Origin of the sequence: Gracilibacillus boraciitolerans JCM 21714 (assembly GCF_000521485.1) — a bacterium.
Lineage (GTDB): Bacteria > Bacillota > Bacilli > Bacillales > Amphibacillaceae > Gracilibacillus > Gracilibacillus boraciitolerans.
The window spans coordinates 115343-160039 of sequence record NZ_BAVS01000003.1 but is presented as its reverse complement, the minus strand read 5'-3'; the positions used below and the strand labels follow the sequence as shown (position 1 = coordinate 160039).

The window sequence follows — 44697 nt, the reverse complement described above, 5'->3', positions numbered from 1 at the left end:
TTAAATTAAAAGGAGGACATAAAAAATGCGTATTTTAGTATTAGGAGGAGCGGGATATATTGGCTCCCATGCTGTATATCAGTTAATTGATCAGGGAAATGAAGCAGTAGTCATTGATAATTTATTAACAGGACATGAGGAATCCGTACATCCTGATGCCACATTTTATAAGGGAGATGTAAGAGATATCGAATTCCTCCGTGAAGTATTCTCCCACGAGAAGATTGATGGTGTTATCCATTTTTCGGCTCATTCATTAGTAGGAGAATCGATGGAAGATCCGCTTAAGTATTTTGATAATAATGTATATGGTACTCAGGTATTACTGCAGGCAATGAAAGAATTTGATATTAAACATATCATTTTTTCTTCTTCTGCTGCAACGTATGGTGAACCAGAACAGGTACCAATTACAGAAACCATGCCAACACGGCCAACAAGCACGTATGGAGAAACGAAATTAACAATGGAAAAAATGATGAAATGGACGGAAGTGGCACATGGTATCCGATTTGTTTCGCTTCGTTATTTCAATGTCGCCGGTGCCCGCAGCACAGGAGAAATCGGAGAGGATCATCGTCCGGAAACACACTTAATTCCGATTGTTTTACAAGTTGCGCTTAATCAAAGAGAACACATCGCTATTTTCGGTGATGACTATGACACTCCTGACGGTACATGTATTCGTGACTATATTCATGTAGAAGACTTAATTGATGCGCATATATTAGCGCTTAAGTATTTACAAGAAGGCGGAGAAAGCAATATCTTTAATCTTGGAAGCAGTCAAGGTTTTTCTGTGAAAGAGATCATTGATGCCGCTCGTGAGGTTACCAAGCACGAAATCCCTGCAGAGGTTGCCCCCAAGAAGAGCAGGTGATCCAAGTACATTAATTGCATCTTCTGATAAAGCCAAACAAATTCTTGGCTGGAATCCGACACGTACAGACATTCACCGCATTATTACCGATGCGTGGAATTGGCACCAGGCACATCCAAACGGCTATGGCGAGGAGGAATAAAGATGACTAGCCTTTCCTCTTTAGTAGAAACACTTGTAGTTAAAGCAACCGAAAAGAACCTGATTCAGTCGAGTGATAAAATCTATGCCCGAAACCAAATTTTAGGTTTGTTAGAGGCTAATTATGAAGAAAAAGTATCTCTAATAGATCAGGATATACCTGACCTGTTAGAAGATCTGGCCGATGAAGCCGTGAAAAAAGGACTAATCGAAGGACTATTAGATGAAAGAGAGCAATTAACTGCAAAAATAATGGATGTATTTATGTCAAAACCATCTGAAGTAAATGAAACCTTTTATCAGAAATATCAGGAATCACCGGAAACAGCAACGAATTATTTCTATCAATTAAGTGAAGACAGCAACTATATTCAAACGAAACGGATCGCCAATAATATTCAGTTTAAAACGAATTCTAACTACGGGGATTTAGACATTACCATCAATTTGTCTAAACCGGAAAAAGATCCTGAACAAATAAAACGCGAAAAAGAAATGAAACAGGATGCAGCCTATCCGAAGTGTTTATTATGTGCGGAAAATGAAGGATATGTCGGTCGAATTGGTCATCCGGCCCGTTCCAATCACCGAATTATTGAGGTGCCTTTAGAAGGTGAAGAATGGTTTCTACAATACTCTCCCTATGTTTATTATCATGAGCACTGTATTGTATTTGCGAAGGAACATCGACCAATGCAAATCACTCGTGATTCTTTTGCACGTTTGACAGCATTCGTCGAAAAGTTCCCACATTATTTTGTCGGTTCCAATGCCGACTTACCTATTGTAGGTGGCAGCATTTTGTCTCACGACCATTTTCAAGGTGGACGCTATACATTTGCCATGACCAATGCAGAGGAAGAGTTCACTTTTAATCTGGATCGTTTCTCTGAAGTGGAAGCAACTGTTGTAAAATGGCCATTATCTGTCATTCGCTTACGTCATCGAAATCGTGAAACGCTTATCGATGCCGCTGATTACATTTTGCAAAGATGGCGTGAATATAGTGATCCCGGGGCAGATGTTCTCGCATATTCCAATGATACACCACACAATACGATCACACCGATTGCTCGTAAACGTGGAGAACAATTTGAACTGGATCTCGTATTGCGCAATAACCGTACAACAGCAGAACATCCGATGGGATTATTCCATCCCCCCCACGAAGATGTCCATCATATCAAGAAGGAAAACATTGGATTAATTGAAGTAATGGGTTTGGCCGTCCTCCCTCCTCGTTTAAAAGATGAGCTTGCCGATATTAAAAAATACCTTCTCGGTGAACCTGTATCAGTTGCAGATTATCATGATGATTGGGTAAAATTAATAAAGGATAAACACACTACCATTACCGAAAAAAATGCAGATAAAATCATCGAGGATGAATTAGGACAAAAATTTGCCCGCGTTCTGGAAGATGCAGGTGTTTATAAAACAGACGCAGATGGACGCAATGCATTTAAGCGATTTTTGTCACATCTAAATGAATGATAAGTAGAGGAGATAACGAGATGGACATAAAAACAGACGTTATAGAAGTACAAGATCAGCACTGGAAGGAATTCACCCTGGTGAATAACAATGGTATGGCAATCTCTATACTTGATTTCGGTGGCATTATTACAAAGATTTTAGCTCCAGACCGTGATGGAAAGCTCGAAAACGTTGTAGTTGGTTTTGAAAATTATCAGGACTACCTTGAAAACCCGGGCTACTTTGGGGGGGCATTGATCGGGCGCGTTGCCGGCCGCATTGAAAAATCACAATTTGAAATCGACGGGAAGACCTATACCCTACCTCAAAATGATGGTGAAAATCATTTACACGGGGGGGCGAACCCGGTTTTCATAAATCTTTTTGGACAGTTGTTCCTTTTGAAAATAATGACGAAGTCGGCTTAACCCTTACCCTTCTAAGTGAGGATGGAGAAAATGGTTATCCTGGCAACCTGCGCATGACGGTTACGTATACACTGAATAATGACAATGCGTTTACGATTACCTATGATGGTGTAGCAGATCAAAAGACCGTTTTAACCAGCACTAATCATTCCTACTTTAACTTAAGCGGAAATTTAAAATCTGATATCCAGGAGCATGACATTACATTAGATAGTAGTAAATTTGTAGAATTAGATGAACAGTTAATTCCAACCGGAAAAATCCTGGATGTTGATGATACGGTCTACGATTTTCGAAAAGGCCGCCCAATGAAAGATGGAGTTACATCAGACTTCAAACAAAATCTAATCGCTAATCATGGCTATGATCATTACTTTATTTTTGACCACAGTAAAAAAGAAAGTGTGATTGTTCAGGATCAGACAAGTGGAAGACGACTTACCGTAATGACCGATCAACCAGGTGTCGTCATGTATACATCCAATAATCTACCAGAAGGATTACATCTTCGCGAGCGGGAATCAGCAAGATATTTGGGCCTCTGCTTAGAAACACAAGGCTCCCCCCCTGCTTCGATTCACCATGATGGTTTTCCATCCGTCTGGTTAGATAAAGACGAAACTTATTTTACTAAAACGACATTTACTTTTGATACCATTAAATAGTTTTCTTGGTTTATGATGGAATAATATTTATAATAGAAAAGCACTCTTCTTCTAACGGAGAGTGCTTTTCTGCGCTTTATACAATATATAGTATGGAAACTTTTTTTACATCACAATATATTGAATAAAGATGCCGTTTCTGATAAGCTAAAAAGGATTAACTATTAGGATAATTTACTGTTCATATTGATAAAAGGAGGCTACTAGATGCAATCAACCAAAGAGCGGTCATTGGCGATTAATGTGGAACAATTGAATAAAGATATTAACGTATTTCCACAAGTCTATCCGATAACACCCGATATGAAAACCACTCATAAAGGGGTATCGAGACTCGTCATGCTCGACCGCTATGCATTTAAAGACACAGAGAAAAAGACATTAAAAGCAGGAGACTTTGTCGTACTGACGATCAAGGAAGATCCGAAGTTCCCTGCAAGAGGGACAGGCTTCATTATTGATATTGATGAAGAACGACGGAAAGCCCACATTCAAGTGGAAGAAAGCTTTGTTCATGTATTAGAAAAAGAAGAAGAGCGTGAAACCGGGATAATTGAACGTCCTTTAAGCATTATCGATAAGCCTTTGGAAGTGTATTATGAACAAATTGCAAAACGTAACGCAACAGGACTTGCTGAAGTGGAGTCAACAGAAGAAAAACAAAAGCAATGGTATCAAAACTTTTATCAGGAATTATCCAGTTTGAATTTCATTCCAGCTGGCCGGGGTATTATATGGTGCTGGTTCTAATACGGATGTCACCTATTTTAATTGTTATGTGATGCCTTTTGTCCGTGATTCACGTGAGGGTATTAGTGACCATCGTAAGCAGGTAATGGAAATCATGTCCCGCGGTGGTGGTGTTGGTACAAACGGTTCTACATTGCGCCCTCGTAATGCATTAGCAAGAGGAGTAAACGGTAAATCTTCCGGTTCCGTTTCCTGGTTAGATGACATTGCCAAATTAACGCATTTAGTGGAACAGGGTGGATCAAGACGTGGTAAACAGGTTGGAGTGCCTCGTCTATAAATAAACCTCGTGAATTGCTGGGAACTCTTTAAAAGCTAAGTGAAGTTACCTCGACCCAAATTGTTAATGGAGGGGATAAACATGAGGCTTTATGATGCAAAATATAATCAAACATGTAAAATTTGTAACTTTACAATATCTCATAACAAACAAGGACGCTTCACATTACATTTAAAAATTCAACATCATATTTCCTTAAATGAATATTTAATTAGTTATTACTATAGTTCTGATGAATTAAATTGCTCTTATGAACTTTGTGAAAATAAAGTGAAATTATACAGAGGTAAACCAAAAAAATTCTGTTCTAATGCTTGCGCAAGCCGAAATAAGGCTAAACCTAATATATGCCATGTTTGTGGAAAAAAATTTGACACAACGGTTAGACCACATAGAGCAACAAAAACTTGTAGTAAATATTGTGAAAATCAACTTCGATCTAATAGTACTTACAACTGGCATAAATCTATGAGCAAGCAACAAAAAGATGAACATTTCACAAAAATTATTTCAAAAACCGCAATGACTCGAAAGAAAAACCATACTCCTTCATGGAATAGTGGAAAAACTGGGATATATAGCCAAGAGGTTATTAAAAAAATTAGAAAATCAACTTTAAAACAGATGGAAAACAAAGTGTTTCGTAAAACTAAAATAGAAATACTTATGGAAGTATTTCTTAAAGAATTTAAAATAGCTTATACTTATTCATTTATTCTTGAAAATAGGCAATTTGATTTCTATTTAAAGGACTATAATATATTAATTGAATGTGATGGGGGATTATTGGCATGCACCCAAAATTTTATCCAAATCCAGCAGACTGGCAGCTTGAAAGAATAATAATTGATAAAGAAAAAGATGAGCTAGCTAATAATAATGGATATAAAATTATAAGATTTTGGGAAGATGATATTATTAATAATTTTGATTATGTTAAAAGCATCATATTGGACTTGTTGGCTACAACGCAACTGGAAACAGTAAACGTGAATGCTCAAAAACAACAAGTCAAAAAAGACAATCAGCAGCCAAGCTCTTTTAAAATGGAGAAGGTTCAACGACCATCGAAACCACACGTTATTCGTGGAAGGAAGTAGAGTAGAAAGCAAGTGCTTTCGAAGCGCGAGGGTATCTAATTAAATAGATACAAGATATGGTCTGATCTCCAGGGCGACCTAGAGAGTTGAGCTAACGACTCAACGCAACATTTTTAGGCTCAAATGATAATGTTAAACGATTGGCATCCCGATATCATTGAATTTATTATCTCTAAAATGCAAAATCCTAGAATATTACGATATTTAATGGAAAATACCGAAGATGAAACCATCAGACAATTAGCTAGTGATAAATTAAAGTTCACCCCCCCTCTCTCCAACGATGAGTTACAACTTTATCAAGGAGTCGTTAATTTTAAACAGATGCCTGGCCAAGGTGGATTTACCGATGCTAACATTGAAAAAGCGGAAGCAGAACTGAGAGATGGTGGTACTTATTCCGTTCACAATTCTGATTTTTTAACAGGGGGGGCAAACATTTCAGTCTGTATCACAGATGAATTTATGGAAGCCGTTGAGAAGGACCTTGAATATGATCTTCGTTTCCCAGATGTTGAAAACTACACGGACGAAGAAATGGAATACTACAACAACCACTGGCATGAATTCGGTGATGTACGGGAATGGGAAAAGCTCGGATTTGGTGTGAAAGTGTACAAGCGTATTAAAGCAAAGGAACTGTGGGATTTAATTAACGTTTGTGCAACATATTCTGCTGAACCTGGTATCTTTTTTATTGATAACGCCAATAAGAAGACCAATGCAACAGCATACGGACAAAAAGTAGTAGCAACAAATCCATGTGGTGAACAAGTGCGAAAGGCAGCATAATAATCATTACCATGAGTGGTGAGGGATTAGGATAATATCCCTCTAGACAGCCGACTTACTCAGATGGAGAGATGCCACTGGGGACAATAGCATGTCGGAAAAGCGGAAGAAGGCTGTAATCTGTGAGAAGCCTGGCTTCTGCAAGTCTAAGTTCTATATGGCTAAAGCTATACTGCCTGAACCCTAGATCTTTTACCCGAACCGCAGGGGGGGATCTCATACCTCACAGATAAAATGAGATCGTGTTTGAGTTGTTTCGATTGGTTGTTCGCCGAAACAATATCCTCCTAAGCACTGAAGCACAATAAGTGTGATAAGGATCGAACGGGGAGCCTACGTAGAACCAGTGATTATTATAGTGAACCTTTGATTTTCCGCTAGGAATGTCGAAAGACTATGGGATACATGATTCGCCCTAAAAGTGAGTCCTCTGTGATTTCTGAATATCTATTAGCGGAAAACGGAGCTGTCATAGTAGTCCGAGGAGCCTAAAACAACAGGCATTGCCGTAAATCGGAAGCGGGAAAGCCGCCCACACACGTATGGAGGCATACGTGACACCCGACCTAATAAGTCATCATGGGTGCTGGCGAAGGACAGCAGGTTAAAGTAGATACCGAAAAATGAGGAGGTATGCGAAATGCAAAATGCTGAAACAATTTTGGGTATCATCGAGAAGAAATCAGATTCTGACAAACATTACAAATTCGATAGACTGTATCGAAATCTTTTCAACCCAGACTTTTACTTCGGAGCATATGGCAAAATGTATGCTAAAGAGGGAAACATGACTAAAGGGACTGACGAAAAAACAATTGACGGCTTCGGACTTAAAAGAGTCAACGAAGTAATTGAACTGATAAAAGAAGAGAAGTATCACTTCCAGCCAGTGAGACGAGTGAACATTCCCAAAAAGGATGGTTCCAAACGTCCTCTAGGAATCCCAAGCTTTTACGATAAGGTTGTCCAAGAAATTAGCCGAAGTATTATTGAAGCCATTTATGAACCTAGATTCAGTAAAAATTCACATGGATTCAGACCAAAAAGAAGTTGCCACACAGCTCTCAAGCAAATTAAGAGAGAATGGACTGGCGTAAAATGGGTAATAGAGGGAGATATTAAAGGATTTTTCGATAATATCGATCATGAAATATTACTCGAAATTCTTAACGAACAGATACATGACGGCAGATTTTTGGAACTCATCAAACGCATGTTAAAGGCGGGATACGTTGAAAATTGGGTTTACCATAAAACGTATACTGGAACGCCACAGGGAGGCATTATAAGCCCTATTTTGGCGAACATATACCTTAACAAGTTAGATGAATTCGTGGAGCAAGTGCTTATTCCGAAGTATGAAACGAATAAGAAAAAACGCCAGATGAATCCAAGTTACAACAGAATAAATGGAAAAATGGTAAGGCTCTCGAAGAAAATCGAAGTACTACCGAGCGATTCCCCCCCACAAAGGAAAGAGCTTATTGAGGAATATAAAGCTCTGGAAATCGAGAGAAGAAACCATAAAGTCGTAAATGAAATGGATTCGGAGTTCATCAGAGTAAAATATGTACGTTATGCGGACGACTTCGTTATTGGAGTTATTGGAAGCAAGGAACTAACGGAGCAGATTAAACAAGAAGTTGCCGAGTTTTTAACGAACAAATTGAAACTCACGTTGAGCGAGGAAAAGACACTTATAACGAATTTCAAGAAACCTGTGAAATTCCTTGGATATGAAACGTACATCCAAGATAGCAACACGTTTTTAGTTAAAAAATCAAATGGACGCATCTCGAGAGCGGTCAATGGTATTCCACGGCTAATGGTACCAAATGGGGCAATCTCGGAAAAACTGGATAAATACACTCGTCTAGGCAAGGCGGTACATCGCAAAGAGCTAGTAAATCTAGACCTTGCGGAAATCATAAGCATTTACGCAGCTGAAGTAAGAGGTTTATATAACTTTTACAGAATGGCAGATAACGTGGGTGTGGAAATGAACCGCTTCAAACATTATCAACGAACAAGCTAGCTAAAACGCTAGCTGTCAAAATGCGAATGTCAGTCGCAAAAGTCAGACAAAAATATCAGGTTGATGGAACCATTGGGATTGTCATAAAGCGTGAGCCACCGAAAAGGGACTTAACTTATAAGTACTATAATGATGGGTTCGTAAAAAATGACTATGTCGAAAACGCTAATCAAGAAGATGACTTACTTCCAAACACGAACAAGTACAGCGGAAGAAATGGAATCGTAAAAAGACTCTTAGCTGAAAAATGTGAAGTGTGCAGAACAAGCGAAAAAAGACAAAAACTATGAAGTACATCACGTAAGAAAACTAAAAGACCTGAAAAAGAAATATATAAACAAGAAAGCTCCATTCTGGGTGGAGATGATGGTATCAAGAAATCGAAAAACACTCGTCCTTTGTGAGGAGTGTCACGAAAAATTGCACAAAAACAAGCTATAAGAGTTTTGTCAGAACTCGATGAAATTTAACTGAGAGAGCCGTATGCAGGGAAACTTGCACGTACGGTTCGTAGGGGGGGGAGGTCGGAAAAAGTGGTAGTAATACCAACTCGTCCGTCTTCTACCCGACCCCCTCGCTCCGTTTTCTGTCTGTAACTTAGCAGCAGTGAACTTAGCGAATGTAGCTGACAAAGAAAATAAAAAACCTGATTTCAAACAATTAAAACAAACCGTTGAAATTGGTGTTCGAATGCAAGATAACGTGATTGACTCCACGCCATACTTCTTAGAAGAAAATCGTGTGCAAGCTCTAGGGGGGGAACGTCGTATCGGCTTAGGTGTGATGGGACTACACGATTTATTAATTTATTGTGAAACAGAATATGGTTCCAAAGAAGGAAACGAATTAGTGGATCAAATATTTGAAGTGATGGCGACCACCGCTTATCGCACATCGATTGAATTAGCAAAAGAAAAAGGCAGCTTTCCATTTCTAGTCGGCGAAACAGAAGAAGAAACGCAAAGCTTACGCCAAAACTTCATTTCTACCGGCTATATGAAAGAAATGCCAAATGATATCCGTGAAGATGTGCTAAAATACGGCATTCGCAACTCGCACCTGTTAACGGTTGCCCCCCCAACAGGATCAACTGGTACGATGGTAGGTGTGTCAACAGGCCTTGAACCATACTTCTCCTTCACCTATTACAGAAGTGGTCGTTTAGGTAAATTTATTGAAGTAAAAGCGGATATTGTGCAGGAGTATTTAGATCGTAATCCCGATCAAGCCCCCAGACAATTTGCCAAAATGGTTTGTTACGGCAATGACCTTATCACCTGAAGCGCATGCAGATACCAATGCGTAATTCAACGCTGGGTGGATAGCTCGATTTCAAAAACGGTTAATGCTCCAAAAGGCTATAAAGTAGAACAAGTTGAGCAAGTGTATCTTCGTCTCTATCACGGCGGTGCCAAGGTGGTACGGTTTATGTAGATGGAAGTCGGGACTCACAAGTCTTAACTCTTAAAGCAGAGGAAAATAATCGCTCGGAACAAACCGAACTATTTGAAGAGGAAGAAAAGAAAGTTGTTTTGCTTGATACGGTTAATGAACTCCATAAGACAGATATGTCCGTTGGTTCTGAAGTCGGCGATACATGCCCTGTATGTAGAAAAGGTAATGTGGAAGACATCGGCGGATGCAACACCTGTACCAACTGTGGTGCCCAATTAAAATGTGGATTATAAAGAAGAATGAATATCTGATATATACAAGAAATCCCCCCCGCTAATCAAAGCGGGATTTTTTAAAAGTGGCCATAAAACTCTGAAAAGTGACCATAAAACTCTAAAAAGTGACCATAAAGATATGAAAAGTGGCCATAAAGTTGCCAATAGTGGCCATAAAATTATAAAATAGTTTTTGCGATATGCGTTGGATCCTGATTGCTGCTATAAGGAACAAACCGAACTGAAAATGAAAAGTCATCAGCTTTTAATTTATATTTTTCTAATACATCTGGTCCACAGCTTGCAGATCCTAATCCATGATGTTTATAATCTAGATTCCATTCAATCTCATCCATTTTATTCAATTCGTGCGTGTGTCTTGCTTGATCGATATTCTCCATATTATATCGATGGGCACTAAAATCAAACTGTGGATTTCCTACTGCTATTAGACCAACTTCATTACCATGAATCGACATCCAGTTTACTTCATGTCGATTTCCGTTTTCCTGGGGAACTGCATAGTTCGTGAAAAGTTGATCGACTGTAGTTTGCCACATTCCAATTCTATTTGCTTCTCTACTATCAATATATGCTTCTCCGGGACCTCTGCCATACCACGTAACATCATTAAAATGACCTGGCACTTTCATCTGTAACCCGATACGCGGCAGTGTTTCTGGCACATCGCCAACCAGCTCGCCATTAACTGTTACAACAATATCTCCGCTGGCAAAAATATCATAGGTATACACCGTTTTAATTGCCCAAGCTAATTTAGGTGGTGCCACTCTGACTTGTGCTTTCACTTGTACCTTTTTATTATTGGAGTCGAAGTTATATTGCCAATCATCTAATCGATGCTGTAACCAGTGCAAGCCGTATTGCTGCCAATACGCTTTATTACTGACTGGTTTCCATTGCTTTGTTTGATAGATATCATTGTCGATTAAGGCTCGCCAAACATTTAATTTAGGTGCTGTTTCCAAGACCTTTTGGCCATTAAAATGCCAGCTATCAATCAAACCAGTTACTTTATTAAAGGAAACGTCAAATTGGTTTCCTTTCACTTGTATTCTTGTTGGTTGTTCTTGGACGGTCAAGGAACCATGCTGTGCACGCTTCACGGGTTCTTGTGTACTAGCTACTGGTACTTTAAACTGCGACCATGCTATTTCATAACCTGGACTAGCCCAATTCGCAGCTGATGCTAATACTACTTTTGTATTCAAATAATAAATCGTGTTCGCAGCTACGTTATCAGGTAAGGCAAAATCAATACTTATTTTCTTTGAATCGCCAGGGGGGGTATTTCTGATAAGGAAATCATACCCGTATCGATGATCTTCCCGTCTGCTTCAAGAGACCATGCCAGTTGAAGATGATCTAAGGAAATAAAATCATACCGATTAGTAACCTCTACCGTTTTATTATGCCAATCAATTTTGACAGGCTCCAGTACTTTTTTGTATTCGAGTAGTGCTGGTGACGGGTTGTGATCCGACATTACGAGCCCATCCATCACGAAGTTCGAGTCATTTGGCTGGTCACCAAAGTCACCACCATAAGCAAAATATTCTTCTCCGTCTGCTGTACTTTTTCTAATGCCATGATCCATCCATTCCCAAACAAATCCACCTTGAAGTCTTGGATACTTATAAAAAGTTTCCCAATATTCCTTCAATGCTCCGGGACTATTCCCCCCCATCGCATGAGCATATTCGCAGACAATATGTGGTTTTTTCAGGAAAGTCTTTTCCCCCCTAATCGTTCCAAAATATCAATATCGGTGTACATTGTCGTAAATACATCTGAAGCTATCGGATCAATCGATGGATCTTTATCACTTGTATTCATGATCACTCGACATTCGCCTTCATAATGAACAAGACGGGATGGATCACGATCCTTCGTCCATTGGTACATGGCATCATGATTTTTACCATAACCAGATTCATTCCCCCCCAATGACCACATGATAATAGCTGGATTATTTTTATCTCGTTCTACCATTCGAATCATACGATCAAGATATGCTTTCTGCCATGTTTCATCATCACTTATTAGATGGGGCTGGCCAATATATTCAAAGCCGTGGCATTCTAAATCTGCTTCATCAATCACATAGAGCCCATATTCATTACAAAGTGGATAAAACTGTGGATCATTCGGATAATGCGATGTTCGTACAGCATTAATATTATGGCGTTTCATCATCTTTATATCCTCAATCATCCAGTCCATTGGTACTACCTTCCCATAATCAGGGTGATGATCGTGGCGATTAACGCCCTTTAATTTAATCGGTTTGCCATTGAATAAAAATAGACCGTTTTTTAATTCGATCGATCGAAAGCCGACCTTAACAGGGATGACTTCCATGATTTCTTCCTCTTTCATCAAAGAAATGAGCAGTTGATAGAGATAAGGATCTTCTGCACTCCACTTCCTGGGATTCTGCAAATCGATTTGTGCCATACGCTGTTGTGCATTGCTTACATGCTCTTTAACCAAACATCCATTGGCATCAAATAAATGATAATGAAGGTGATAATCCGCTGATGGCATTTCGTTAAGTGTTGTTTCTATTTTTAATGAAGCGTCCAGATACTGATCATCCAGCTCCGGTTTCACAAAAAAATCCTGCACGTGATAGCTGGATCGTGCCAGAAGATAGACATCCCGAAAAATACCACTTAACCACCACATATCCTGATCCTCAATATAACTAGCATCTGACCATTGATAAACTTTGACTGTGATTGAATTTTCCCCCTACTTTAATAAAGTTGGTAATATCAAATTCTGCCGGAATACGACTTCCCTGACTATAACCCACTTCTTGTCCATTTATCCAAAGATGAAAGGCGCTGTCCACTCCTTCAAATCGCAGGAAAATTTGCTCCTGCTCCCAGGTGGTGTCGATATCAAATGTGCGGCGATAAACACCTGTAGGATTTTCTGTTGGCACGTGTGGTGGATCGATCGGAAATGGATATTGTTTGTTGGTATAATGCGGGATACCATATCCATGCATTTGCCAATTTGATGGAACGATTAAATCATCCCATTCCTCTGTATTGTACTCGGAATCATGAATTTGCTCCGGAACCTCCTCAGGTGTCTGATAATAGGCGAATTTCCATGTGCCGTTTAATAATTGAAAACGGTCTGAATTAGATCTTTGTCCTGTCCATGCAGCTTCTTTCGTTGTAAAAGGGATATAATATGCTCTTGCAGCTTCCCGATTACGATGTAATACAGACAATGTCTCCCAATCTTTTGTCACATCATACACTCCCATACTAAATTTTATTCACAAATTGCTTAGCTCTTTCGGTTAACGCCGATAAATCTTCTTCAGAATAAAAGACTTGTTTTTTTACTAATGCACTTCCCAGTCCGGCTGCAACTGCTCCAGCATGGAAATAATCAGAAATATTATCAAGGTTCACTCCACCAGTAGGCATAAGCGGAATATGCGATAGTGGTCCTTTCACATCTTTTAGATAGGATGGACCTAGAACAGTCGCAGGGAATACTTTGATGATATCTCCACCATTCTCATAGGCTGTTAATATTTCAGTTGGTGTCATGGCACCAGGAATGCTGACAACACCATATCGTTTCGTCATTTTAATGGTAGCTACATCTACCGTGGGAGAAAAAACAAACTGGGATCCGCCATAATTGCTGATCGTGCTGTCTCCGCATCAAGTACAGTGCCAGCTCCAACGATCATCTCATCGGCAAATTTATCCCTGACCAGTTCAATTGCTTGCAGTACATTAGGCGAATCGACAGTAATTTCTAAGGTTCTGATTCCACCTTCATACAAAGCCTGAGCTACATCCAGCACATGATCTTTTGGCACACCGCGCATAATAGCAACTAATTTATTTTTATACATTTTTTGTAATGTTTCCATTTATAATCCCTCCACCTTTTTATCGACTTACGTCCTCTTTCTCTTCCTGTATGAATCGATCGATCTCCTCCTGATCTGGAAGACCTTCGACATCTCCATTAATCATTGTCACCATTGCTCCGATCGCATTTGCTCGTGCGATCGCTTTCTCTAAAGAGAGTTCCTCCAATAAGCCAGCAATGACACCTGCTGCAAATCCATCACCCGCTCCAATCGGATCAACGACATGTTCTACCTTAAAGCTGGGAACAAACCCGTTTTCCGTTTCCGTATAAAAGTGAGACCCTTTACTACCTTCTTTTATGATGACAACAGATGACCCATTTTCTAAAAAAAGATTAGCATATTCGTCCAACGGTTTTTCACCAAAGAAAAATTTTGCCTCACTAATTCCTGGAAGGACAATATCTGCTCTTGAGGCAATTTCCAATAGAACATCGCGTGCTTTTTGTTTCGAAGTCCACAATTTCTCGCGAATATTCGGATCAAAAACCACCTTTACACCATGTTTTTTAGCGATTTTGATGGCATGAAGGACTGTTTCATAACATGTTTGACTTAAGGCAGGGGGGGTGATACCTGTGATGTGAAGATACTTTGCCTGAGCAATATAACTTTCATCGATATCCTCAGGTGTCAAACGACTAGCGGCTGAACCGGATCGATAATAATAGACCCTCACATCCTGATCACTTCGCAGTTCTTTTAAATAGAGACCAGTGGATGCCTTGCTATCCCATTTTACCTGGGAAACATCCACCCCCCCTTCTCCACGAATAAAGTTAACTAACGCTTCGCCTAATTCGTCTTTCCCCACTTTGCTAATCCAGCCTGTTTGAAAACCTAAGCGATGTAATCCAATCGCCACATTTGTTTCAGCTCCACCGAATTTCCGTGAAAAAGTCGAAGCATATCTCATTTTTCCTGATGTGCTTGGCGTAAACAATGCCATGCTTTCTCCAATTGTTACTACATCCATTAATATCCCTCCTACCATTCTGCAACCGTACCATCCTTATGTCGCCATACCGGATTGCGCCAGCGATGACCTTCTGCTGCCATTTCTTTTACTTTCTCTTCATTGATTTCGATACCCAATCCAGGCCCTTGAGGTATTTTGACATGACCATCATGATAATCAAAAACCGATTTATCTGTAATATAATCTAACAAATCACTGCCTTTGTTATAATGAATCCCAAGACTTTGCTCTTGAATAAAGGCATTATGTGTTGTCGCATCAACCTGAAGACAAGCAGCTAACGCGATTGGACCTAATGGGCAGTGAGGCGCAATGGCTATATCATACGCTTCTGCCATCGAGGCAATTTTTTTCACTTCCGTAATCCCTCCAGCATGCGATAGATCTGGTTGAATGATATCGACATAGCCTGACTCAAACAATGGTTTGAAATCCCAACGTGAATACATCCGCTCTCCGGTCGCAATCGGAATACTGGTATGTTTCGTAATTTCTGCTAATGCCTCATTATTTTCTGGCAACACAGGTTCTTCAATAAACATGGGACGGTATGGCTCTAGCTCTTTTGCCAAAATTTTAGCCATTGGTTTATGAACTCTTCCGTGAAAGTCAATCCCTATACCGATATAATTTCCTACCGCTTCTCGAACAGAAGCAATTCGTTCGACAACTCTATCAATTTTTTCATAGGAATCAACATATTGCAGTTCCTCTGTTCCATTCATTTTCACTGCTGTAAATCCTGCATCAACTACCTGCTTCGCTGCACTTCCAACATCACTGGGACGATCTCCGCCAATCCATGAATAAACCCGGATCGAATCACGACAAGCACCACCTAACAATTGATAGACTGGTGCGTTAAAGTATTTCCCTTTAATATCCCACAACGCTTGATCCAAACCTGCAATCGCGCTCATTAAAATGGGACCACCACGGTAAAAGCCTGCACGATACATCACATTCCAGTGATCTTCAATTCTTAGTGGGTCCTGATCGATTAAATAATCGGTTAATTCAAGCACCGCTGCTTCCACTGTTGCTGCACGACCTTCAATTACAGCCTCTCCCCCCATCCCGTGATACCTTCATCTGTCTCTACCTTTAAAAAACACCATCTCGGCGGCACTATAAACGTTTCAATATTTGTAATTTTCATTTTTCTCATCCTTTCACTTATTTTTGAATATATCCTAATTTGTTAGATATATTACAGCTCTGCTTTATGATTTCCTTTGCTAGAGCACCCTTCACTCTTGCTCTGGTTACTCGTTCGATCGGACCCGCAATGCTGATAGCAGCAATTATGCTTCCTTCATAATCCCTGATGGGTGCAGCAATGCAGCGAATCCCTTTTTCATGCTCTTCTTCATCGATGGCATAACCTCTTTCTTTAATTAACGCTAGCTCATCCAGTAGTCGTTTCCGGTCGGTAATTGTATTCTCAGTAAAAATCGGTAATCCTTTTTCTTTAATCAACTGATCTAATTGATCTACATTAAAATCAGATAATAATACCTTGCCAACACCCGTACAATGCATGTATGCTCTTCTGCCAATTTGTGAATACATTCTTAATGTCTGATTGCTTTCGACTTTATCGATGTAAACGACTTCATTTTTATCTTCAATGCATAAATGGACAACTTCTTCGGTACTTGAGCTTAAGCTATGTAACGCATCCTTAGCTACCGATCGTATATCTAGATTGTTTAGTAAATTACTCGCTAACACCAAACATTGAGTACCTAAACAATAATAACCACTGTGGCTATCCTGCTGCACATATCCTCTAGCCATTAAGGTACTTAAAAGCCGATGTGCCGTGCTTTTTGCGAGGTTCAGTTCTTTTGCTACTGCTGTAATACTTAGTCCATTAGGATAGTGACCTAGTAATTCTAATATCGATAAAGTGCGCTCAACAGATTGTACCATCCCATCATAACCCCTCTTTCTAGTTCCGTATAATGGAATTACTATTTGTAATATGGAACAATTATAGTTTACTGATTTTTTTCTGTTTCGTCAACTACTTCCATGAAGCTTTGCATTTTAGCAGAAAGTATGAATGATTGCCAATCAGAATGGTCATTTTGAAAGAAATCCTCTGCGTAACAACCGCTTCGGCTTGCCAAAGTTAGCTGAGAGAAAAAACCTGCGGAAAGGGAAGCGGACAAGCCGGAGCGGTGGTTACTCCTACTTTCCATTTCAAAATGGCCATAGGAATTATGTCGCATCATCTTCTTATTATACAATTTAAAAAATCCGAACGATTCGCATGACCGTTCGGATTTTACTTTTATCGCAGTCTTTCTATTTTATAGCCACATTTATTTTCGTAAGACTTTCACACTAAAGCCATCTAAGGAAATTGATGTATTCACTTCATCACCATTTAATATATCCTGATATAACTGATTATGGAGATTTATTTTTTTCGTTTCATTAGAAAAGTTCATTAGGAATAAAAATTCATTTTCACCATCTGTACGAATCTGGGCACTCATATCTTTTGGCAGTGGGCTGCAATCGCACGTTTCAACTCTAATTTATCAGCTAACTGTTGGTAAAAAGCCTGTTGAAAAGCATGATCATTTCTGGATGCGATATAATAAGCTTTACCTTCCCCAAAGTTATTAACGGTTAAAGCAGGTCGACCAGCATAGAAATCTGCCCCCATAATTTGCTAATGCTTCCGCTCCTTCCAAATGGATAAGATCACATAATTCTCTTGCTTCATATTCACCCTGAATTCCCAATTTATTATTACCTATCGTCTTAATTGGATTGACTTCTCCATCATATAAACCATCGATTTCTTCTGACCATATACCTAAAGTTTTACGCAATGGTCCAGGAAATCCATCTAAGAAACATAAATCATTTTCATTGACGATTCCAGACCAGTAGGTTGTAACAAACGTGCCACCGTTTTGGACAAATTTTTCAATAGCTTCACCCACACCAGGTCGGATCATGTATAACATTGGTGCCACTACCAGTTTATATTTGGAAAGGTCTTTCTCAGAATCAATAACATCTACCGCAATGCCTTGCTCCCAGAACGCCTGATAATGCTCAACAACCGTACGTTCATAGTGAACACCATTGTTACGCGGCCCTTGAGCATCTTTGACAGCCCAGCGATTTTCTGTATCAAAAACAATTGCCACTTCTGCTGCAACTGTTGTGCCAACTACCTCATCTAATTTCGATAAATCTTCACCTAAATTTTTTACCTCCTGAAATACACGGGTATGTTCATGGCCCACATGATCGACTACTGCGCCATGGAATTTTTCACTCGATCCACGACTTTTACGCCATTGGAAGTACTGTACAGAGTCAGAACCATGTGCAACTGCTTGCAAAGATGATAGAGCATGCATGCCAGGCTTTTTTAACTTACTGATCGGTTGCCAGTTTGTTAAGCTCGGTGTGCTTTCCATTAGTAAAAATGGCTTTCCATCTTTAAGGGAACGGAACCAATCATGATTCATTGCTGTGTATGCTGCAAGAAATGATGCATCTTGTTGATCATGCCATGTTGGATAGGAATCCCACGAAATCACATCGATATCATCTGCCATTTTTGCGTAATCCAATGCTTCAAAGAGTTCCATGAAATTAGCTGTTGCGGGCATTTCTGGTTTGGCCGCTTTTAAAGGTTTTATTTCATGACGATAAAAATCTAACGTTTGTGCCGTAACAAATCGCTTCCAATCCAAATTAAGTCCATGGACCATTGTCTCTCCGTGTGGCGCTGGTGATTCTACTTGTGACCAGTTAGAATAAGTATGGCTCCAAAACGTTGTCCACCACGCATCATTTAATGCGTCTAATGTCTTATATTTTTCTTTTAGCCAATCACGAAACGCATCCTGACAATAATCACAGTGACAATCACCACCATATTCATTCGATACATGCCAGCCTATTACAGCCGGATGCTCTGCATAGCGATCAGCCAATTTCGTATTCATAATGTTTGTTTTCTCGCGATAGACTGGCGAAGTATAACAATGATTATGTCTCATGCCGTGAAGATTACGCACGCGATTTTTACCTACGCGTAATACCTCGGGATATTTTTCAGACATCCATGCCGGTCTAGCACCAGTTGGGGGGGTTGCTAAAAAGGCATAGATTCCATTTCATGAAAAGTATCTAGCAATTTATCCATCCATTCAAACGTAAATGTTCCTTCTTCAGGCTCTAGCTTTGCCCATGAGAAAATCCCAACAGACATTACATTACAATTTGCTAGTTTCATTAATCGAATATCTTCTTTTAATACTTCGGGATACTTCGCCCATTGTTCTGGGTTATAGTCTGCACCGTGTAACATTTTTGGAATTTTATTGCTTACTGGATTGAATTTCATTTTATCACCTGACTTCTTCCTGTTGTTTTTGTTTGGAGAATGCATCAAGTCCGATTAACTTGTTCCCTTTATAATCGAATAAGGTTAAATGGGCCCAATTATTTTCGTGACCAACTGACCATTCCTGTTTTGAGGGAATCCAACATGGTTCCCAGTAGTAAATACCTTTGCCTAACTGATTTGGAACTTGCTTCACTGTGTCCATTAATTTTTCTAAATATGCCTTTTGACCTTCCGCACTGGCTGATAACCCGGCACGAGATGTTCACGAAAGTCTGGCGCATCGTCAACGACTGGAATGTCATCTGGTACGATCCATGGGTATGCAACTTCAACGACAATAATTTCTTTCTGATATCGAGCTGCAGTATCCACAAGATTTGCTTCAAATACTTCATATGGGCCATGCCACCATGGATAATAAGACAAACCAATCACATCATATTCAAGTTTGTATTTTTCCATTTGATCAAAGAACTTACGTGTGCCTGGATTATCGCCACCACGATCTATATGAATCATTGTTTTAACTGAATCCTCGTTAGTCGTAGCAGCTTTCACTCCATCAAGCCCTGCTTTAATTAGCGGAATAATGCCATCCCAGCTTTCCACTTTTTTATCATCTGTTTCTTGATAGATCTTTCCGTCTTCCCAAAGCATACCATTGGTTATTTCATTACCGATCTGGACCATATCTGGCATTATATTTTCCTTCTTAAAGGCTTCGATAACATCTTTTGTATAATGATATACCGCCTCAATTAGCTCGACAAAATTTAAGGTTTGCCATGCCTTTGGTTTTGTTTGTTTGCCCGGATCTGCCCAGTAGTCTGAATAATGAAAATCCAAAAGAAAATCCATATCATATTCTTTAACTCGTTTAACCATTTGTATCGTTCTTTCCAGATTACAATATCCCCCAGTGGGTGTATGCCACAAACGAAGTCTTACCGCATTGACGCCTGAACGATGCAGGATATCAATAACATCAGCAGGTTGACCATGTTCATAATATGTACCACCTTCTGTTTCGACTTCATCCACAAATGACAAATCGACACCCTTGATAAATTCTTTCTGTGTCATATTTATGTTCCTCCAAGCAAAATATTATCCTTTTGTACCACCTGCTGTTAATCCTGATATTAAGAAGCGTTGTAAAAATAAATAGATGACAGCAACTGGTATGGCAATTAAAATGGCGCCAGCAGCAAATCTTGTGAAATTATTAGAGAATTGATCATTTATAAAATTAAATAAACCGAGTGCAATTGTGAAATTCTCCGGACTTCTTAAAACAATCGAAGGCAGGATAAAATCAAATAACGGCGTCATAAAATTAAATAAAGCGACCACCGCCAAGATCGGTTTTGCTAATGGCATAATAATTTTGATAAATACGGTGAAATGCCCTGCTCCATCAATTCTGGCAGCCTCATCCAGCCCTCTAGGAATCGTATCTAAGTACCCTTTTACTAACCATGCATTAAAAGGAATTTGACTTCCAATATAAATAAGAATCAAACCTGTTAATGAATCCAATAGACCGATTAAATGTAAAAAGATATACAATGCTACCATCGCCATCATAACAGGAAACATTTGTAGAATTAAAAACGTGTATAAGCCTGACTTTCTTCCAACAAAATTATATCTGGAAAAGGAATACGCTACAAATGACGTCATAATTACAGAGAACAATGCCGTTGTTACGGAAACAATCATGCTATTTTTGTACCACAGTAAATAGTTACTGTTAGGATCCGTAAATAACCATTTATAATGCTCAAACGACCAATTCTTTGGAATAATAGATGAAGAATATAAACTGTTTCCTGGATTCAACGACATACCCAAGGCCCATATAATTGGATATATAATAATAACTGCCATAAACGCAAAAATAACATAAATACCCAATAACTCTAAATTAGATTTCAATTTTGGATGCATTACATATTGCCCTCCTCTTTAAATGAGCTGGTACGTCTAAATTGAAAAATGGCAAATATAGATACCATCAGACCAATAATTAGAGAAATAGCTGCAGCCATACTATAATTATTTGTTTCAAACGTTAGTTTATAAACCCAGGAAATTAAGATATCTGTTCCACCTGCATTTTGACCTTGAACGGCAGGTCCACCTTCATTAAACAGATATATAATATTAAAATTATTAAAGTTAGTTGTGTATTGAATGATTAATAATGGAGCAGTTGCAAACAACACGTGTGGTAACGTAATATTTCTAAATTTTTGCCACCTTGTTGCACCGTCTACCTCTGCTGCCTCATACCATTCAGACGAGATACTTTGTAATACCCCCTGAAAACAGAGCAAATACAAACGGATAACCTAACCATGTTTGAATCATAATTAATACTATTTTTGTATAAAATGGATCTGTCAGCCATGGTAGTCCTTCTCCACCAATTAGTGGGATAATAATGTCTCGATTAATAGCTCCAAATTGATCATTAAACATCGCTGCAAATATGAGAATCGAAACGAAACCAGGTACAGCCCAAGGCAAAATTAAAATCGTTCTGATTGTTTTTTTGAATTTCACGCGTTTATCATTTACTAAAACAGCAAGTAACAAACCAACCACAATTTGAAACGAAGTGGCTACAAGTGTCCATATAATTGTCCAGGTAAATACACTTGCAAATGTATTTTGCCAAATAGGTACTGTGGCTAAGTCCAGGAAGTTACCAAAGCCGATCCATTCCACTAGATTACGTGGCGGTGAATTATATAAGTCATAATTAGTAAATGCTAACGCAATAGCAAATAACAACGGAAAAACAACTGTAAAAATTAATAACACAAAGCCTGGTGCTGTCATAATATATGGAAATGCTTTATCATATAAATGTTGCAGAGACTGTTTAAAGCTAGGTACAATCCAACCATTATTAATCTTTATTGCCTGGTTCTTTGCATCCATCACATTAAATACGTAGAACACCCCCCCCGCTACCGCTATTAATAGCAAAGCAACAATACCATATACAAGTAAATAAATAGAGTGATCGACACCAGGTATTGTACCTAACGTAACAATTCCCCCCATAAACCTAACCAAAGAAATTCAAAAGTCGCTAAAATAAAGGCAATTTCCAGTAAGATGAAAGAGATTCCCTTCATATAGCGCTTATTATATATTTGACCTAAACCTGCAACAAGAATGGAAAGTACCATTGCAATAGTCGGGTTTAATTTTTTTGATTTCCTGGCAGATGTTCAATTGACTTTCCCTTTTGAACCATCTATTCCACCTCATTTAAAAGAATTCTTTATTAAACTAAAAAAATGGAGAGTGGAAAAGATTGATCTTTCCCACTCCTTGTTTATTTATTCTGACGTTCCCATTGTCGCAATATTATCTTTGATAGATTGTACAGTATCTTTTACTGCGCTTTCTACATCTGAACCATTATTAATTAGTTCGATCGCAACATCCATATCCCAAACTGGAGACATTTCAGGAATATTTGGCATTAAAGTACCATTTGGCACTTGTTCCGTATATCCAGCATAAATTGAGTCTTCTACTGCATCTAAAATTTCCGGTCTTGGCGGTAATTCACCAGTAACATCAAAGTATAGCTGAGAATTTTCATTATTTGTCATAAACTTCGCAAGATCTGCAGCCCACTCTTGATTTTCGCTATAATAAGAAACTAACCATGATTTTACTCCTACAAAGGATGGGGGGGCAACCTCACCGTTCATCATCGGTAATGGTGCTGTAGCCAAATCATCACCAAGAGCTTCTTTGTAAATTGGCATATTCCACGGACCACTTATGACCATACCAACTTTTCCTTCTTTAAATAATCCATCTAACACATCGACTGTTAGTGTTTTTGGCAGTAGTCCTGCATCAATAAACTCTTTATATTTCTTTAACCCTTCGATAGAACCTTCATTATCTAAACCAATATCTGTTGGATCATAGACACCATCTGTTTCTCCAAATACATAACCCCCCCCGTATGCATTCATAAAGGAATATAAGTAATAGAATTCAGGTGAAACCAGGAATCCATATTGATCTTGACTAGCATCTGTTAATTCCTGTGACATTGTAAATACATCATCAATTGTTTCAGGAGCACTGTCCATTAGGCTTTTATTATAATAAGCAAAATAGGTTTCAATCGCTACTGGAGCCCCCATAGATCTCACCATCGTAGGTAAATGCATCCATAGCTACGTCTGTAAAAGCAGCTTTTTCCTCATCAGTATACTCGATCGGCATTGCTAATCCTTGTGCAACAATATTACCTAAACTATCTTGTGGCTGGAAAAATAAATCAGGACCATCGCCCGTTGGTCCGGCTAATGATAATTCTTGAACTTGGTCTGGAAGTGCAACCCGTTCAAATTTCACTTCAATACCTGTTTCCTCTGTATATTTATCAAACATTTGAGCGGATACATCTTGTGCAATATCCTCATCATTTATCCATACAACTAGTTCTTCAGGCTTATCTGTTTGGCCCGATTCTTCATTACCTTGACTTTCGTCGCTACCATTATCATCATTTGCAGCTTCTTCTGCTCCTTCACGTTCTGGTGCACAAGCGGCTAATAAAAGAACAAATGATATCATTAATACTAAACCCCATAAAGTTTTGTTTTTATTCAACTTCATGACCTCCTTAATAAATTAAATTAATTATCTTAACACTTTTTATTATAAAGCGATTTCAAATTGATTAATATATCAAATTATTCTAAGTTACTTTCAAAAAACGAAACAAAGTCTGCATCATATTATTGATGCAGACTTCGATATGTACTTGGTGTAACACCTTCCCGCTTTTTAAAAGTGGTAACAAAGTGACTAACCCCCATTAAAACCAACTTGATGTGCGATTTCTTTTAAAGACAATTCTCGTGTCGTAATTAAAATACGCTTTGCTTCGCGTATTCGTAACTGAACAAGAAAGGAATATGGACTTATGCCAAATGTATCATGGAACATCGTATTTAGATGTTGTGAGCTTACTTGAGCCTTTTCCGACATTTCTAATAATCCGATATCCTGTGAATACACTTGTTCTAACCATTCTACGATCCCTCTTATTTTTTCAAACGATTGAAGGATAGATAATCGATTATTCATTTGACCGTATTTTTTTAAATACATTAAAAACTGATAGAGATCTGCTGAAATTTCATGTGATAAATGATGCGGATCCTGTTTATTTTCAAGTTTTCCAATCATTTTTTCCATATGATGCTTAAAAGAAATATTTTCCGTTTCTTCATAGAATGCAGAAAAATTCATATCCAATGCATTTAAAATTGGATCGATTGCTGCTCCCGTAAAGGTAATATAGTAGGTTTCCCAATGTACGGCCGCTTCATGATCAGAATAATACTTATGAGGAGTATAAGGAGTTAATAAAATCCCTTTACCTTGTGGTAACGCAAAGGTTTGATTAGCTAGTTCGATAATCCCTTCTCCTTTTGCCGTTTGTAGCCAATGATAATATGGATATCCTTCTGGGCGATTAAAATCTAATTCATACGGATTGTACCCAATACTTTCAATATATAACGGTAGCGGATTTTCAGACACAGAAAAAGTAAATCGCTTTTTCTCTACCACTTTAGCACAACTCCTTTCTTCGCTAGTTAAATGGGACAGTCCCTGTCCCCCATCGGTTCAAATATGTCGCTTAATATGAGTGCTACTGCTCCTAGTGCGGATCCATAATCTCCTAGGCTTGACACGTATACTGGTGTGGCCTGGGCTTTTTCTGAAATGGCTCTTTTTCTTATTGTGTTAACAATTGGTTTCAAAATAAAGTCTCCTGCCTTTGAGACACCACCACCAATAATAATCGTGCTTGGGTTACAGACATGTATAAGGTTGGTTAAAGCTATTCCTAAGTAAGTTCCAGCCTCTTCTAACAAATCTTTTGCCAATCGATCTCCTTCGACAGCCGCTAGATAAATCATTTCTGCTGTTAATTCACCATTATAATTGGTTAATTGAGTTTGATACCCTTTATCGATCATTTCCATTGCCTTTTCCGCGATAGCTGGACCTGAGGCCACTGTTTGAAGACATCCATCATTTCCACACGTGCATGTTTTGCCATGAATATCAATTGTCATATGACCAACTTCACCGGCAATACCATGTTCACCACTGTATAATTTTCCATTTATAACAAGGCCCGCACCAATCCCTCTTCCTACATTAACTGCTATCATACTGGTATTTGCGGTTTGATTTTGAAACCATGCCTCTCCAAGCGCTAAGGCTTTTGCGTCGTTTTCCACCTTCACAACCATTTCAAAGGAAGTTTCCAGAACTGATTTAATATTCATATTGCGCAAATTAAGATTGGGCGCAAACACAGATATACCTTGCTCTGAATCAACTACACCGTGCATCGCGACGCCTATCCCGATAAATTTTAATGATGTGTTACGATGTATTAAGTTTTCAACTCCTGACACAAGCATTTGGAGAAAGTTTTCTTCATCGATACCGAACTCTACAGGTTTTTCAAGCTCATCCACAATTTTCCCCCCCGACAAATCAGAAATAACAAATTGAACATCACTTGGACCTGCATCTATACCAATTATGTGAAATCCGCTTGTATTTAATACCAACAATGTTGGTTTTCTGCCACCTTGTGAAATTCCTAACTGGCTTTCTTTAATAAGACCTTGTTCTAACAATTCTTTCACTATCGTCCCAACGGTCGGTGGTGTAAGCTGTGTTTCCTTTGCGATTTGCGCTCGGGAAATCGATCCTTCTGAACGGATTTTATTTAAAATAATTGATTTATTTAATGATTTCATCCATTGAAAACTTCCACGTTGCATCTTTTTCCCAACTTTCTTAATATACTTTACTAAGTATACCATATTCTTTACTGGTCATTAAGTAGTTGCCATGATCAACATCATTTTCCTCCAATTGATGATCTAATTTTCATTCGTTCATAGTATATTGAAACTGCGAAGTAACTGATTTGACAACAGTATTTAGATAACTGTAAATCCAACGCTGCGGAAAAACACTCCCTTTCCTAGGGGGGGTGCGGCATCAGCTAACTTTGAAAAGAAGGGCACTTTTCAAAGTGGATTTTCTGCTCGCACTGATCCCTCAGGAGTCTCGCATTTTTCCTCCGCTTTGGGTAGAGTTCTGTTCGAATAAGATGAAATAAGTAGTGATATCAATAAGTTAACTGTCACTAAAGTTGTAGAACACAATTGAAGCGTAATCCATTTACGCAGACTCCTGCGGGAACAGCGCGAGCTGAAAATCCCGCAGGAAAGCGATCTTTGCTTTCCGAGGAAGTTGAAGCCGTGCCCGCGGAAAGCGAAGTAAATGGACGGAGCTTTTGCGTTACACTTATCACATTTTCAAAATTGTCTCTAGTTCACAGTTTGTGTCTTCTTTTCTAAAGATTTCTCTTTTGTATAAAAACGAGGGATGGAAAAAATCCATCCCTCGTTTTTTAATACGGTCCGCGAATATGATCGTGAACTTCATTTTTATAAAAAGACGCTAATTTTGTTAATTCTGGTTCTGAGAATTCGGGCACATTCACAGCTGCTAGATTATCCTCAATCTGTTTCACGTTTTTGAATCCTGGAATCACAGATGAAATAGCATCATGGCTTAATATCCACTTTAACGCAGCACGTGTCATATTACCACGCCCTTCTGCAATCCATTCTAATTGTCTGCTTAACTCTACCCCCCTTTTTCAAAAGGCAGACCGGCAAAAGTTTCACCCACATTAAAGGCTTCACCATTTCGGTTGAATTGACGATGATCATCTTCTTCAAACTTATGATCTGTTGAAAATTTACCAGTTAACAAACCACTTGCCAATGGAACTCTTGCCAGAATTCCAACATTCTTTTCTTTTGCGACTGGAAATAATTCGGTCACAGGTTTCTGCCGGAAAATATTAAAGATAACCTGTAATGCTGCAACATTTTGGTTTTCCATTGATACTAAACCTTCTTCTACTGTCTCCACACTTACCCCCCCATAGTGGCGAATTTTCCCTTGTTGTTGTAATTTATCTAACACTTCAAACACTGCTCCATCACGCAATATTTCAATTGGTGGACAGTGAATTTGTATCAAATCAAGTTGGTCACGTTGCAACCGTCGCAAGCTATTTTCTACATATTCAGTGACAGATGCTTCCGAATAGGTTTTTGGATCATTAATATCACCAGCACGACAAAATTTAGTTGCAATATGAATTTTATCTTCTTTACCCTTCGTTGCCTTTGCCAATAATTCTTCACTGCGTCCATCACCATAGACATCTGCTGTATCAAAAAAGTTCACACCAGCATCCATGGCACGTGCAAGTCCATTTAAGGCATCTTCATCATTCGTTTTTCCCCCCCATGAACCACCTATTGCCCATGTTCCAAAACTTAATTCACTAATTTTCATATCCGTTTTTCCAAATTGACGGTATTGCATAAAATCTCTCCTTCTCTATTCTTCCTCATTAATATTGACATAATCACGCCAGTTGTGAACAGGCTGCCAACCTAATACCTCTTTCGCCTTTTTGTTACTTAATAAGGTTTCATAACCTTGTATTGGTTCACGAAAATCGACTACGTTTGGAAAACAGGTTTCCATTAATTCCATACTGGTAATATCCATACTAGAGTTGTCAGCAGCGATATTTACCGCTGCGATTCCTATTTCACCCTTTTCTACCGCTAAGCGATAAGCTGTCGCGGCATCACGTGCATCAATATAGCTCCATAGAATTGGTTTTCGCAACTCAGGCTTATGAATAAAATCAAGAAAATTCGCATACATATGCGGCGCAATAATATTACCAAGTCGTAATGACACTATTTGCATGCCTGTCCGTTGATGAATCGCTTCTGCTGTTTGTTCATTTATTATTTTAGATAATCCATAGGAATCCTCTGGAAATCTTGGGTGCTCCTCATCAATTGGCACGTATAATGGTTCTAGGTTATGTTTGGTAAAGACAAAACCATAGGAGGCTTCACTGGAGGAAATCACTGCTTTTTTAATTCCTAACGCTCCCGCAGCTTCTAAAATATTATAAGTGGACATGACATTATTTCTAAACGTTACTTCGTTCGGATGAGAATATGCTACTGGAATCGCTGCTAAATGCACTACTGCATCTGCTCCTTCTAACACCCCCCCATACACTTCTCCCAAATCTGTTAAATCCATAATAATTGTTTTACATAAAGGGTTTGCTGGATGCTTTTGATCAACGTTTAACACTTCATAACCATGGTCAAGAAATTCCTGAACCACAGAAGGACCCAAAAGACCACTTCCACCTGTAATTACTACTTTTGTCATACTGATGTCCCACTCCTCATATGTTGATTACGCTTTCAAACTACATTATACGCTCCTTTTATGAAGATGAAAAAGAATTTGCTTAACCTATACGAACAAGTATCATGGAACGATGTATTCCATTACTATTTTTAATATTCTATCGCTCTAAATAAAATGGTTTGATATGATAGAAAATACAAAAGGTAATGAATGCAGTCAAATCTTATTTGAATGTTACAGCAAATAGAGGGAGGTCTACCTTATCTATGCAAGAATTTTATAAGGTATTAATAGTAGACGATGAAATGTTAATCCGTCAGGGTATCATAAATTATATTGAATGGGAAAATGAAGGATATAAAATTATTGGAGAAGCCTCGAACGGAGAAGAGGCAATGCAATTGATGGCTAGTGATCATCCACATATACTCATTACAGATATTGTTATGCCGGGGATGGATGGAATCGAACTCGTCAAAAACGTAAAGGAATTCTATCCGGAAACCGAAATAATTGTGTTAAGCAGTTTTGAGAATTTTGATTATGTCAAACAAACTTTTCAAAACGGCGTTGCTGATTATATCTTAAAACCTAAGCTAAATACTGAAGAACTTTTGCAGACCTTAAACAGAGTGACACAGTCTCAAAAAAATCACTGCCAATCAATGAAGCACACCCTTCAATAGAGAATATTCTGTTAAAAATTATTGAAGGATATCAATCGAACAGAGAAATGGATTATGTCCAAGAACAATTTGAGAAATGCAACTATGTGCTTGTGGAGGCTTTTTGGAATCAAAGGACGGATAACCAATTATCACAAAAAATCATAGAACAACAATTAAAATACTACTTAAACATCGACAATCTATATCATATCCCTATAAAAAAAGATAGTGCTTTATACATTGTTAATTTCAGTGAAGAGTCGATTGAACCGATAAAAGAAGCAATTAATCATAGTGATAAGAGAATTGCCGCTAAACAATTAAAGTGGATTATCAGTGCTCCATTTCGCTCATTACGAGAGTTGCAGGAGGTTTATCAAAATAATCATAAGAAAATACAGCAATATCATTTTTATTTGCCTGATCGTCGTATTCTTTCTTATGATGAATTACCTGATCCAATTGACGAACGGGTAAGCTTTGACTTAAATCATCTGATTTATTTATTCAAACGTAAGCAGTTTCAGGAAGCCTTCATCTACTTAAATGAACATATAGGAATATTATCAAATCGCTATGATACAGATGTATTTGAGTTTCAATCCTGGTTAGAGAACATTACGTTCAATATTATTGTATTACTCGGTAACATGAACTATAACATTAAGGAGCTTGAAAAAGAAAAGTATGCGTACTTTACGGAAATTAATGATGCTTTTCATGTACGGGATGCGATCTCTATCTTTGATTCATTTCTATCTAAAGTTGAGAAACAAGTTGCACCTGAAACGGGTGAAACAATGTCAAATATTCAATTACTGTTAGATTACATTGAAGAACATTATGACAATCACCTGACATTAAGTACATTAGCTAAACATTTTCATTTCAATCCATCTTATTTATCCAGTTACTTTAGTAAACACCATAAAGAGGGTTTTAGTGAGTATTTAAATAACGTTCGGATAAAAAACGCGATAAACATGTTGGCATCCACGGATATGTCTATTTCTGCTATCAGTGAAGCAGTTGGATATTCTGATCCAAGTTATTTCACAAAGGTTTTTAAAAAAATCACCAACACATCACCTAGCACCTTTCGCAAAGTAAATCAACAACAGAATTGAGGCTGTTTCTAATATGAAGAAACTCATTCGCATTATTCAGGCAAATAACTTATTCATAAAAATCTTTCTGGTCATGGTAATCAGTGTTATCGCTGTATCCATCATGATCACCTATAACAGTATTCGAATGTCGACTAATCTCTTTCTTGATACATTTAGTATTACCAATTCAAAAATTATGGACCAGATTACAGAAAGGTTCAACTCGTTCACCAATTCTATTGTTTCAGCATCAATAGAAGTGGATACAAATGGAACCATTAAGCAGCTATTACTAGCAGATCATGATACTGCCGTTGAAAAATCCACTTATTATTATCATATGACATATGAAATGAACCGGATCTTTGCCGAAGTTGATCCTAATGATGCAAATATGGTAATTTTAAGCAATAAGCAAGACCTTTTTAATATGAATTATGTTAAATGGCCAGTAAACAGTGAACTGCTGGCAAATCATGAAATTATAGACCGTGTTGAAGCGAGTAACAATGATATTGTCTATCAATTTGAAGATTCAAAAGTGACCAATGGAGTTCCGATGATCATTGCATCAAAAGCCTTGAAACTGCAATCTGATTACATATATGGCTATTTGTTTTTCTCTTTAACAGAATCTGATTTAAGAGAATTCTATGAAAGCTATACGAGTGCTGGAAATAATGTCTTATTAGTAACACCAAAAGGGAAAATTGTCTCTAGCAATCAGAGAGAACTTATTGGTAACTCCTCTATAGAACTTTTAAGTTATGCAGAAGGTTTCGATGGCAAGGGATTAGAATATCGTCGAGTTAATGTTTTTGGACAGGACTATGTATTTCTGTCTCAGTACATCCCAAGCATGGATGTTTATCTTGTCAATTTAATTGATCAGGAAGTTGTTGCAGATAATGTCATTAACTCAAAAGAAATTGTCATGATTGCCATCGCCATTGTGGGCCTCTCTGTCTTAGTTGCTTTCCTTATTTTACGTAAAATGACGGTTTCAATCAGTAAACTTGTGCGGCAGATATCAGATATGGCAAGATACCAGTTTAATAAACCGTTAAAAGAAACAGGCGGCTATGAAACAAGAAAAATCGCCAAAGCCTTTAACTATATGCTGAATGAATTACAAGATTATGTAAAAATTTTGATGACTACCCAGGAAAAACAACGCAAGGCCGAATTAGAAGCATTACAGCATCAGATTAATCCTCACTTCATTTATAATACGTTGGCTTCGATCAAATTTATGATACGGCAGGAGAAAAAAGAAACAGCTTCGAATACGATTGATTCCTTTATATCATTGCTCCAAAATTCTTTAAGTAATGTAGATGAAAGGATTACTGTAAAGCAAGAATTAGAAAATTTAAAGAGCTATGTACAGATAAACCAAGCGCGTTACGGAGACCGTATTAAAGTTAATTACTTAATTTCACCAGACTGTTTAGAACTGTATTTGCCAAAATTAGTGATCCAGCCATTTATAGAAAATGCCTTTTTTCATGCTTTCACAAAGAAAAAATCAGGTTTTATTCAAGTATTGATTGCAAATAGGGAAAATCATTTGATATGTGAGGTAATCGATAATGGCGATGGCATGGTATCTGATCAACTTGATAACAAGACCATTAAAACAAAAGAGAAACGGCAATTATTTAGTGGTATTGGAGTAAAAAATGTGCATGAACGCATTCAATTATTATACGGAAAGGATTATGGTGTAGAAATAGAGAGTGAGGAAACACAAGGAACAAAAGTAGTAATTACACTTCCAATAAATAACTGATAATATTCACTATCTAAAAAAAGTACCAAACATAAAAATAATACTTATATTTTCATGAAGCTTTGTGCATTCTAAAAATAGTCTTAGTTTTTACTAAAGATCGTGCAAGAGCTTCTTTGTTTTATTTGTTACAATTACGTTACAGTGTTGAAAACGATTTCAATGCTGAATATAAATCTATAGGGGGGGTTTTTATAGTGCAAGAAACATTATCAAAGAAATTTTGGCTTCTGATGATAGCGCTGTTTACAGCTATGGTATTAGCAGCATGTGCTGGTGGAGAGGATAACGATTCAGATTCAACAGACAGTGCAAATAGTGGTAACGATGAAGATGAAGAAGTTTCAGGTGATGAAGGTGCTGAAATCACAGCATGGGCGTGGGATCCTAATTTCAACATCGCAGCCTTAAACTTAGCATTAGAACATTATGAAAATGAAGATTTTCAGATGGAAATTATTGAAAATGCTCAAGACGATATCGTACAAAAACTAAACACTGGTTTAAGCTCAGGTACGATGCAAGGTATGCCTAACATTGTATTAATTGAGGACCAACGTGCACAAAGTTTCTTGCAATCTTATCCAGATGCTTTCTATGCAATTGGTGATTATTTCGAAACAGGTGATTTTGCAGAATATAAAATTCCACCAACAAGCTTTGATGGAAAACAGTATGGTCTTCCATTTGATAATGGTGCAACTGGTTTCTTCTATCGTACGGATTATTTGGAAGAAGCAGGATATTCAAAAGAAGATTTAGTTGATATTACATGGGAAAAATTTGTTGAAATTGCTAAGGATGTAAAAGAAAAAACAGGTCATCCGATGCTTGCACTTGATCCAAACGATTTAGGTATTTTGCGTGTGATGATGCAAACAACTGGTACATGGTATACGACAGAAGATGGCACCATTAACCTTGTAGATAATGAACCTTTAAAAGTAGCATTACAACATTATAAAGAATTAATGAATAATGATTTAGTTAAATTAGTTTCTGACTGGAGTCAATATTTAGCAGCATTTAACAGTGGCGACGTTGCATCCGTTCCTGCCGGTAACTGGATTGCGGCAAGTATAGAAGCGGAAGAATCTCAAAAAGGTCTATGGGCAGCAGCACCAACGCCTCGTTTAGATATGGATGGAGCTAAAAACGCTTCAAACCAAGGTGGTAGCTCATGGTATGTGTTAAACATTGATGGTAAAGAAGCTGCAGCAGAATTCCTTGGAAGTACGTTTGGTTCTAACGCAGATTTTTACCAGGAATTATTAACAGAAGTAGGCGCAATTGGTACCTATAAACCAGCTTCTGAAGGAGATGCCTACCAATATGAGAATGAATTCTTCGGTGGCCAACAAGTTATCCAAGATATTTCTCAATGGATGGAAGAAATTCCACAGGTTGATTATGGTATGAATACCTATGGAATTGAAGATATTCTTTCAGCAGAATTACAACAATATTTAAATGGCAAGAGCTTAGAAGATGTTTTAGCAGATGCTCAGGCACAAGCTGAAAATCAATTTAAATAAGTAATAAAGAGCCCTTAGGGAGATACTCTCTATCTTTATGAGAAGAGTTAACCCTCCCTTGGGCTTTCTCTTCTATATGAAGATGATTGAGAGTGAATCTAGTGAATGATGAGGGGGATCGTCATGAGTCAAGTTACAAGTACAATTAAACCTACACTTACACAACGTTTTAAAAAGAACTACATTGGTTGGATATTCATTTTATTATCTGTATTTGGCATCAGTCTTTTTTACTTCTATCCTATGGTACAGGCTTTTATTCTTTCCTTACAATCAGGAATGGGAGCTAATTTAGACTTTATAGGATTAAATAATTATGTGAGATTATTTAATGATCCGACATTTATTACTGCTTTAACCAATACCATCCTGTACTTATTAATCCAAGTACCTATTATGATTGTGTTAGCATTAGTATTTTCCGTGTTATTAAATGACCCTACATTAAAATTTAGAGGCTTTTTTAGGACAGCAATATTCTTACCTGCAGTTACTTCACTTGTAGCATATGCAGTAATTTTTAAATATCTATTTGGAAACGATGGATTAGTAAACGATTTTCTTATAAGTTTAAATCTTCTTTCTGATCCAATTGCATGGCTGTCTGATCCTTTTTGGGCAAAAATAACCATTATTATTGCGATTACATGGAGATGGACTGGTTATAATATGATTTTCTATTTATCCGCTTTACAAAACGTAGATAAGTCGATGTATGAAGCAGCTAAAATTGATGGTGCTTCTGCACTTCAACAGTTTTTCTTTATTACCATTCCATTATTAAAGCCAATCATTCTTTTTACTTCAATTGTCTCAACGATTGGCACACTGCAATTATTTGACGAGGTAATGAACATCACAAGTGGTGGTCCTGGTAACGCAACAATGACAATATCGATGTATATTTATAATTTATCATTTGAATATACACCAGACTTTGGTTATGCATCTACTGTTTCTTACGTGATTCTTATTATAGTTATCGTCCTATCCTTCATTCAATTTAAAGTGGCAGGTGATCGAGATTGAAAAAATTAAAGCGAGTTTTTATCTACCTATTTTTGAGTATGGCAGCAATTGTTTCTATCTTTCCATTCTTATGGATGCTAGTTAGTATGACAAATAAATCAGTGGACGTAACAAAAGGCCGTCTGATTCCTGGCACACATTTTATAGAAAACTTCCAAAAGTTATTGGAGCAAACACAAATTGGTACAGCCATAGGGAACTCACTAATCATTGCTGTGATCACAACCTTCTTAACCTTACTAATCGGATCTTTAGCAGGGTATGGCTTTGAAATCTATCGTTCAAAAAGGAAGGATATGGTATTCAACATTTTGATTTTATCGATGATGATTCCATTTGCAGCGATCATGATTCCTTTGTATCGTCTTTTTGGTCAAATATCTGATAATGCTCCATTAATTGGTTTGGACACATTAGCTGCTGCTTTCTTACCGACTGTAATTACTGCATTTTTCATTTTCTTCTTCAGACAGAATACAAAGATGTTTGCTAAAGAATTAGTGGAAGCGGGTCGAATTGATGGGTTAAGTGAACTCGGTATCTTTTTCCGAATTTATTTACCTACAATGAAAACAACCTATGCGGCGGCAGCATTATTGCGTTCATGAATAGCTGGAATAATTATTTATGGCCGTTAGTTGTTTTACAGTCACCAAGCAAACAGACAATACCGCTATTGATTTCTAATTTAGGTGCAGGTTATACACCTGATTATGGCGTTATCATGACAGCTATCGTAATTGCAACATTACCAACGGCCCTCGTCTTCTTCTTGATGCAAAGACATTTCGTTGCTGGTATGATGGGCTCAGTAAAAGGATAAATGTAAAGAGAAGCCGTAGAAATTTTCTATTGCTTCTCTTTTTTAGTTATTGCAAATTATTAATAACTGTTACAGGGAAATCCGTTTTGTTTTAGGCTATTTATTTTAGAGTAACTATCAACAAACATACTATCTGGAGGTTCTCACACATAGTTTAACGTCAATGTTTTTATGTTGCCTCAGTTATGATAAAATAGATATATCACTATGTTAGGAGAGAAAACATGCGAAACTCATTATTTGCAGCAACCGAGTGGATTACTCGTTTTGCTTATGTCAATATTTTATGGATAGCATTTACCATTGTTGGTCTGGGTATATTTGGTTTTTTTCCAGCAACTGTGGCTATGTTCACTTTAATTAGACAATGGATTATTGGTAACATAGACGAACCAGTATTTTCTTTATTTTGGAAAACGTATAAAAAGGAATTTATTAAAAGTAATTTATTTGGTTTAGTAATCTTAGTTATTATTTTCCTGTTTTATACTAATTTTCAGTTCATTGAGTTAAACCAAGGTGGTTTTTATGATGTTATTAAGATACCATTATATATTCTCATGGTGGCAATATCCTTAACATTGTTATATATCATCCCAACCTTTGTACATTATGATTTACGTTTTATCGATGTTTGGAAAAATTCATTTCTTGTCATGTTAATTCATCCTTTACATAACTTCTCAATGGTAATTGGTGCAGCTGCTACCATATATGTCATGTCATTATTTCCTGGAACGCTTTTCTTTTTTGGTGGAAGTTTAGTGGCTTATATTATTATGGGGGGGACAAGTTATCATGCTTTTAAAAAAATTGAGGCAAAAAGAGAAGCTATACAAGAAAACACTTGACCACATGAAAAGGTCAAGTGTTTTTTAATAAATTAGTTGAAGAGCACGCCTCCCCGGAAAGCGAAGTGGGCAAGCCGAAGCGGTTGTTACTCCTAATATAAATTTCAAAATGACTACTCAGTAAATCGAAGTTATGCCGCAACTTATTTTAGCCTTTCACCGATCCTGCGGCAATACCTTCAACTATGCGATCACTTAAGACCAGGAATGCGATCAATACTGGAATGATACTGATCATTAATGTAGCACCAATTGCACCCCCCCAGTCAGTTGAATATTGACCAATAAAGTTCTGAATACCTACTGTTAGCGTTTTCCACTTATCCGAGCTAATAAACGTATTAACAAAAACAAACTCATTCCAATTGTAAATCATGTTAATAATAGCTGTTGTTGCTATTACTGGAGTTGTCATTGGAAGAGTAATCTGGAAGAAAATCCGGTGTACAGAGCAGCCATCCACAACTGCTGCTTCTTCAACTTCCTTGGGTAGCGTATAATAAAAGCCTAATAAAATCATAATTGTTAACGGTAAGTTAAATGCCGTATAGGCCAAAATTAAAGATAATGGATGATTAATGATATTCAATTCCAAGAAAAAAGCGAACAGTGGAATCAAAGCAGAATGAATAGGCACCATTAGTCCTACCATGAACAAGCCTAACGTCAATTTATTCAGTTTCCAATTCATTCTAGTTATTGCGAAGGTAACAAAACTTGCAAATAACAAGGTTAATGCTACAGATATAATTGTTATCCATACACTATTTAGAAAGTAGATATTGATATTTCCATTTTCCCACACGTTTAAGTAATTTACCCACTGTGGATCTTGTGGTAAAGAAAATGGGGGGGATAAACCAAACACTTCTGTATTTGTTTTTAAGGAGAACATTGCCAGCCATACTAACGGATATATTTGAAAAAGGGCTACGATGATTAAACAAATGTAGAGAAAAACCATTCCAATTCTTATCCATACACTCTTTTCATTCGCAGCCTCATTTTGAATCTGAGCCATTTGTCTTCCATCCTTCCTAATATTGAAGTTCATCTTTAGATGTAGTGAGTTTACGGGTAATCCATGTCACAATCAATGTTATGATTAATAGGAAAAAGGCAATTGCACTGCCATAACCGAAATCAAAAGTATCAAATGCTTTTTTGTACATATATGATGCAATAACTTCACTAGCACCATTTGGCCCTCCACCAGTCATAACATAAATTAAATCAAAATATTTTAGTGATCCAACAATTGCTAAAACAATCGTAACTTTAATTACACCAGAAATTAATGGAACCTTAATTTTATAAGCAATTTGAATAGGGCTAGCACCGTCAATACGTGCCGCTTCAATTAATTCTTCGGGAACTCCTTTGAGCGCAGCATAATAAATAATGATATAAAACCCTGCATATTGCCAAAGTATCGCAACAAAAATTGCATATAAAACTAAATCGGTGTCTGCTAACCAAACGGGTGGCTGCTCCATTCCAATAGCTTTTAAAAAGCTGTTTAACAATCCATTGTTCGGATCATATATTTTTACCCATAGTTGCGCAATCGCAACAGATGATAAAAGCATAGGAATTAAGTAAATTTTCCTCAATATATTGGAACCTTTTATCTTACCTGCTAATATTAAGGACACAACAAGATATCCAGCTAAACTTAATGTTGAAAATATCGCTAACAGGAAAGAATGCCAAGCACTCTCCCAAAAATTACTATCCTGAATTAATTCTTTATAGTTATCCAATCCTATAAATGTCATTTCGCCAATACCGTTCCATTCCATCAGCCCATAATACCCTGTAATCACCATTGGACCATAGATAACACTCAAGGTTAAAATGAGAGCGGGTAGAACGTATAAAGCAATGACTACCTTATTTGACATTACTCTGTTCATCGTTATTGCTCCTTTGTGTCGAAATATCCCTTTTTGGTTTTCTAAATATATTTATATTTAAGGAAGGAAAAGGACATATTCATTCTTGAAATATGTCCTTTTGCACCTTTTTATTTATTCTTCTGAAGATATAGCTTCTTCATGATTTGCGCAAATTCTTCAGGTGTTACTGCTTCACCGAACAATGCCTGGATCATATCCAAGTGTGTTTCAGCTGCAGCAGCGCTTAACTGTACATCTGCATACAATGTGATATTAGATGCCTCGTTTAAGTCATTTAATACATCTACATACATTTGTGGTAAATCTACACTTTCTGTATCCACTTTAGTTGCTGGGATAACACCAGCTTTTTCAACAGATTGTTCGCCCCACTTTTGTACAAAGAAGGAAACAAATTCTTTCGCTTCTGCTTTTACATCAGAATTTTCTGCAACAAAGAGACCTACACCAGGACCGCCAACAAAGCTGTCACGGTTACCTTCTCCACCTTCACTGCTGGGAATTTTATATAGCCTATTGAATCCTTAAATTCTTGAGAATTTTCTTCACTTGTTGTGAATTCTGGTAAATCCCAAGATCCCATTAAATACATTGCTGCTTGTTCATTTAAGAAGTAACCTTTAGCTTCATCATTACCTAAACCATTAAATCCATTTAAGAATGCTCCCGTATCCACTAAATTTTGCACCTCTTCTGCTGCTTTTACTAAAGCAGGATCTTCAAAGCTCGCTTCACCAAGGATCGCATTATTTAATAATTCTGCTCCACCGATTCGATCTGCCAGGTACATATACCACATTGAACCTGTCCAGCGATCTTTATTACCTAGAGCAACTGGTGTGACACCATTATCTACCAATGTTTGCACAACTTCTTTTAATTCAGCAAATGTTTCTGGTGCTTCCAAACCATTTTCCTCAAAAATACGTTGATTATAATAAAGTGGTGTAATATTTAATTCTAATGGTAAACCATATGTTGTGCCATCAAGTGCATATGCTTCCGCAGTACCAGGTACAAACATATCGTTAAGCGGACCTTCTAAAAGGTCATCTAAGGAAGCAAACATATTACCGCTTACATATGGTTCCAAGAAGCCTGCTGCCCAAGTCATGCCAACATCAGGTAATTCGTTTGAAGTTGATAAGACTTTAAGTTTTTCTTTATACTGTTCATTACTTAAAATTTCTACATCTACGGTTACGTTTTCATTTTCCGCTTCGAATTCCTCAATGATGCCATTAACAATATCATGATGTTGTTTGGAGCTTCCTTCCGGCCATAAATGCATAAAATCAATTGTTTTTTCTTCTCCATCTGAATCGCTTTCATTTCCTTCAGTAGTGGACTCTGCATCCGTGTTTTCTCCACCTGCTTCTTGTTCAGACTCTGAATCTCCGCCACATGCTGCAAGCGCGAATAATAATACTAATGCGAACGAACATAATACTTTGTACCATGCACCTTTCATTTGTGAAAACCCCCTATTTAGTATAAGTTTTTATTACAATTATAAGTGTAGCACTGAGGGCATTAATCCGTAAGGTAACAGTGATTAGGTAAAATACCACTTTTTTTAGGAATCGCTTACATTTTGTTTCCGAAATCCATTCGGTGTTGTGTTTTCAAACTGTTTAAATAGTTTGATAAAATATTTAGAAGTTTGATAACCACTTTTTTCTGCTATTTCTGATACTGTTAAATCTGTTGAAAGTAATAATTTTTTCGCTTCTTGTATTCTCTTTCTTGTTACATATTCACTAAAGGTAATTTGCAGTTCCTCTTTAAATAAAGCACTTAAATAACTTGGATTAAGATGGACCTGATTTGCTACTTCTTTTAAGGTTAACTCTTGTTCGAAATGCATATCAATGTACTCTATTGCCTGCTGAACCGCTCGGTTATATTTAGTTAACTCCTGCATTTCTATTAATTTATCATCCAAAATCTTATTAAACATACCTGTTTTTTCCCTTTGTTTCTCTATATCTACTGCTTTTTCAATGGCATCCATTAGCTTTTCCTTGGCGATCGGTTTAAGTAAATAATTAACAACTCCCAGCTCTAATGCTTCATGAGCATATTCAAATTCTGAGTATGCAGAAATTACGATCACAACTGGGTCCTGCGCCTTTTCCTTTAATTGTTTCAATAGTTCCAATCCAGAAACTTCAGGCATTCGAATGTCCGTAATGAGTACGTGTACTTTCTCATTATCAATACGATTTAATGCCTCTGCTGCATTTTCCGCTGTAATAACTTCATATTGATCAAATGCTAATCGCTCAATCGTTTTTCTTATCCCTTGCCGACTTCGAGGCTCATCATCCACTACAAGAATCACCTTTTTATTCATGGTTCTACCTCCTCTTATACTGGAATTTCAAAGCTTACCTTTGTCCCTTTGCCCTCTTCGCTAAGAATGTTAATATCTCCGTTTGTTTCCATTTCATAAAACAACTTCAAGCGTTTTTGAACATTTTGCAAAGCTAAACCATGATGTTTGTGTTGTCTAATATTACCTTCCATGAGTTCCTTCACTTCTGACACTTTTTCCTTGCTCATTCCCGGTCCATTATCTGTGACCGTTATCTTTAGCCGATCTGCATCTTGAACTTTTTCAACTTTTACTGTGATATGACAGTGACCCGTAACATTTCCTGCCCCATGTAAAATAGCATTTTCTACTAATGGTTGAATCATTAGTTTTGGCATTCTGACATATAGCCAATCAAAGTCAACATCTTTCTCCCAATTTAGCCGATCACCGAAGCGCATTCTCATAATTTTCATGTAACGATCAATATGCTCTAATTCTTCCTTTATCGTTACCCATTCATCTTGATTTTCTTTAGTAATGGTATAGCGGAATAACTCCGACATCGCCAATACGACGTTTGCAAGGTCTTCTTCCTCTCGTTCATCTAATGACCAGTACAAGGCATCTAAAGTGTTGAAAAGAAAGTGTGGATGAATTTGAGCTTGCAGTGCCTTTAATTCCGTCCTGTTTTTTATAATTTCTTTTTCATACACCATTTGAACTAAATAATTAGTTTCTGCTGCAAGCTGATTATAGGTTTGGTTCAATTCATTAATTTCATTTGTAGAATTCACGACAGGATTATGAGCCAATACTCCTTCTCCTGCTTTTCTCATTGTTTTCGTTAATCTGGTTATTGGTTTCGTTATAAACGTCGATAAGAAGAGAGAACATATAAAAAATATGACCAGTCCAATAATCCCGGCAATTGCAATACCAGATTGCACAGTAGATATCCCTGCTGTCAGTTGATTGACTGGAGATAATATATACATAGTCCATCCTGTTAAATCAGATGTTTCTTTTACAATCATATATTCTTGCTGATTAATAATTATTATTTCTGAGTCTGTCTTTAAAATTTTAGCCAAGTCTTCCCCCATGATAATTACTGACAATTTCTTCATTCTGACTATCTACTAAAATCGTAAATTCGTTTGTTTCATCCTCTTGCTGATTAGGGTTTAATTGAAAATAATTACGATTCACTTGGGTCATGATATATCCGCCATGACTAAAATTCTTATTGATTAAATTAATCTGCCGCCCCCCACCAGAAAATAATTTTGATCGAGTGGATCTACTCCTAACCAAATGAGACGACCACCTTCTTCATTTGCCCGGATAATCCAGCGTGGATCGATCCGGTCTAACAACAAGGTAGAATCGATCGGAATAATTCGTTGATATTCATTGTTATAAATTTCAAATGAGTAAATACCATCTGCATTTGCCTGAATTAAGTTAGTTGTATTTATTAACGATTGTCTACCATTAAAGGATGTCATTTTTCCTTGAGATTCTTTAAGTAAGACTTCTTGCACATCCTCATTTGTTATTATTTGTTTGGTTACCATATTTAATTGTTCAAATAAGGAATCATAGCGCCCTGAGGATTCTAATACAGTCTGTTTAATTTGTTCTTCAGCATTATCCTGAAGTAAATCCTCTACTAATATATAGGTGATGGTGCTTACAATAAATAACACAGTAAACATGACGATCAGATAAACGACAAGTAATTGGTTTCTCAAGGTATTCCATTTTTTAAAATAGGTGAACATCTACAACACTCCGTCATTTTCCAAACTTTGTTTATCCAGTATCCTAAGTTATACTTTTATTATACTATGAAAAAGTCAATCAGGAAACTGTAAGCATAGTAAAATAAACCTAGTATGGCTATAATTCTCTTAGTCCAAGAGAGTAATTTTTCGTTAGAATTTTGAAAATGCTTTTGAAGGTATGTAATCATTACAAAGATTCTATTCCTGTATTGAGTTACATAAAAAAGCACTACGTTAAGAAAGTTTAACGCAGTGCTTTAATTACTTCTAATCCTATTTCTTGTAACTCATTTACATCATGGTCAGCTACATTACTGTCCGTAATAATACGTTCCACATTGGCTAGCGGAGTCACATATGCAAAGGCTTGCAAATGGAATTTATGACGATCTGCCAGGATATAGGTAGTATCAGCCATCTCAATCATCTTTTGTTTGACTCTGGCCTGTTGTTCATTTGACTCACTAATGCCGTTCTTGAAATGGATTCCTTTACAGGAAAGAAACGCCTTATTTACATGATATAAATCAAGCGAACGCTCTGCTAAAGGACCTACAAAAGAAAGCGAACGGGCAAGTAATGTTCCGCCAATCGAGATCACGGTAATCCGGTTCTTTTTACTTAATTCTAAAGCAACGTTCACCGAATTGGTTAATACAGTGATTGGAATATTAGGTAAATTCTTCGCAACATACCATGCCGTTGTACTTGCATCTAACAAAATTTTATCAGCCTCGACAATATGTTTCACAGCTTCCTGTGCGATCTCCTTTTTCTCTTCCACGTACATGACTTCTCGTTCCTGGAAAGGGATCTCAGGTCCATCATGGTATGACTCAATACTAACCGCTCCACCATGACTTCTGGCTAACTTTTTTTCCTTTTCTAATTTTTCTAAATCACGACGGATTGTTTCATCTGTTACAGAAAAAAGTCGTGCAAGTTCGGACACACGAATACTTTTCTTCTGATTGACGACTTCTACAATACGTTGATGCCTTTCTGCAACTAACATACAATTCTCCTGCCTTCTCTTCTTCAAAACGTTTCTATTACTGACTATATGGAAATAGCGCTAAAAATTCAAGTTTTGCTACTCTAAATGGAATACCTCTTCATCAATCAGATACATTTTTGGATCACCCTTATCATCCATGGCCAAAATATCGCTCATAAACGCTTGCCATTTACGATTGGCTGGATTGGTCTCCAATTCTTTCATCGCTCGGTGATAATCATCCACTTCCATATAGGCATATAGCTTGGTCCCATCCATAAAAATACTGTAATTGCTCACACCAACTTCTGTTAAAGCAGATAATAATTCTTGATCAACTGCCTGGTGCCTTTTTTTGTATTCCTGTTCTGACCCCCTCTTTACATTCCATAATAAACATATAACGTGACATACTGTTTCCTCCTATCATGAAAACAAATTCAATTTTGTTTTACCTTTATTTGTATGTTTTTTTTATTTTAACACAGATAAAAACATACATAAATAAAAACACAAGTAAAAATTTACTTGTGTTGAAAGAATTGATTCAAATAGTGATATACGCCTTGTTTATCGTTTGTATATTCTGTCTCATCTTTCACTAATGCCTTAATTTGCGGTGTGGCATTTTTCATTGCTACCGGGTAACCCACATATTGCATCATTGGAATGTCATTATTGCTGTCACCAATTGCCATGGTTTCTTCCGGTTTAATATCAAAATGATTTAGTAAAGCCTGAATACCGGTTGATTTATTAACATTCTCCACCATGATTTCCACATTATTTCTGGAAGATGAAGACGTTGTAAAGTCTGTTTCCTTTTTCATTTCTTCTAAGTCACCAATCCAATCCTTCATCACTTCAGGATCAATATGAAAACAATACATTTTGGAGTATTTTTGATTTGGTAATTTCTCAGTCCACGCTATATCATCTGCGACTGCCGCTTTTCTTTCTAACCACTCACTTGTCGCAACTGTATCAGGTTTATCTCCGTTT

Annotated in this window: 38 protein-coding genes and 12 pseudogenes (1 of these 50 running past the window's edge); 20 read left to right on the top strand and 30 right to left on the bottom strand. The window is 37.3% G+C overall.

Features of this window, described 5'->3' with window-relative positions:
* Positions 1-25 precede the first annotated feature (25 nt).
* From galE to JCM21714_RS20920, 13 genes and pseudogenes are all read left to right on the top strand, one after another.
* A pseudogene (gene galE, locus JCM21714_RS04610) lies at positions 26-1022 on the top strand (UDP-glucose 4-epimerase GalE).
* A gap of 2 nt (positions 1023-1024) precedes the next feature.
* Complete coding sequence (gene galT, locus JCM21714_RS04605; protein ID WP_035722184.1) at positions 1025-2515, top strand: UDP-glucose--hexose-1-phosphate uridylyltransferase; 1491 nt, start codon at positions 1025-1027, stop codon at positions 2513-2515.
* Positions 2516-2535: 20 nt separating this feature from the next.
* A complete protein-coding gene (locus JCM21714_RS23755; protein WP_369403465.1) occupies positions 2536-2925 on the top strand; it encodes an aldose epimerase family protein in 390 nt (129 codons plus the stop codon).
* Positions 2925-3590 (top strand): annotated as a pseudogene (locus JCM21714_RS23750) (aldose epimerase family protein); the annotation flags it as partial. The gene JCM21714_RS23755 and the pseudogene JCM21714_RS23750, both read left to right, overlap by 1 nt.
* A gap of 207 nt (positions 3591-3797) precedes the next feature.
* A pseudogene (locus JCM21714_RS04595) lies at positions 3798-4602 on the top strand (ribonucleotide reductase barrel domain-containing protein); the annotation flags it as partial.
* A 99-nt stretch (positions 4603-4701) separates the two neighbouring features.
* Positions 4702-5463: a hypothetical protein gene (locus JCM21714_RS04590; protein WP_035722181.1), complete on the top strand. Its 762-nt coding sequence runs from the start codon at positions 4702-4704 to the stop codon at positions 5461-5463.
* Entirely contained in the window at positions 5412-5720 is a 309-nt protein-coding gene (locus JCM21714_RS04585; RefSeq protein ID WP_035722180.1) for a DUF559 domain-containing protein, read from the top strand. Before JCM21714_RS04590 ends, JCM21714_RS04585 begins: the two co-directional genes overlap by 52 nt.
* Positions 5721-5846: 126 nt before the next feature.
* Positions 5847-6494 (top strand): annotated as a pseudogene (locus tag JCM21714_RS04580) (ribonucleotide reductase barrel domain-containing protein); the annotation flags it as partial.
* Between the two features lie 658 nt (positions 6495-7152).
* The gene (locus JCM21714_RS04575) at positions 7153-8547 is read left to right on the top strand and encodes a reverse transcriptase/maturase family protein (RefSeq protein WP_052000390.1); all 1395 of its coding nucleotides are present in this window, start codon (positions 7153-7155) and stop codon (positions 8545-8547) included.
* Between the two features lie 26 nt (positions 8548-8573).
* A complete protein-coding gene (locus tag JCM21714_RS20925) occupies positions 8574-8837 on the top strand; it encodes a hypothetical protein (protein ID WP_052000389.1) in 264 nt (87 codons plus the stop codon).
* Positions 8797-8988: an HNH endonuclease gene (locus JCM21714_RS23745; protein ID WP_369403464.1), complete on the top strand. Its 192-nt coding sequence runs from the start codon at positions 8797-8799 to the stop codon at positions 8986-8988. Before JCM21714_RS20925 ends, JCM21714_RS23745 begins: the two co-directional genes overlap by 41 nt.
* 165 nt (positions 8989-9153) lie before the next feature.
* Positions 9154-9981, top strand: a pseudogene (locus JCM21714_RS04570) (ribonucleotide reductase barrel domain-containing protein).
* Positions 9982-10079: 98 nt separating this feature from the next.
* Complete coding sequence (locus JCM21714_RS20920; RefSeq protein ID WP_235182608.1) at positions 10080-10235, top strand: hypothetical protein; 156 nt, start codon at positions 10080-10082, stop codon at positions 10233-10235.
* Between the two features lie 161 nt (positions 10236-10396).
* Here JCM21714_RS20920 and JCM21714_RS20915 read toward each other — a convergent pair whose 3' ends face one another.
* From JCM21714_RS20915 to JCM21714_RS04500, 20 genes and pseudogenes are all read right to left on the bottom strand, one after another.
* A complete protein-coding gene (locus JCM21714_RS20915) occupies positions 10397-11497 on the bottom strand; it encodes a beta-galactosidase small subunit-related protein (protein ID WP_268748286.1) in 1101 nt (366 codons plus the stop codon).
* 2 nt (positions 11498-11499) lie between these two features.
* Positions 11500-11925 (bottom strand): glycoside hydrolase family 2 TIM barrel-domain containing protein, encoded by a 426-nt coding sequence (locus JCM21714_RS22750; protein ID WP_268748285.1) that lies wholly within the window; start codon positions 11923-11925, stop codon positions 11500-11502.
* Between the two features lie 35 nt (positions 11926-11960).
* Positions 11961-12926, bottom strand: coding sequence for a glycoside hydrolase family 2 TIM barrel-domain containing protein (locus tag JCM21714_RS22745; protein ID WP_268748284.1), 966 nt, complete (start codon positions 12924-12926; stop codon positions 11961-11963).
* A 19-nt stretch (positions 12927-12945) separates the two neighbouring features.
* Positions 12946-13506: a sugar-binding domain-containing protein gene (locus JCM21714_RS22740; protein ID WP_268748283.1), complete on the bottom strand. Its 561-nt coding sequence runs from the start codon at positions 13504-13506 to the stop codon at positions 12946-12948.
* A 16-nt stretch (positions 13507-13522) separates the two neighbouring features.
* A pseudogene (locus JCM21714_RS04560) lies at positions 13523-14100 on the bottom strand (bifunctional 4-hydroxy-2-oxoglutarate aldolase/2-dehydro-3-deoxy-phosphogluconate aldolase).
* Positions 14101-14164: 64 nt separating this feature from the next.
* Positions 14165-15124 (bottom strand): sugar kinase, encoded by a 960-nt coding sequence (locus tag JCM21714_RS04555; RefSeq protein ID WP_035722174.1) that lies wholly within the window; start codon positions 15122-15124, stop codon positions 14165-14167.
* 11 nt (positions 15125-15135) lie between these two features.
* Positions 15136-16286 (bottom strand): annotated as a pseudogene (gene dgoD, locus JCM21714_RS04550) (galactonate dehydratase).
* Between the two features lie 17 nt (positions 16287-16303).
* Complete coding sequence (locus JCM21714_RS04545) at positions 16304-17062, bottom strand: IclR family transcriptional regulator (RefSeq protein WP_035722171.1); 759 nt, start codon at positions 17060-17062, stop codon at positions 16304-16306.
* 68 nt (positions 17063-17130) lie between these two features.
* Positions 17131-17382 (bottom strand): hypothetical protein, encoded by a 252-nt coding sequence (locus tag JCM21714_RS19715; protein WP_148294963.1) that lies wholly within the window; start codon positions 17380-17382, stop codon positions 17131-17133.
* Positions 17383-17457: 75 nt separating this feature from the next.
* Positions 17458-19511 (bottom strand): annotated as a pseudogene (locus JCM21714_RS04540) (beta-galactosidase).
* Between the two features lie 4 nt (positions 19512-19515).
* Positions 19516-19716, bottom strand: coding sequence for a glycosyl hydrolase 53 family protein (locus tag JCM21714_RS23740; RefSeq protein WP_369403463.1), 201 nt, complete (start codon positions 19714-19716; stop codon positions 19516-19518).
* A gap of 8 nt (positions 19717-19724) precedes the next feature.
* Complete coding sequence (locus JCM21714_RS04535) at positions 19725-20597, bottom strand: glycoside hydrolase family 53 protein (RefSeq protein ID WP_369403462.1); 873 nt, start codon at positions 20595-20597, stop codon at positions 19725-19727.
* A gap of 24 nt (positions 20598-20621) precedes the next feature.
* Positions 20622-21464, bottom strand: coding sequence for a sugar ABC transporter permease (locus JCM21714_RS04530; RefSeq protein WP_035722169.1), 843 nt, complete (start codon positions 21462-21464; stop codon positions 20622-20624).
* Positions 21464-22717 (bottom strand): annotated as a pseudogene (locus JCM21714_RS04525) (carbohydrate ABC transporter permease). Before JCM21714_RS04525 ends, JCM21714_RS04530 begins: the two are co-directional and overlap by 1 nt.
* A gap of 153 nt (positions 22718-22870) precedes the next feature.
* Positions 22871-23710 (bottom strand): sugar ABC transporter substrate-binding protein, encoded by an 840-nt coding sequence (locus tag JCM21714_RS04520; RefSeq protein WP_268748282.1) that lies wholly within the window; start codon positions 23708-23710, stop codon positions 22871-22873.
* A complete protein-coding gene (locus tag JCM21714_RS22735) occupies positions 23676-24170 on the bottom strand; it encodes an extracellular solute-binding protein (protein WP_268748281.1) in 495 nt (164 codons plus the stop codon). The genes JCM21714_RS04520 and JCM21714_RS22735 overlap by 35 nt, the downstream gene beginning before the upstream one ends.
* A 198-nt stretch (positions 24171-24368) precedes the next feature.
* A complete protein-coding gene (locus tag JCM21714_RS04515) occupies positions 24369-25139 on the bottom strand; it encodes an AraC family transcriptional regulator (protein WP_235182607.1) in 771 nt (256 codons plus the stop codon).
* A gap of 26 nt (positions 25140-25165) precedes the next feature.
* A complete protein-coding gene (locus JCM21714_RS04510; RefSeq protein WP_035722167.1) occupies positions 25166-26374 on the bottom strand; it encodes an ROK family transcriptional regulator in 1209 nt (402 codons plus the stop codon).
* A gap of 638 nt (positions 26375-27012) precedes the next feature.
* Positions 27013-28004 (bottom strand): annotated as a pseudogene (locus tag JCM21714_RS04505) (aldo/keto reductase).
* A gap of 15 nt (positions 28005-28019) precedes the next feature.
* Entirely contained in the window at positions 28020-28883 is an 864-nt protein-coding gene (locus JCM21714_RS04500) for an NAD-dependent epimerase/dehydratase family protein (protein ID WP_035722166.1), read from the bottom strand.
* Between the two features lie 248 nt (positions 28884-29131).
* Here JCM21714_RS04500 and JCM21714_RS18065 point away from each other — a divergent pair, with 248 nt between their 5' ends.
* From JCM21714_RS18065 to JCM21714_RS04470, 7 genes and pseudogenes are all read left to right on the top strand, one after another.
* Positions 29132-29551 carry a response regulator gene (locus tag JCM21714_RS18065; RefSeq protein WP_052000388.1) on the top strand — a complete coding sequence of 140 codons (420 nt, stop codon included), beginning with the start codon at positions 29132-29134 and terminating at the stop codon, positions 29549-29551.
* Between the two features lie 47 nt (positions 29552-29598).
* On the top strand, positions 29599-30660 hold the full coding sequence (locus tag JCM21714_RS04495; RefSeq protein ID WP_052000387.1) for a helix-turn-helix domain-containing protein: 1062 nt from the start codon (positions 29599-29601) through the stop codon (positions 30658-30660).
* A gap of 13 nt (positions 30661-30673) precedes the next feature.
* Positions 30674-32434 (top strand): sensor histidine kinase, encoded by a 1761-nt coding sequence (locus JCM21714_RS04490; RefSeq protein WP_035722164.1) that lies wholly within the window; start codon positions 30674-30676, stop codon positions 32432-32434.
* Positions 32435-32631: 197 nt separating this feature from the next.
* Positions 32632-33969 carry an ABC transporter substrate-binding protein gene (locus JCM21714_RS04485; RefSeq protein ID WP_084040574.1) on the top strand — a complete coding sequence of 446 codons (1338 nt, stop codon included), beginning with the start codon at positions 32632-32634 and terminating at the stop codon, positions 33967-33969.
* A 123-nt stretch (positions 33970-34092) separates the two neighbouring features.
* Positions 34093-34998 (top strand): carbohydrate ABC transporter permease, encoded by a 906-nt coding sequence (locus JCM21714_RS04480; protein WP_035722163.1) that lies wholly within the window; start codon positions 34093-34095, stop codon positions 34996-34998.
* A pseudogene (locus tag JCM21714_RS04475) lies at positions 34995-35821 on the top strand (carbohydrate ABC transporter permease). The gene JCM21714_RS04480 and the pseudogene JCM21714_RS04475 overlap by 4 nt, the downstream one beginning before the upstream one ends.
* Before the next feature lie 224 nt (positions 35822-36045).
* Positions 36046-36672: a YesL family protein gene (locus tag JCM21714_RS04470; RefSeq protein ID WP_035722161.1), complete on the top strand. Its 627-nt coding sequence runs from the start codon at positions 36046-36048 to the stop codon at positions 36670-36672.
* A 148-nt stretch (positions 36673-36820) separates the two neighbouring features.
* Here JCM21714_RS04470 and JCM21714_RS04465 read toward each other — a convergent pair whose 3' ends face one another.
* The 10 genes and pseudogenes from JCM21714_RS04465 to JCM21714_RS04430 all read right to left on the bottom strand — a co-directional run.
* Complete coding sequence (locus tag JCM21714_RS04465; RefSeq protein WP_035722159.1) at positions 36821-37693, bottom strand: carbohydrate ABC transporter permease; 873 nt, start codon at positions 37691-37693, stop codon at positions 36821-36823.
* Positions 37694-37709: 16 nt separating this feature from the next.
* Positions 37710-38588 (bottom strand): carbohydrate ABC transporter permease, encoded by an 879-nt coding sequence (locus JCM21714_RS04460; RefSeq protein WP_035722157.1) that lies wholly within the window; start codon positions 38586-38588, stop codon positions 37710-37712.
* Between the two features lie 114 nt (positions 38589-38702).
* A pseudogene (locus JCM21714_RS04455) lies at positions 38703-40062 on the bottom strand (extracellular solute-binding protein).
* Positions 40063-40167: 105 nt separating this feature from the next.
* The gene (locus tag JCM21714_RS04450) at positions 40168-40947 is read right to left on the bottom strand and encodes a response regulator transcription factor (protein WP_035722156.1); all 780 of its coding nucleotides are present in this window, start codon (positions 40945-40947) and stop codon (positions 40168-40170) included.
* Positions 40948-40961: 14 nt separating this feature from the next.
* Complete coding sequence (locus JCM21714_RS20910) at positions 40962-42002, bottom strand: sensor histidine kinase (protein ID WP_235182606.1); 1041 nt, start codon at positions 42000-42002, stop codon at positions 40962-40964.
* Positions 41995-42129, bottom strand: a complete 135-nt coding sequence (locus JCM21714_RS22730; RefSeq protein WP_268748280.1) for a hypothetical protein — start codon at positions 42127-42129, stop codon at positions 41995-41997. Before JCM21714_RS22730 ends, JCM21714_RS20910 begins: the two co-directional genes overlap by 8 nt.
* A 32-nt stretch (positions 42130-42161) precedes the next feature.
* The gene (locus JCM21714_RS20905; RefSeq protein WP_235182605.1) at positions 42162-42695 is read right to left on the bottom strand and encodes a hypothetical protein; all 534 of its coding nucleotides are present in this window, start codon (positions 42693-42695) and stop codon (positions 42162-42164) included.
* A gap of 247 nt (positions 42696-42942) precedes the next feature.
* Positions 42943-43713 (bottom strand): DeoR/GlpR family DNA-binding transcription regulator, encoded by a 771-nt coding sequence (locus tag JCM21714_RS04440; protein ID WP_035722153.1) that lies wholly within the window; start codon positions 43711-43713, stop codon positions 42943-42945.
* Positions 43714-43791: 78 nt separating this feature from the next.
* Positions 43792-44097, bottom strand: a complete 306-nt coding sequence (locus JCM21714_RS19065; protein WP_084040573.1) for an L-rhamnose mutarotase — start codon at positions 44095-44097, stop codon at positions 43792-43794.
* A gap of 122 nt (positions 44098-44219) precedes the next feature.
* On the bottom strand, positions 44220-44697 hold the 3' portion of the coding sequence (locus JCM21714_RS04430; protein ID WP_035722146.1) for a Cof-type HAD-IIB family hydrolase. The gene runs 380 nt beyond the window's last position; the window shows 478 of its 858 coding nt (coding positions 381-858); the start codon falls outside the window, past its right edge; it ends in the stop codon at positions 44220-44222.

What these genes read in the sequence shown, in the direction of transcription:
- galT (WP_035722184.1), top strand. Translation starts at nt 1,025, where the DNA reads ATGACTAGCCTTTCCTCTTTAGTAGAAACACTTGTAGTTAAAGCAACC.
- JCM21714_RS23755 (WP_369403465.1), top strand. Translation starts at nt 2,536, where the DNA reads ATGGACATAAAAACAGACGTTATAGAAGTACAAGATCAGCACTGGAAG.
- JCM21714_RS04590 (WP_035722181.1), top strand. Translation starts at nt 4,702, where the DNA reads ATGAGGCTTTATGATGCAAAATATAATCAAACATGTAAAATTTGTAAC.
- JCM21714_RS04585 (WP_035722180.1), top strand. Translation starts at nt 5,412, where the DNA reads ATGCACCCAAAATTTTATCCAAATCCAGCAGACTGGCAGCTTGAAAGA.
- JCM21714_RS04575 (WP_052000390.1), top strand. Translation starts at nt 7,153, where the DNA reads ATGCAAAATGCTGAAACAATTTTGGGTATCATCGAGAAGAAATCAGAT.
- JCM21714_RS20925 (WP_052000389.1), top strand. Translation starts at nt 8,574, where the DNA reads ATGTCAGTCGCAAAAGTCAGACAAAAATATCAGGTTGATGGAACCATT.
- JCM21714_RS22750 (WP_268748285.1), bottom strand. Translation starts at nt 11,925, where the DNA reads ATGGGGGGGAATAGTCCCGGAGCATTGAAGGAATATTGGGAAACTTTT.
- JCM21714_RS22745 (WP_268748284.1), bottom strand. Translation starts at nt 12,926, where the DNA reads ATGTGGTGGTTAAGTGGTATTTTTCGGGATGTCTATCTTCTGGCACGA.
- JCM21714_RS04555 (WP_035722174.1), bottom strand. Translation starts at nt 15,124, where the DNA reads ATGGATGTAGTAACAATTGGAGAAAGCATGGCATTGTTTACGCCAAGC.
- JCM21714_RS04545 (WP_035722171.1), bottom strand. Translation starts at nt 17,062, where the DNA reads ATGGTACAATCTGTTGAGCGCACTTTATCGATATTAGAATTACTAGGT.
- JCM21714_RS23740 (WP_369403463.1), bottom strand. Translation starts at nt 19,716, where the DNA reads ATGGACACAGTGAAGCAAGTTCCAAATCAGTTAGGCAAAGGTATTTAC.
- JCM21714_RS04535 (WP_369403462.1), bottom strand. Translation starts at nt 20,597, where the DNA reads ATGACACAGAAAGAATTTATCAAGGGTGTCGATTTGTCATTTGTGGAT.
- JCM21714_RS04530 (WP_035722169.1), bottom strand. Translation starts at nt 21,464, where the DNA reads ATGCATCCAAAATTGAAATCTAATTTAGAGTTATTGGGTATTTATGTT.
- JCM21714_RS04520 (WP_268748282.1), bottom strand. Translation starts at nt 23,710, where the DNA reads ATGGTGAGATCTATGGGGGCTCCAGTAGCGATTGAAACCTATTTTGCT.
- JCM21714_RS04510 (WP_035722167.1), bottom strand. Translation starts at nt 26,374, where the DNA reads ATGCAACGTGGAAGTTTTCAATGGATGAAATCATTAAATAAATCAATT.
- JCM21714_RS04500 (WP_035722166.1), bottom strand. Translation starts at nt 28,883, where the DNA reads ATGACAAAAGTAGTAATTACAGGTGGAAGTGGTCTTTTGGGTCCTTCT.
- JCM21714_RS18065 (WP_052000388.1), top strand. Translation starts at nt 29,132, where the DNA reads ATGCAAGAATTTTATAAGGTATTAATAGTAGACGATGAAATGTTAATC.
- JCM21714_RS04495 (WP_052000387.1), top strand. Translation starts at nt 29,599, where the DNA reads ATGGATTATGTCCAAGAACAATTTGAGAAATGCAACTATGTGCTTGTG.
- JCM21714_RS04490 (WP_035722164.1), top strand. Translation starts at nt 30,674, where the DNA reads ATGAAGAAACTCATTCGCATTATTCAGGCAAATAACTTATTCATAAAA.
- JCM21714_RS04480 (WP_035722163.1), top strand. Translation starts at nt 34,093, where the DNA reads ATGAGTCAAGTTACAAGTACAATTAAACCTACACTTACACAACGTTTT.
- JCM21714_RS04470 (WP_035722161.1), top strand. Translation starts at nt 36,046, where the DNA reads ATGCGAAACTCATTATTTGCAGCAACCGAGTGGATTACTCGTTTTGCT.
- JCM21714_RS04465 (WP_035722159.1), bottom strand. Translation starts at nt 37,693, where the DNA reads ATGGCTCAGATTCAAAATGAGGCTGCGAATGAAAAGAGTGTATGGATA.
- JCM21714_RS04460 (WP_035722157.1), bottom strand. Translation starts at nt 38,588, where the DNA reads ATGAACAGAGTAATGTCAAATAAGGTAGTCATTGCTTTATACGTTCTA.
- JCM21714_RS04450 (WP_035722156.1), bottom strand. Translation starts at nt 40,947, where the DNA reads ATGAATAAAAAGGTGATTCTTGTAGTGGATGATGAGCCTCGAAGTCGG.
- JCM21714_RS22730 (WP_268748280.1), bottom strand. Translation starts at nt 42,129, where the DNA reads ATGACCCAAGTGAATCGTAATTATTTTCAATTAAACCCTAATCAGCAA.
- JCM21714_RS20905 (WP_235182605.1), bottom strand. Translation starts at nt 42,695, where the DNA reads ATGTTCACCTATTTTAAAAAATGGAATACCTTGAGAAACCAATTACTT.
- JCM21714_RS04440 (WP_035722153.1), bottom strand. Translation starts at nt 43,713, where the DNA reads ATGTTAGTTGCAGAAAGGCATCAACGTATTGTAGAAGTCGTCAATCAG.